Source organism: Arthrobacter sp. KUASC02 (genome assembly GCF_059739395.1).
In genome coordinates this window covers 1,187,650-1,244,249 of sequence record NZ_AP046053.1, presented here as the reverse complement: position 1 = coordinate 1,244,249, position 56,600 = coordinate 1,187,650, and the positions used below count along the sequence as shown (strand labels likewise).

The following is a 56,600-nucleotide window of genomic DNA, read 5'->3' as shown; positions in this document are numbered from 1 at the left end:
GTCGGCGAGCATGGCGGCCTGTTCCTTCAGCTGCGGGGTGGGAGTGGAAAAGACGTACCGGAAGAGGTCCTGCGGGTCGACCGGGACATCCTCGCCCAGGCCGTCGCGGAGCTGCGTGGCAACTGCCTCCGCCTTCTCCGCAATCCGGGCGGCGCCGTCGTCGTCCAGCATTCCGCGGTCTGTCAGGTAGGTCTGCATCCGCTTCAGCGGATCCTTTGCCACCCACTGGGCCACTTCGCTGTCCTGGCGGTAGCGTGTGGCGTCATCGGCATTGGTGTGCGCCTGCATGCGGTACGTATGGGCCTCCACCAGTAGCGGGCCGGAGCCTTCGCGGGCCAGCTTGACCGCACGACCCAGCACGGCGAGCAGGGCGACGACGTCGTTGCCGTCCACGCGCTCGCCGGCCATGCCGTATCCCACTGCTTTGTGCGCCAGCGAAGGCGCCACGGACTGGTGAGCCAGCGGCACCGAGATGGCGTACTGGTTGTTCTGGACAAAGAATACGACGGGCAAGTGGAAGACGGCCGCGAAGTTCAGGGCTTCGTGGAAGTCGCCTTCACTGGTGGCGCCGTCACCGCACATGGCCAGGACCACGGTGTCCTCGCCCCGGAGCTTGGCGGCGTGGGCGACGCCGACCGCGTGGAGCAGCTGGGTGGTGAGCGGCGTGCACTGGATTCCCACCTTGTGTTTGGTGGGGTCGTAGCCGCTGTGCCAGTCGCCGCGGAAGAGGGTCATGGTCTGGACGGGGTCCACGCCGCGTGCCATCACGGCAACGGAGTCGCGGTACGTGGGGAAGATCCAATCGCCGTCGGCAAGGCAGAGGGCGGCTGCCACCTGGCAGGCCTCCTGACCGTGGCTGGACGGGTAGACAGCCATGCGGCCCTGACGGACTAGGGCGGAGTTCTGGTCATTGACGCGGCGGCCGACAACCAGCTGTTCATAAGCTGCCATCAGCTCGGCGTCGCCCGGCAGCGCGTATTCGTGGCCGGGCTGGGCGCCCTGCTCGGTGTGGGGATTCAGGGTGCCGTCCTGGTCCACCATCTGGATCTGGTGGCGGGCCGGCAGCATGTAGTCCTCCACCGTGATGCCGAATTTGCGCACAGCCTTGGCTGCGGCGTCTTCGCCCACGTGATTCGCGGCAGGCTGTTCCGGTGCGTCCTGCCCGATGGCGGTTTGGTCCGCGGAGATCGTCATTGGTCCGTCCTTCTGTAGCCACTATTCGCTTCAAGTATCGCCCTGAAGGAACTTTCGTATCCAGTCCCGGCGCAAATCGTGGAGAAGTACGAGTTTCTGGCCTAGTCTGAAAGACGAATCGTAAGTGTGAGCTGCGTTACCGGCGGGAGTTGTGGACAAATGGCAGAGACCGAGGCGGACCAAGTGGCGGTGCCGCTGGATGAAGTGGATCGGAACATCATCGCGGAGCTGACCCGGGACGGGCGGATGTCCGTCACACAGGTGGCCGAGAACGTGCACATCTCCCGGGCGCACGCCTATACGCGGATCGCACGCCTGACCGGCGAGGGCGTGCTGACCAAGTTCACGGCGCTGGTTGACCCTATTAAGGCGGGGCTCAAATCGTCCGCCTACGTAACCCTAAAGGTTAGGCAGCATTCGTGGCGAGAACTGCGTGAGCTGCTGCGGGCCATCCCGGAGGTGCATCACATTGCCCTGGTAGGCGGCGACTTTGATGTCATCTTGCTGGTCCGGGCCGTGGACAACGTGGACCTACGCCGGGTGATCTTCGACCAACTGCAGTCCATGCCGGGAGTGCTGGATACGCAGACGTTCCTGGTGTTCGAGGACGTTGATACGCGGTAGGTGCTAGCCCGGCCACGAGCTTCTGGCGGCATTCAAACGTGTGCTGAGATTGCTCCCACCAACCGTTGCTCCAGCCGATTTCCGCGATGACAACTATGAGCGGCCGCGAATCAATCCATCCGTTCTCGGGCGGCTTGCCTGGCTAGACACAGTCGCCGAAAATTCTCTCGTGGGCGGGCAGAACGAACAGGAAAGGTCATAGGATGCCCCGTCATACCAATGACGAAATTGGCACGAATTCCGGCTAGAATGGCTCTCAGGCCCGTTCAGGGTCCGCCCAGAAGGGCAGGCGATGCCGAACATCATGTTGCCGGCGCCGCAGGCCAGGGCTGGTCTCGCTAAACCCAGAACTGCAACGGGGGAACTAAAACAATGGCACTGAGTGACTACGTGCGCATTTTACGTCGCGATTGGATGCCAATTATAGCGCTGGCATTGATGGGGTTAATTGCGAGCGGGGCAATTTCACTTCTGGTGAAGCCGACTTACACGTCAACGACGCAACTTTTCGTCGCAATACAAAGCTCCGGATCAGTCACGGAACTTCAGCAAGGAAATACGTTCAGCCAGGCGCGAGTGCAGTCGTATGTTAAGACAGTTACGACACCCCTTGTTCTGCAGCCTGTTATTGACAGCCTAGGACTGAAAGTGACGCCCCAACAGTTGGCCGCCAAGGTGAAGTCCAGCGGGGATGTCAATACCGTGTTCATCAACATTAGCGTTTCGGACACTTCGCCCGTTCAATCTGCTGCAATTGCGCAGGCCGTCGCTGAAAGCCTAGTAAGAACCGTTGATACGCTGGAAAAGCCAACTGTTGGCGGGACGTCACCTGTCAATCTGTCAGTCGTAACTCCGGCGACAGCGCCTGTCCAACCTTCAGCCCCGAACACCACATTGAATTTAATGCTCGGTCTCGTCATTGGACTAGTTCTTGGCTTGGTCGTGGCGGTACTTCGTACGACGCTTGACACGAGAGTAAAGGGCGAAGCAGACGTCCGTCGGGTGACTAGTGCACCGCTGCTTGGAGGCATAGCATTTGATCCCGGTGCAAGCAAGAATCCCCTACTTACTCAGGCTGGTCAGCAGAGCCCCCGCGCCGAAGCATTTAGACAGCTTCGAACCAACCTTCAGTTCGCACAAGTAAGCCACACTAGTAAATCCTTACTGGTCACCTCCTCGCTTCCAGGCGAGGGCAAGAGCACGACGGCTACCAACCTCGCAGTTTCTCTCGCTCAGTCTGGACTAGCGGTAGTTCTGGTCGACGCCGATCTGCGTCGGCCGATGGTGTCTGAGTATCTGGGCCTGGAACGAAACGTTGGTTTGACGACCGCCCTTCTCGGGCAGGCAGAACTAGATGACATCCTGCAACCGTGGGGCGAAGACCGCCTGTACGTGCTTACCTCCGGGCGCATACCGCCGAATCCGAGTGAACTCTTGGGCTCTGAACAAATGCGAAAGTTGATACTGGAACTTGAGGCAACCTTTGATGCAGTGATCATCGATGCCCCGCCGCTGTTGCCCGTCACGGACTCCGCAGTGCTGGCTCAGCATGTCGGCGGAGTCCTGCTTATAGTCGGCAGCCAGAAGGTTCGGCAGCCAGATTTGACCAAATCTTTCGCCGCGTTGGAGATGGTTGGCGCAGACGTCCTAGGTGTTGTTCTGAACAGGCTTCCGGCAAAGGGCCCTGACGCCTACTCATACACTTACTACGCGTCCACGGATGACGCCGAACTTCCGAAACCCATTTCAAAGCGCCGCCCCGAGCGAGACGATTCCTCGGAGCATCCCGTTAGCGGCGGAGATTGGCAGCCAATGAGTCCTTTTGACTCGGCCTTGAAAAATAGTGAGGAAAGGGAACCGATTTCCTTTCCCAGCGGCGCGAACAACACAACCCATCGATAATGACTAATTGAGTCAAGTTCGTTCTTTATAGATTAAAACCTCCCCGCAGTAACTACTTGGCTCCATCCAACGCGTGCCAAATTCTGCGCGGATCGCCGACCTCCAAGGAATCAGAATGCTTAAAACACGGCGTTTCAGAACCCCACTTAGCGACGTTTTTCACTGTGGTCCTGCAGTGCGGGAGACTGGCGGAATCTCCACCGTTATTGAAGAACTCACCTCCATTCACAGCGGATCATTGCGGCATGTTCCCGTGGCAACGTGGTCTAGTTCAGACCGGGATTACGGGCTTGCACGCACTCTGCGAGCGTTGATCTTGCTCGTCAAGATGCGATTAGCTATTGGACCTTTTTGGGTACACCTGCATGTCAGCGAGCGTGGCTCGTTCGTTAGAGAAGGCCTCGTCGGGCATTTCATGTCCCTTCTCGGATGCAGGCTGGCCGTAACCATCCATGGAGCAGACTTTGTCGACGGTTCTGGCGACTGGAGTTCTGTGGCTGCGAAGCGACTATTGAATCGCGCAGATGTAGTTTTTTGCCTCGGCCCCGTTTCAGCCGCGATCGTGAAGAGACTCGCCCCGGAAACAGGGTCCGTGATGTTGGCCAATCCGCTCAATCCACCTGCCGAATCGGAAGTTTCAGCCATGGACTTGAGGCCGACAACAGTTGTCTTCGGAGGAGAACTGAGCCAAAGAAAGGGTTTTGACTTGTTGAAAGCTGCTTGGCCACTTGTGATCAACGAGATTCCTGATGCTACCTGCAAGGTTTTCGGCCCCCTGGCCGATGTCGAAGTGCAGAACCTTCCTACTGGTATGACCTATCTTGGTAACACTTCACGGAATGAACTGCTGTCTGCTGTGTCGTTGGCAAAGATTGCCTGCTTGCCGTCACGCCGCGAAGTACTTCCTATGTTTATCCTCGAATCAATGGCCCGTGGCCTTGCTATTGTCACCACGTCCGTAGGCGAACTATCGCAGTTAGGCCTGGACCAGGGCGTTACGAGAGTCGAACATGCCGCGGGTGACATTGCGGAAGCCATTTGTGAGCTGGCCGCAAATCCTCATCAGACCGCCACCCTTGGTCAGCGATCCAGAGAATGGGTGCTACAAAATGCAACCACTCTTCGGGTCCTGGGGACAATGGAATCCGCCTACAAGACAGCAGAGGGGGCGCGCCGGTGATGCAGAGCAGCCGAAAGCAGTGTCATATATTATGCGACTGGGCGGTCAATAGGGGGCGACCTGAGATTCAGCTGCTATTGGCCCTCTTTAGAATCGCTCAGCTTGGTAAGCGTCTACCTCTCGCGGGCCGCATGGGACGTCTGGCGTCAGCACCGTTTGTGTTGCCGTACCTGATCTACTCCAGATTTGGCCTATCGTTCGACGTTCCTCCCAGCACGCAACTGGGTCCGCGATGCCGCGTCTACCACGCGCATGGAATAGTCATTAATGCTTCAACAATTATTGGGGCCGACGCAGTCTTGAGGCACGGAACCACTCTAGGTTCACGGATTTCAGGCTCAGACGCCCCAAAACTTGGAAATAATGTCGAGTTAGGGACGAACGTAATGGTCCTTGGCGACATTACTATCGGAGATGGATCATTGGTCGGGGCGGGCAGCTTAGTTCTTAATGACCTCCCCTCCTATTCTGTAACGGTAGCTGGCTCGAAAGCTCGTACTCTTGACAAGCGCCGGCCTATGCCAACTAACGGTGCGATCCCTCAGGGAGATTCAAATGATTGATCGTCCCGGCGCCGACCAAGTCCTTGCCACCTGGGAGGACTTTTCGGTTGGTGGCAACGTCCTTACGTCCACGGAGAGTCTTCTCCAATACCTCAGGAAAACGCAAAAGGGACGAATACAGACCGTTAACTTGCAGCACATCTACGTAGCGGCTCAATCCGAGGAGAGCCTTGACGACCTCCGTGCGGCATCAAAGGTAACAGCTGACGGATGGCCTCTCAGATGGTACACAGGCATTTGCTCAGGAACCGCCATCACGAGGGTCACAGGGCGAGAGGCGTTGGACCTGATCCTTGACGGTGCGACGCCTCACTTCCGAATCGCTACGATCGGAGGCTCCACAGAAGCTGCAGACAGCCTTCAAAGCGTACTTGAGGCGCAGGGTAAGTCGATTGTTTATCGAAACGAACGTCGGATTGATGTTACAGACTTCGGCTCGATCGTCAACGAAATATCCCGTGCTAAGCCAGACTTAGTGCTAACTGCTCTAGGATCGCCCAAGGGCGAGACCTTGGGCCGGCAGCTCAACGACTGTCAAGAACTACCGGCGATGATCATTGGCGTCGGAGGTGCAATAGAGATGTGGCACGGAAGCACGCCGGGGGCGCCACGGTGGGCCCAACGTCTCGGATGTGAATGGCTCTACAGACTTGCTAGGGAACCCCGCCGCCTATTCCGTCGGTACGTCTTCGAGTGTGCCCCACTGATGCTTGCGATGCTGAAACGAGTGGGACTTGGCCGCCGACAAGGTAAGTAGAGCCGTAGCCTTTACGATTGCCGGTTTTGTTACGATTGCCGCTGTAGTTCTGGTCGTGCAGTCTGATTTCATGGTTGCTATCGGCGCATTAGCATTATTGTTGATCGCGCCAATCATTATCAGATGGCCGCTACCCTCAGGTGCCACATTCGTCCTTTCCGGGCCACTGTTGTTTTCGACATTTTCAATTGGCGGTATGACCGTTGACAACGCGATCTCGGCATGCGGTACTGCGATTCTGGGTGCGGCGCTGGTGACAAGAATTTCAGCGGTTCGGCTTTCGGGACCTCTGTTACTACCACTCGGAATCGTTGCACTATTAACACTATCGATTGCAGCTCACGGCACTAGCGTCCTATTCAACATAGCCCGATTCATTGGCGTGGCCCTCCTATGCGTGGCCATCTACCTGGGCACCACGAAGGATCGAAGGACCATCAAGATCATTCTTAATGCCCTAATTCTGATCTCTTCAATAATTATTATTGCTCAGCCACTAACCTCATGGCCTGCCCCTTGGGGGAATGTCGAGGGTGAAGGACTACGCTACGGTGGTCTCTTCGGTCACCCTAATTTTGCCGCATACACCTTCGGTCTGTTCGGGCTATATCAGGTGATACGACTTGGACCACTTGCAAAGCGCCTACTGCTACTAGCACCAACCATTGCTGCGCTCATGCTAAGCGGCAGTCGGACCGCTATTATTGTCTTTGGTGTAGTAATGTTGCTGGCCTTACTTGCAAGGCCCAAAACTGTGTGGCCATTCGTAGCAGGCTCTACTTTGGTGGCTCTGGTTGTAGGTGCGACTTTCCTCTCTCGCTTCGAAGACTTCCTGCATACCGGCGGCTTTGCTGGAACTACAAATGCTGGCGGCTGGCGATTCATCCAATGGCAGTACGCTCTAGATCTAGCACCTAAACCAAATACTTGGGGTATCGGCTGGGGAATGTCGGAAAAGTTTCTTCCCTTGGGGCTTGGGGTTCACAATGGATTTCTTCAATTCTATGTAGAAACTGGGTTGGTCGGATCTTTTATATTCGCAGCTTCACTAATCTCAGCAGTGGTATACACGATAAAATCTCTTACTGCCACGCTTCTTTGGATCTTTGCCATAATTACAACGTTCTTTGACCCAGTTTTGATGTATCCATCGTCGATAGCGGTGCTAGTGACGCTAACGTCCGTCATTTATGCCCGCGACTTTGTTTCTAAACCACGACTTGGTCGCGATAGAACTATGTTCGCCAGAATTGAAGGACCAATAAATGAAGCTTAATTGGGATGTTCTAATCCCCGCATTCAACGCCGCCGAGCACATCCTGGCCTCCATCCGTTCAGTGACGGAACAGAAACCCAGCCCTTCCCAAGTGATCGTATGTGACGACGCCAGCCAAGATGCGACTGCCGCAATCGCAGCATCACAACTGGCCGTAAATTTGGTTCAGAACGATGCCAACTACGGGGTCGGGGCGACAAGACAAGTTCTCCTCTCACAGTCGAACGCAGAATGGATTCTGTATCTGGATGCCGACGATCAACTGCTACCGGATGCAGCCCGCATCTTCGAGGCTGCAGTTGCAAATCGGCCAGAAGCGGTTGTTCATGCCTTCACTGAAGTCACACGGTACCCCGGTAAAGGACCAATCCACCGAACTTCGGATGCGTCCGAGCCAGTCACCGTGTCCCACCGTGATTTACTGAGGCGAAATCCAATCTGCAGTTCGGCGACTCTTATACGAAGGGATGTCGCACTTAGGGTGGGCGGTTTTACAGACGCCCGACGATTGATCGACTACTGCATTTGGTTCAGAATTGCCAGGATGTTTCCCACTGGCGTCCTCCTTCATGAGGAACCAGTCGTGCGGAGATTGATTTCTTCCTCAACCATTACTGGAAATGTTAATGCGGCAGTTATTGAAGAGTCGAAAATACTCAATCGCGAATGGAATTATACGTTCGACCGCAGAAATCTGTTATCTGAACTGAAGAAGCAGCTAAGACTGACAGCATTGTGGCTGAGAGGTTTGTCCAGACACATCGACTACGGCAAGCCTGCATCAGAGTATGTCTCCCCCGAGCTCCTCAGTGGCTACTGGCACGTCTTCGTAATTCTTAATTGTTTGAGGGGCACCTTTGGCCTTCGCCTCTACGTCGCTCTTCGCAAGGCTAACGCCCACCTAAAGGGCGGGCAGGGGTTACGGACCGCGCTCCGTGGCAGCGAGAAGTCGAGTTGAGCCGCCTGGGCCGATTTGCTGTCATCAACACAGCCGGCAATGCATTCGTACCGCTAAGTGGTGCCATCACGGCCCCCTTATTGGCCAGCTCTCTAGGACCTATCGGTCGCGGAGAGGTAGCGGCCGCTACAACTCCCGTTCTCCTTGCCCTTACTGTTGCTGGGCTGGGTTTGCCCGAAGCGGCGACGTACTTCGTTTCCAAGAATCAACACACTCGGAAGAGCTTGCTGTCCCTTTGGATGGGTTTGGCTGGCGGCTCAATAGTCGGCGTCGTGGGTATATGGCTTACTCGCGACTTCCTGGCGGGCGGAGACCCTTCCCTGTCAGCAACTATCCTCTACTGCTCAATCATCCTTCCAGTGTGCCTAGCAGGCGGGCTCCTTCGGGGACTAGCCGCCGGACGCGAACTTTGGATGTTGGTCAATCTCGAACGATTCATCACAGCGCTTTTGCGCCTGTTTGCAATCTTGTACTTGATTTCTACAAATCAATTAAATGTACTCTCAGCGTCCTTGGCTATTGTCTCTACTCAAGCAGTCGGCGGAATAGTTTATGTCTACTTATGGACAGCGAGGCGACGGCAGTCCGTCAGCCCCACCACGAGCCCACGTACCGATGAGATAGTCCGATTTGCAGCTGGCGCCTGGTTCGGTTCTCTGGCAGGAGTGCTGCTCCTGAGGTTTGATCAACTTCTAATGCTCCCTTTGTCAAACAGCTATGAACTGGGAATTTATGCCGTAGCAGTCAACATCGCTGAACTCATGCTGATCGGATCGAATGCAATTCGTGACGTAATGTTCTCGGCTGAAAGTGCAAGTCCAAATCCTCACCGGATAGTCATAGCAAGCCGGGTCGCGTTCTTTGGCACCCTTATCATAAGCTTGGGGTCTCTTGGTTTGTGCTTCTTGTTCCTGCCGGCAATATTCGGCGTCGAGTTTGCATCTTCAACGATTCTTTTCGGCATAATGGCCATTGGTTTTACTATTGGAGCCCCAGGTTCTATCGCTGGCGCCGGGCTTGCGTCTCGCGGTGACCCGCACCTAAGAAGCGTTGCTCTTACAATAGCGGCGATGGTAAATGTTTTACTGATCTTGGCGCTTGTTCCCCAATTCGGTGCGGTCGGCGCCGCCGGTGCAACGGCCGTCTGCGCAGGACTCGGCGGAATGCTCAACCAAGTTTTCTATTCGAGAAGATACGGCATTTCTGGGCTGTCAGCTTTTCAATTAAGAAAAAGTGATTTCGGTTTGGTATGGAGAATGCTTAGGCGACGTGAAGGAATCCATGAACTCCAAGATTGAAGTGACAAATCCAAGAAATAAATTGAAAGTCCTAATTTGGCGAACTGAATGGCTGTCATATTCTGAGACTTTTATTGAGCTTCAAGCGCGTAATCTGAAGAATTCCCTACCGATTTTTGCGGGTATTTCGACTGATGAAATGGGACAAAGCTTTGGCGCACAGGCCGTCGCATCGCCCACTTTCGGACTGAGACGGATGCAACGTTTTGCACTTTCGCGGCTTGGCTTATCCTCCAAGTTAAGGAGACTGATAAGACAAGAAGAAATCGCAGTTATTCATGCGCACTTTGGACCGGATGCGATTGCGATACACAAGTTTTGTCGGCGAAATTCGATTCCTCTTGTAATGACATTACACGGCTATGATGTCTCGTCCATGGCTTCTGGGACTAGTTCTCAATCGCGGAGATATCGAAAGAAATTAGCCTCCGTAATGCGCTATGCAAGTCGCATTGTCTGTGTTTCTGAATATATTCGAACGTTGGCCATCTCCCTTGGGGCCCCACCGAAAACTGCCGTGGTCCACTATATTGGCGTCGAGATACCGGTTTCGGTCGTGCAGGACTCTCGGGGAAATGAACTCCTATTTGTCGGACGTTTGGTGGAAAAGAAGGGTTTAGATGATTTGTTAACGGCTCTCTCTTTGTTGCCGGCGCGGCTGCGGCAGACCGCCCTTACGGTAATCGGCCGTGGTCCTCTAGCCGACGAGTTGCAGAGCCGCGCCAAGAAGCTAGGATTAAACGTTGAATTTTGCGGCGCCCTCAGCCATTCAGATGTCTTGAGCCACATCTCGTCGGCCGCGGCTGTCGTGGTCCCTTCCAAGGCAGCGTCTGGCGGGGATGTTGAGGGTCTGCCAACCGTGGTCATGGAAGCGATGGCTAGGGGCATCCCAATTGTCGGCACTCATCACTCCGGCATTCCTGAGGCCGTCCGAGATGGCAAAGATGGCCTGCTGTCTCCGGAGCGAGATCCTCACGCTTTGGCTGCTAATCTCGAACAGCTCTTACGTCACCCCGAGAAACTCCAAGACATGGGCGCGTCCGCGAGGAAGCGAGCACAGGATCTTTTTGACGTTGCAGACCAGAGCCAGAGCCTGGACGGCATTTATTCTGCGGTGTGCCATGAGGAAGAGATTCGCGGCAGCCAAGCGGCGACTCTTTCGCCAAGCGGAAGTTAGGAACAGCGCATACGATGCGCAACATTGTGCGGGCCATATCGGTCGGCTGTATCCTGTCCACGGGCAGGGAACCTGCTCATAATAGAACGACATTGGGGAATGATGGCCGGGACGGTGCCGGAATGGCGTGTGCGGACATCCCGCAGGCTACGTGTTGTGGACGCATTTGTAATTGTTTGGGCTGTGGCCGGTGCCTATATCGTCCGTTTTGGGCTGGAGCCCAGTTTCGTAGTCGACGGCCAGGAGGTCACCTACGTTTGGCTTTCAGCAGGTTTGGTTGTTGCTTGGTGGTTCATGCTGGGGGCGTGGAATACTAGGCAAAGCCGGATTCTTGGAGCGGGGGCTGACGAATACAAGAGAGTGGCGGCGGCATCGCTTTGGCTTTTTGGGCTTGTGGCCATCTTCTCGTATGTATTACGTATTGACACGGCCCGAGGCTACGTAGGCATCGCTCTCCCCGCAGGACTGTTTGGGCTGATTCTTGCTCGTTGGCTGCTGCGACAGCACTTGAACGTGGATCGTCAGGGTGGCGACAGTATGTCGCGGCTCATCTTACTTGGAGGTCCCAGCGCGGTCGCGCATCTGGCCCGAACCCTTACCCAGTCAATGCATTCGGGCTATTTGCCGATCGCTGCTTACACGCCTGGAGGGTCCGAGGCCTCTGCGTCGGAGAAAATCTCTGGTCTCCCGGTTCTCGGTACCGATCCAGGGGTACACGCCATTCTCGAGGCAATCGATCGGTGCAAGGCTGATGCGGTCGCGGTCTCGGCCGGCGTGCAGTTGCACCCACAAACGTTGCGACACTTGGGCTGGGAACTTGCCGCCCGCAATGTCGGCCTCATTATGGCTCCGGCCCTCACCGATATTGCAGGGCCTAGAATACATACGCAGCAAGTGGCCGGTCTTCCCCTGATTCACGTTACGACACCCACATTGGAGGGTGGTCAGCGGGTAGCGAAGCGACTCTTTGATGTCGTCGTATCCGGTGTCCTGATTGTCTCGACTGCACCACTAATGGCGATTCTTGCGATCATGGTCAAGGTCGACAGTCGTGGCCCCGTCCTCTTCAGGCAGGAGAGGGTCGGCATCGAGGGCGCGCATTTTGGCATGCTGAAGTTCCGGTCCATGGTTGTAGACGCCGAGCAGCGACTCGCCGAACTCGCACACCGCAACGAAGGAAACGGCGTTCTTTTCAAGATTAAGAATGACCCCCGAGTCACTCGGGTCGGCGGCTTCCTGCGCAAGTATAGCCTTGACGAACTCCCGCAGCTTTTCAACATCTTCGCCGGATCCATGAGCCTCGTTGGCCCTCGACCGCCACTGCCACGCGAAGTCGAAGCTTATGAGCACGATGTCCGACGGCGACTGCTCGTCAAGCCAGGGCTGACTGGCCTATGGCAAGTTAGTGGGCGCTCGAATTTGTCGTGGCAGGACTCAGTCCGGCTCGACCTGTATTACGTAGAAAACTGGTCGCTGGCCGGAGACCTCGTGATTATTCTTCGGACAGTCCGTGCAGTTTTTCACAGCACTGGCGCCTACTAAAAACTTCTAGAGTCGAACAACTGCCCTCTTGGGGAAGGACCTAACAAAATGCGCATTTCAGTTATCGGCTGTGGCTATCTTGGTGCCGTACATGCTGCATGCATGGCGAAACTTGGACATGACGTGGTTGGCATCGACGTTGACGAGCATAAAATTAACTCGCTATCGGCTGCCAAGGCGCCTTTTTACGAGCCCGGACTTGAAGAGCTGCTCGAAGAGGTCCAAGCCACGGGACGCCTGACGTTCACTACTGATATGGCAGCTGCTGCTGGCAGTAGCGTGCACTTCATCTGCGTGGGAACTCCGCAGAAGAAGGGCGAAAACGGTGCCGATATGACGTATGTGGATGCGGCAGCAACTGCATTACTAGACCATTTGGCTCCAGGCGATCTGGTCGTCGGCAAGTCCACGGTACCGGTTGGTACCGCATCCCGGTTGTCAGCCCTTGTGCAGGGACGTGAATCGGAAGCTCACCTGGTTTGGAACCCCGAGTTCCTCCGCGAGGGACACGCAGTATCCGACACCCTTAGCCCGGACCGGTTCGTGTACGGTGTGGCGGATGGCTCTGAGGACCATCCAGCTGTCGCGGTCCTGGACGAGGTCTACGCTGTTCCGCTCTCTGCCGGTATGCCCCGCTTGGTGGCCGACCATCCCACTGCAGAACTGGTCAAGACTGCAGCTAACTCTTTCTTGGCCACAAAGATCTCATTTATCAACGCAATGGCAGAGCTCTGCGAAGCTGCCGGAGCGGATGTCACACGTCTGGCCGACGCCATCGGAATGGACGACCGCATCGGACGTAAGTTCCTTAATGCAGGTATCGGATTTGGTGGCGGGTGTTTGCCAAAGGATATTCGTGCGTTCATGGCCAGAGCCGGTGAGCTCGGAGCCGATCAAGCCCTGACGTTCTTGAGGGAAGTGGATGCGATCAATATGCGTCGCCGCTCCCGCGTAGTCGAGTTGACCCGGGAGCTCTGCGGCGGCACGCTAATGGGCAAGCGCGTCACTGTCCTTGGAGCGGCATTCAAGCCGGAAAGCGATGATGTCCGCGACTCGCCTGCTCTAAGCATCGCTGCCCAGCTTCAGCTTCAAGGTGCAGTAGTTACTGTCACTGACCCCAAGGCCCTGGCCAACGCTGCCAAACGGTTCCCTGAACTTCATTATGAGTCGAATCTCGAAGATGCAATAGCTTCAGCGGATGCCTTGCTACTCCTGACAGAGTGGCGGCAGTACCGAGAACTTGACCCTTACGAGTTGCTCGGGCGGGTCGCCTCACCTCGGGTGCTTGACGGGCGCAATGTGTTGGACTCCGGAAAGTGGCGTGCTGCGGGCTGGCAGTACCGTGGGCTGGGAAGACCGTAACGGTGACAAACGCAGAAAACGAATCACGCCTGCCCTCAAGCGATCGAAGCGGGTCGGCCGAACACAAATCCGTGCGACGACGTCGCTTAGTTGGTGCCGTGGCCACTTCGGCCTGTGCCATATTGCTAGTACTTGCTTCAGCCCTCTGGCTTGGCGCAAAAGCTAGCTCCGTACGGAACCATCTGGAATCCGCGGCTCAATTGGTTCCGCAGCTCAAAGACGAAGTCCTCAGGGACGACGTCGGGGCAGCTGACAAAACCGTCGTAGCCCTGAAGGAACATACGGGGATTGCTCGCAATGAGGCCAATGACCCGCTCTGGTCCATAGCTGGCACGCTTCCGTGGCTGGGAGGAAATTTTCGGGCGGTCTCAGAAGTGGCGACGTCTGCCGACGACGTGGCTCGGTTAGGGGCCGATCCCTTGGTTCAGGTCTTCAGTTCGCTGGATTGGAAGACACTTGTTCCCGGCAATAACGGCGTGGATCTGAAACCGTTAGCGGCAGCAGCGCCCAAGCTCAGTTCGGCAGCCCACGCAGTGAGGCAATCGTCCGACAGATTGAACAGCATCGACGAAACCTCATTGCTTCCCCAGGTAACTTCGCCCTTAGTGCAGGCAAGGGAGCAGCTTCAGTCGCTGCGGTCAGGTCTAGACACCGCCGCCAATGTTGCTGGCATCGCTCCGACCATGATGGGTGAAGATGGTCCCCGACGCTATTTGTTATTGATCCAAAACAACGCGGAAGCCCGCGCTACCGGCGGCATTCCAGGTGCTTTGGCGGTCCTTACCGTTGATTCTGGGAAACTTTCATTCGGTTCCCAGACAAGTGCGACCGCGATTGGCGCTGTGACGCCTCCCGTCCCGGTGGATCCGGAACAAGTCGGGATCTACTCCACGCGTCTCGGCAAGTTCATGCAGGACGCAAACCTCACGCCCGACTTTCCCACAGCAGCATCCACGGCCCACGCCATGTGGAAAGAAAAGACCGGCGAGAACGTTGACGGAGTACTCTCCATTGATCCCGTCTCGCTGGGATACATCTTGGATGCAATCGGTCCCGTAGAACTAACGGATCCACAGTTGCGTGCACTTGCTGGCTCGTCCCTTCCCACGAAATTGGATGGAACGAATGTCACGCGTACGCTCCTATCCGACGTGTATTCACAAATAGCGGATCCCGAACTCCAAGATGTGTACTTTGCCGGCGTGGCCCAGGAAATCTTCAGTACGTTATCCGCTGGTAAAGGCAATCCCAAAGAGCTGATCGAAGGCATCAACCGAGGGACTGCCGAAGGCCGCTTCTTGATTTGGTCCGCCAGAAAAACTGATCAAGACGTCCTCGCAAAGTACCCAGTCAGTGGCTCCATCGCAGGTCCGAGCGTTGCGCCGGCACAGTTCGGCGTGTACTTCAATGACGGCACGGGGGCAAAGATGGACTATTACGTTAAGCGAACCGTCCAATTGGTCCAAGAATGCACAGGCGATGAATATGGGCAGGTGAAGGTGCGCATCACCAGCACGAATACGGCGCCAGCGGATGCCGCCACATCTCTGCCGGAATACGTCACGGCTGGAGGTGCGTACGGCGTTCCCGCCGGCTCAGTACAGACGAATGTGATCGCCTACGGTCCCGTCCAGTCAAATGTGGATAGCGCAGTTGTGAACGGCAACAAGACCGATTTCGCTGCGCATATGCATAGCAACAGACCAGTGGGATCCGTGACGGTCACCCTGGCACCGGGCCAGAGCAGCACGGTCGAACTTACTTTCGGAAAGATTGTCCAGCACACGGAACCCAACTTGGTTGTCACGCCGACCGTCCAAGCTGTCAAGGACGTGATTCTGGGTAAGCAAACGGCGGAGTGCGTTCCGGGGAAGTAGACATCGCGTTAACAGTATGTAAAGCGACTTGATTCACTTTGGTAACACCCGCCACGGGATGCTAACTTGTATTTGGGCACAGCCAATGAGATTTCAACCTACGGTCACTCGGGGGATCGGAAATCTCCACCAATCACGTGACACATCGTATTTACGGTCTCAGGGGGACTCATGAAAAAATCACTTGCAGCAATCGCACTTGCAGGTTCCATCACACTTATCGGTGCCGTTCCGGCCGTCGCAGCCACTTACCCTGCACCGCCGGCCAACGCCGCTGTCTCTGACGGCACTGTCGGCCCGGGCGAGCAGTTCGTCTTCCGCGGTAATGGCTTCGCCGCTGGCGAAGGCCTGACCATCTCCGTTACTCCGGGCAACCCCCCGGCAGCCAACGGTTCCAGCGTCTCCAACGGTAGCCGCACGGTACCCACCAAGATCACGCTGCCGATGGCACCGCAGACCTTCTCGGCCTCGGCTGACGCCAACGGCGCTTTCGCTGTGCCGCTGTCGATCAACGAAGCTGGCACTTACACGATCACCGCTACCGGCCTGACCTCGGGCAAGACCGCTACGTCAGTTGTAACCGTTGCCGGTACCGGTCTCGCCAACACCGGCGGTGCCCCGCTGGCCAACACCGGTGGTGGCGCGGCCCTCGCCAACACGGGTGCAGACGCCAGCCTGATCCTCTGGTCGCTGGTGGGCGCAGGCGCACTGGCTGCCGGCGCAACGTCGGTAGTTGTAGTTCGTCGCCGTGCAAAGGCTGAGGCCGCAGCGTAAGGCTAAAACCAACAAGCACCAACGAGGGTGGGTGGTTCTCCGGGAAACCGGTGAACCACCCACCCTCTGTTTTAACGAAGATCCGCAGGCCAACTTTCGACCTTTGTGGTATTCATAAGAGTTATGGGGAGACATTGGCGCCGTCCACGCTGGCAGTTCGACTTTTCTGTACCCTTGCCTCCACTCCACGCACTCCCGTACATCCTCTTGGGGCTCCTAGCCGCCGCTTCTCTGGGAGTGGCAGCCCTGGCACTCCTCCGGACGTCCTGAGGCCTGTTTGAAGCGCCTCGAGCAGCCTCGGCTTTGGAGGGGGGTCCTCGTGGCCATGTTGGTGCCTCTCGCTCTAGTGGCCTTCTGGCCCAGCCCCGTAGACAAGCCCGTCCAGGGCGAGCTTGCGGGATTTCTCTTCCTCATCCATACCCTGGGAATTCCCCGCTGGGTGAATTACTCGTTCATCGAAGCCGCGGCCAACGTGGTGCTCTTCGTGCCGCTCGGCGCGGTGGCCTCACTGGCATTCCCGGTAAAGCGGCTTTGGCAGCTTGGCGCCTTCGGGCTGATGGTCTCCGGCTGCATGGAGCTGGGGCAGCAGCTCTTTCTTCACGATCGGTTCGCGAGCCCGCTGGATCTTGTCACAAATACGGCTGGCTGTGTCATAGGGGCGCTGGCCGCCCGGACCGGAGTCCTCGAGCTAAGCCGACAGGCCCAACGCCACATGACGTTGAGCCTGTCGAATGACAATTTATGAACCGACTTACTCGTTCACGAATTCCTTCATCCACGTCTTCAATTCTTCACCGAAATCCACGCGCTCCGAGGCAATGGAGATAACAGCCTTGATGTAGCTCAGCTTGTCTCCGGTGTCGTAGCGGCGTCCACGGAACACCACGCCATAAACACCGCCACCCTCACCCTCAGTGGTCGCAAGGGTCTGCAGGGCATCCGTCAGCTGGATCTCGCCGCCACGGCCGGGTTCCGTGTTCTCCAGCACGTCAAACACCGCCGGGTGCAGCACGTAGCGGCCAATGACGGCAAGGTTGGACGGAGCCTCATCAACCGACGGCTTCTCCACCAGCCGGTTCACCTGATAGTAGTCCTCGCCATCCACTGCGGTGATGTCCGCGCAGCCGTAGGCGCTAATCTGCGACGGGTCCACCTCGATCAGGGCGATTACAGAACCGCCGGTCTTCGCCTGGACGTCAATCATGACGCTCAGGAGGTCCTCCTGGGCATCTATGAGGTCATCACCCAGCAGGACCGCAAACGGCTCATCCCCGACGTGCTGGCGGGCGCATAGCACCGCGTGGCCCAAGCCCTTCGGATCGCCCTGCCGCAGGTAGTGCAGCGGCGCCAGGCTGGAAGCGTGCTGGACGGCCTCCAGGCGCTCCAGGTCGCCCTTCAGCTCCAGGGTGCGCTCTAGAGCCGGTGCGCGGTCAAAGTGGTCCTCCAGGGCGCGCTTCGAGCGTCCGGTGATCATCAGCAGATCATCCAAGCCTGCTTTGACGGCTTCTTCCACCACGTACTGGATTGCGGGCTGGTCAACAACCGGCAACATTTCCTTCGGCATCGCCTTGGTGGCGGGCAGGAAGCGAGTTCCCAATCCGGCAGCAGGAATGACGGCCTTTTTTACTGTTTTCCCCAAAGTCATAGCTGAACCATACAAATCGATTGAGGAAACTGGCAATTCATTGCTGAGATTACGACGATTTCGACGGGCTCAATCACCGGGACCGATGGGGAGGCCTGCCCATCGCAGGCCGAGGCATATTCGGACATACTTCGGGTGCAACTTTCACGAATATTGGGGGAAATCATGAATAACGACCAGCAGCCTGGCGTACCGCCGCAACCGGGGCACAACGGATGGCAGCACGGCCCGCCTCAGCCCAAGGGAGGGTTCCCCGTCTGGGGCTGGGTGGCAAGCGGCGTGGGTGTCGTGGCAGTCCTGGCGGTGGCCGGCGTGATCGTCCTCGGCGGCCTCGGTTCAGGCAAAGCACCTGAAGCCGCGCCGGCGCCCACAGAGACCGCCGGCAGTCCAGAATCGGCCGGGGCAACCGACGGCGCAACTGGCGAATCCTCGGCCGCAGCCACCGGTGACGAAGACCTGTACATCTTTCAGGACGCCGACTTCACTTCGGCACCTGTCTGGTCCACCAAAATGCCCGCAGGCTGGACGACGTCAGATATCAAAGAAGGCACCATCCAGTACCGCAGCAAAGAGAGCCCCTGCAACTTCACCACGCACCAGGCCATCCTGCCGCCCCGCGCTGAAACCACCGACGAAGAGGCCACCAAAACCTCGATGCAACTCGAAATAGACGGGATCAAATCAACGGTGGGCAAGCCGGTCACGGTTGTGACCGATGCTGACTCGCTTTACACCAAGCTGCGGAATGCCGATGGCCGCGTCATCGAAATGCAGGAAGCGGAGCTTCGATTCAAGAACAAGAGTGACGTGGACGTGGTGTACCGCATCGCCGTACGGTCCATGCCGGCCGGCGACGGACTGATGGAACTCATTCTTGCCTGCCCGGCAAACCTGCCCACAGAGCCTGACCTCTGGATGGAGCTGACGGATAGCGTCACCATGGTGGACGATCCGGCAGCTTAGTTTTACCGGTTCTTGAACTCCGGCGTCCGCTTCTCCTGGAACGCCTTGAAGCCCTCCGAGTAGTCCTCGGACTTGCACAACCGGGCCTGCTCCGCGTTTTCCTCTTCCATGGCTTCCCAGAGGCCAAGGCGCTGGTCGCGGATGTGCGCCACCAGGTCCTTGCTGGCGTTGAACGCACCCGTGGCTCCCGTGGCAACCTTCGCCACGATGCCGCGGGTGTTTGCCAGGAGCTCGTCCTTTGGCATGGCACGGCTGAACATGCCCTGCGCCACTGCCTCGGCGCCGCTCATCAGCTCGGCCGTGTAGACCAGGTCCAGCGTCCGGTGCATGCCCAGCCGCTCGGTGAAGTACCAGTGCCCGCCGGAATCCAGCGTGGCCCCCAGCTTGGCGAAGGGCGAGCCGAACTTGGCGTCCTCCGCCACGTACACCACGTCCGTGGCCAGCAGCAGGCCCAGCCCCACGCCCAGGCAGGCACCCTGCGCCGCCGCGAACGTCGGGGCCGGGAACGCGGTCATCTTCTGCAGCAGGGGCTGCAGCAGCCCGCCCAGGTACGCCTGGACGTCGTCCGTCTCCGGCGTCACGCCGGCAATGTCCCGGCCCGCACAGAAGGCGCGGCCCTCTCCCCTGAGCAGCAGAGCCCGTACCTCACCGCGCGAGGCGGCGGCAGCGGCGTCGTCGTACGCCTGGGTTAAATCCTTCAGCGCCTGCTCATCCAGTGAATTCAGCTTGTGCGGGGCGTTGAGGACTACCTCGGCGATGCCGTCGGCGATGGAGAGGGAGATCATGGGGCTCCTGTTCGTGGCCGTGACAGCCGGGTTGGGAAAGGCTTAGACGTCGAAGTCGACCGTGACGTCCGGGGTGGTGGGGTGAGACTGGCAGGTGAGCACGTAGCCCTTGTCCAGTTCATCCTGCTCCAGGGCGTAGTTCTCATCCATCGTGACGGAACCCGTGACCACCTTCGCGCGGCAGGTGCCGCACACTCCCCCCGCGCACGCGAACGGCACATCCGGGCGCACGCGCAGGGCGGCGTTGAGGATGGATTCGCGCGCATGGGTGGGGCTCTCCACCTTGCCCTCGAGGCCGTCCAGCTTGAACGTGATCTTGTACGTTTCCTTGGACTCGTCCGCGATCACCGGCCGGCCGATGTTGCCCTCGGGGCGGTCCGGCTTGCCGGAGGTGAACAGCTCGAAGCGCACGTGCTCGGGCTGCACGCCGCGGGCCGCCAGGGTGTCCCGGCACAGCTGCACCAGCTCGAACGGCCCGCACAGGAACCACTCGTCCACATCGTCCGCGTGGATGGCGGTGCCCAGCAGCGCTTGGAGCTTCTCGGCGTCGATCCTTCCGCTCAGCAGCGGTGCGATGCGCTGTTCGCGGGATAGCACGTGGTGCAGTGCCAGGCGGCTCGGGTACTTGTCCTTCAGGTCCGCCAGTTCCTCCAGGAACATCACGTCCATGGCGGCCTTGTTGGCGTAGATCAGGTCGAAGCGGGTCTCCGGGTTCGCCGCCAGCAGCGTGCGGGCAATGGCGATCACCGGGGTGATGCCGGAACCGGCAGCAATGGCCACGAAGCTGCCGGGCTCCCCCGCCAAATCCTCCGGGTGGTTCATGGAGTTCATGACGTTCTGCTCAACGGTTTTGCCGTCGCGGCCGTGCTTGGAGACGAACGCGCCCATGGGGCTCATCACGTCCAGCTGGTCGCCGGCCTTCAGCTCGGCGTTCGCCCACGTGGAGAACAGCCCGCCCAGGTCCTTCTTGATGGCCACCCGGATCTCGCTGGTGCCGTCCGCGAAGCTGCGCGGCTCGGCGCAGATGGAGTAGCTGCGGCGCACCTCGTGCGGCTGGCCGTTCTCATCCGGCATGGTGGTGCGCAGGGCCACGTACTGGCCCGGCAGGTAGTCGTACTGGCCGGCAAGCTCCGCCGGAACCCCGAACGTCACTTCGATGGCATCTTCCGTGAGCCGGCGGACTTCCGCCACCGTCAGCGTGTGGAACGACGCACGACGGCGGCCGGTGGCCGTGGCCTGTTCGGCGGCAGTCTGGCGGACAACAGTCATGGGAGCACCTGTTCCTTACAAAACTTTGAAGTAGTCGAACGGTTCCTTGCAGTCCTGGCAGACGTACAGCGCCTTGCAGGAGGTGGAACCGAAGCGGGTGAGTTCCTTGGTGTTCAACGATGAACACTGCGGGCATTTGACGGCCAGGCTCAGGCGGACGGGCCCGGCATGGCGTACTGCGTTGCTGTGGCCGCTGGGCGGCGCGATGCCGTACTCCCGCAGCTTGGCCTTGCCGGACTCCGTCATCCAGTCCGTGGTCCACGCGGGGCTGAGCACCAGCTCCACGTGCACGTTGGGGTAGCCCTCCTTGGCGAACACCGCGTTGAGGTCATCACGGATGGCGTCCATGGCCGGGCAGCCCGAGTACGTGGGCGTGATGGTCACCTGGACGGCGGGCACCATGCCGCCGTCGTCGAACAGCTTCACATCCCGGAGGATGCCCAGATCCGCAATCGTGAGCACCGGGATCTCGGGGTCGCACACCGTGGCGGCGAGGTCCCAGGCCTTCTGCTCCGGCGTTTTCGCTTCCCTGCGGTCGCTCTCAGCGGTGGGGTGGCTGACGTACATGGCTACCAGCTCGCTCCTGGGTGCTGGCGGGCCAGCACCTGCATTTCGGCCAGCATGTAGCCCAGGTGTTCGGAGTGCTTGCCGCGGCGTCCGCCGCCCAGGGCGGCCGGAACCTGCGGAACCTCGAGTTCGGCTTCGGCCAGGACCTCGCCGGTGAGCCGGTCAAAGTCGGCACGCAGGCTGGAAGGCTCGACGGCGGCACCCGCCGCCGCGAGGCGGGCGGTGAGGTCGTCGTCGGCAAACAGTTCGTCAACGTAGGGCCAGATGACCTTGAAGCCGTGGATCATCTTGCGGCGGGATTCGTCCGTGCCGAGGGCCAGGCGCAGCACCCACTGGGCGCTGTGGTCCCGGTGGTAATCCACTTCCTTCACTGCCTTGGCGGCGATGCCGGCCAGGGTGGCGTCCGTGGACTGGGTGAGCCGGCGGTAGAGCTCGAACTGGTAGTAGCTCACCACGAACTGCCGGGCGATGGTGACGGCGAAGTCCCCGTTGGGCTGCTCGAAGAGTTCCACCGAGCGGAACTCATCCTCGGACCGGAAGTAGGCGAGCTCATCCTCGCTCTTGCCGTTCAAGCCGCCGGCGTAGCTGAGGAAGGAGCGGGCGTGGCCCAGCTGGTCCAGGGCGATGTTGCCCAGGGCGATGTCCTCCTCCAGCTCGGGGGCGCGGGAGATCCAGTGGCCCAGGCGCTGGGCCAGGATCAGGGCGTCGTCGCCCAGGCGCAGCGCGAACTCGGCCACGTCCTCCGTGGGCTTTGCAGTGCCGCGGCTGACGGCCAGTGCGATGTCCTCCGGGCGGAGGGCGTTGCCCGGCGTGATGCGGGTGGCGCTGGCGGTGGCGTCTCCGCTGGTGCCTACGGTGGTCACGCCCACGGAGATGTCCCCGTGGCCGGTTGCTTCTGTCTCTGTTTCCTGGGTGGTGGTCTCGGGGGTGCTCACAGGTGCTTCACGCCCTCGCTCTTGGTGTAGTACGTGGCATGCCGGTAGTCCTTGCCCTGGGGCGATTCGAAGAACGCGCCCTTGGCGTCCGGATCGCTGGACGCGATGGCGTCCGCGGGGACAACCCAGATGGACACGCCCTCGTTGCGGCGGGTGTACAGGTCGCGGGCGTTGCGCAGCGCCATCGCTGCGTCCGGCGCGTGCAAGGACCCGGCGTGGACGTGGGACAGGCCGCGGCTGGAGCGGACAAAGACTTCCCAGATGGGCCAGACGTTTCCGGCGGGGGTTTCGGGGCTCATGCTGCTTCCTCTTCTGCTTGCTTCTTGGCCTGCTTTGCTGCGTAAGCCGCTGCGGCTTCGCGCACCCAGGTACCGTTCTCGTGTGCTTCGCGGCGACGCTCCAGGCGCTGGGCGTTGCAGGGGCCGCGGCCCTTCAGGACCTCATGGAACTCGTCCCAGTCCAGCGGGCCGTGCTCCCATTTCTTGGTTTCTTCGTTGAAACGGATGTCCTTGTCCGGAAGGGTGAGGTCCAGGACCTTGACCTGCTCCATCATCATGCCGACGAAGCGGTTGCGCAGCTCGTCGTTGCTGAAGCGCTTGATGTTCCAGGCCATGGACTGCTTGGAGTTGGGTGAATCGTCATCCGGCGGGCCGAACATCATCAGCGCCGGCGCGTACCAGCGGTTCACGGCTTCCTGGGCCATCTGCTTCTGCTCGGGGGTGCCGTGCGAGAGTTCCAGCAGGATTTCGAAGCCCTGGCGCTGGTGGAAGGACTCTTCCTTGCAGACGCGGACCATCGCCCGGCCGTACGGGCCGAAAGAGGCGCGGCACAGCGGAACCTGGTTGGCGATTGCGGCGCCGTCCACCATCCAGCCGATGGCTCCCATGTCCGCCCAGGTGCGTGCGGGGTAGTTGAAGATGGAGGAGTACTTGGCCTTGCCGTCCATCAGGTCCTGCATCATCTGGTCGCGCGGCTGGCCCAGGGTCTCGGCTGCCGAGTACAGGTACAGGCCGTGACCGGCCTCGTCCTGGACCTTGGCCATGAGGATGGCCTTCCGCTTCAGGCTGGGGGCGCGGGAAATCCAGTTGGCCTCCGGCTGCATGCCGATGATTTCCGAGTGCGCGTGCTGCGAGATCTGCCGGATGAGGGTCTTGCGGTAGGCCGCCGGCATCCAGTCGCGCGGCTCGATGCGCGAATCCTCCGCCATCACACGGTCAAAGTACGCCTGACCTTCTGCCTCGTGCCGGGCCGCCTCTTCAGCGCTGATTTCTTGCCGTCCCGGCGTACCTTCAGCGGGCACTGACTGCAGGGTCTGCGATGCCATGGTTGCTCCTATGCATATCCGATAAATAATTACCGACCGTTCGTTCAGGATATGCGGAAGCCGTGAGATGCGTCAAGCACACGGCGCGTCTTGTGGGGTAGTTTTGGGGCGTGAACGCAGGCATTGGCAGGAAGCTCCCCCTCTGGGCCCTACTTGCCCTCAATATGCTGGTTGCCCTGCTGGCCATCGCACTGGTCCAGGCTTTCCTGGTCAAGGTGTACCGGGTGCCGTCCGGGTCCATGGAACAGACGCTGCAGGGCTCGCAGGGCGGCGGCGACCGGATCCTGGTCAACCGCCTCGCCTACGCGGGCAGCTCACCACGGCGGGGGGACGTGGTGGTGTTCACCCGCCCGGCCTCCTGGCAGCGCGAAACAGCAGCGCCCGACGGCGGCGGGCTGGGTTCCGTGGCACGCGCCTTCGGCGACCTGACGGGGATCGGCGTCTCCAACGAACAGTTCCTGGTAAAGCGGGTGATCGCCGTTGGCGGCCAGACGGTCAACTGCTGCGGCAGCGACGGCCGGCTCAGCGTGGACGGCCGGCCGCTGGACGAGCCGTATATCTACCAGGACTTCCCGTTCCAGGCAGGGTCCCTGGACTGCAGCACGGTGCCCAGTTCCGCCCGCTGCTTCCCGCCATTCACTGTCCCCGAGGGCCAGCTGGTGATGCTGGGCGACCACCGCTCCGGTTCAGCGGATTCCGTGGTGGGCTGCCGGACGCAGGCCGGCCCGCCGTCGTCGGCCTTGTCTCCTGGCGATTCGCCGGGGTGCGTCCGGACGGTGAAGACCTCCGAGGTTATCGGTGAAGTGGCCCTGCGGATTTGGCCGCTGGACCACGCCGGCGGAGTGGGCTGAGGTCCTTTGCTACCCGCGGGAACGCGCGCAGGAAGCGGGCCCACCGGGCTGTGTGCAGCCGGAGTCGGCCGCGGAGTGACAGGTCCGAGTAGATGTCCGCTGTCAGAAAGAATTCTTTAGGCGGAAGGACCGCCCAGAACAGCATTTTTGGTTTGTCCCGCAACGGAGCCTTTGCAATCGCGAATAGCCGGACACCGCCCGGCGCCCAGGCCATCTGGCGGTTGCGCCATTCCGTGGATGCCTCCGGCCAGTCTCCTTGCTTCAGCTGGGAGCCCAGGTCCTCGAGGAAGGGACGCACGGCGGCCAGGGAGCTGGTGGCCGTGGCGATGTCCACGATGGCGGAGGTGTGATCTTCCTGTTCCGTGAGCTCCGCCAGGAAGTCGAGTTCCTGTCGGCATGCCGGCAGGTGGGGCGAGCGGAGGGCATGCAGGGCAAGGATGAGGATTCCCAGCGCCTTCGACGGGACCCGCACCTCCTGCCCTGCAAGTTCCAGGACCTCCGTGTGCGCCCACATCACGTCGAAAGAGTCGCCCGGGGCGGCTTCCATGCCGGGAAACCGGAAGTGCACGTCGATGCAGCAGGGCCAGGACGGATGGTCGATGGTGGTGGAGTGGCGGGGAAAGCTGCGCTCGTCCGGGTCCACCGGGCGTTCCCGCCAGCCCCGTTCCCGCAGGCCACCGAGCAACGCTTCCAGGTCCGCCGGCGCCACAAAGACGTCTACGTCCACGGACATCTTGGGCAGGCGCAGCCCCTGGACCACGCTGGCCGGGCCCTTGATGAAGAATGCCCGGATCCCCAGGCTGTCCGCCACCCGCTGCACCAGGGCATGCCCCAGGAGCACGGCTTCGGGAATGCTCAGCTGCGTCTTGTCAGCCGGGTTCTGCATGGCCTAGTTCCTGACGCGGCGTCCGGCTGACAGGGGCTCCAGGACCTCGTCAGCTGGGGTGTCCCAGTGGGCTGCGCGCTCCGTTTCGGGGTGCGCATATTCAGGCGCGTCCGCGGGTTCCGGTGCCGAAGTGTAGGTCCCGTAGTAGGAGTAGGCGTCCGTACCCTTGGTGGGCACGTAGTTGAGGACGGCACCCAGGATGCGGCCCTTCACTTTTTCCAGGTTGCCCAGGGACTGGCCCAGCTGCTCCTGCGTGGTTTTGCCTGTCCGGATCACCACGATGGCGCCGTCGGCCACGCGGGAGAGGACGGCGGCGTCCGTTACAGGGAGCAGCGGCGGGGCGTCGATCAGCACGGTGGCGTTCTCGGCCAGTGCGTTGAGCATGTTCTTCATGGCCCGGGAACCCAGCAGCTCGCTGGGGTTCGGCGGGATGCGGCCGGAGCCCAGCACGGACAGGTTGGGCAGGGCACCCCAGGGCTGCAGGACATCCTCCAGCTCAGCGGTGCCGGTGAGCACATCGGTGACCCCGACTCCCGGAACCAGGTTGAAAACATCCACCAGCGTGGGGCGGCGGAGATCGCCGTCGACCACTACAACGTTCTCGCCGGCGGCGGCCATGGTGACCGCGAGGTTGGCCGTGACGGTGGACTTGCCTTCGGCCTGCATGGAGCTGGTGACCACGATGATGCGCGGCGGCTGGTCCACGTCCAGGAAGCTGAGGTTGGTGCGCAGTTCGCGGAGGGCCTCGGCCATGGCTCCGCTGCCGCCTACTTCGTGGAGCTGCGCGAAGGTGCCGGCTTCGAGGATGGTGCTCTTGCCGTCCAGGCGGTGGTCCACGGGGAGGGTGCCGATGACGGGGACCTCGAAGAGCCGCTCGATTTCCGCGGCGTTGCGGATGCGCCGGTCCAGGTGGCGGCGGACCAGGGCGTAGGCCACACCAAGGGCCAGACCGATCAGGGCGCCCAGCGCGAGGGTGAGCTTGACGTTCGGAGACACCGGGCTGGTGGGGAGGACCGCTTTGCCCAGCGGGAGGATCCGGACGGCGGAGGCCGGAGCGGGAGTCGCGGCGGGAGCGTTACTGGACGTGCCGGCGTCGGGCGTGGTTGTTTCCGGGGTGGCTGTTTCGATCGCTTCCACCTGCGCGGCGAGGCCGTTGACCCAGGCATCGGCCACGCGCTGCGCGGTTGCCGGATCCGGCGACTGGGCCGTTACCCGGATCTCGGCGGTATCCAGCGGAACCTTCACGCTGATGGTGCCGAGCAGCGCATCCGCGGTGGTGTTCAGCTCCAGGGAGGCGATCACCCGGTCAGCCACGAGCCGGGACTTGGCCACGGACTCGTAGTTCTTGACCTTTGCCTTGGCCAGGCTGTCCCCGGCGAGGGAAAGGCTCACGTTGTCCGAGCCCGGCGTGACCACAATGCCGCTGGAATCGGACGAGTAGATTTTGGGCTGCAGGACCGTCCAGCCGAACGCCGTCAACGTGGCCAGCAGGGTGAAGGCGACGATTGCCTTCCAGTACACCCGCACCACCCGCAGGTAGTCGGCCAGGTCCAGGCCGGCAGGGGCATCTCCGCCGGCCGCAATGTTGACGCTCATGGGTGGTTCCTTCCAAGTGTGTATGTTTCTCTGCCGGTCTTCGTTGCCGGGTTACTGCGTCGGGTTTCCCAGGGAGTGGTTCAGCAACGCGGTGGTTTGCCGCGCGGTGGTTCTCCGCGTGGCTGGCGGCTACTCGCCGCCCTGTTCCAAGACTGATTTGGCGATGAGCTGCCCGGTGGCTGCGGCGACGGCGGCCCGGTAGTCCTCCGGCCGCCCGTGCACATCGCCTATTTGTTCCGTCAGCCGGTCCAGCGGGACGGCGCTGGCGGTCGCCTCCCAGATGGCTGGCCCGATCCCGCTCAACCGCACAATCTCCGCTTCCAGCATCACCAGCAGATCGCCGTCGACCGCCACGGCATCCTTGGGTTCCACCCGGCGGATCCAGCCGTCCGGGATGGCTCCCGATTCGGGTTCCTCTGGTGCTGTTGCTGCTATCGCTGGGCCGGCTGGGTGGGCGTGGGCCGGGCGGGTGCAGGCCTCCCAAACTGGCTTCGAGCGGCGCTGCTTGCGGAAGAGCGGCGCCAGGGCCGCGGGCAGGTCCCCGGCTTCGGAGTACGTCACTTGCCACACTCCCCCGACGCGGTCGATCAGCCTGCACAGCGACTGCAGCGGCTCGTCGATTTCGGCCTGCGAGGACGAATCCGGGATCAAAGCCAGCAGCCCGTCAGCCAACGGGAGCTGGTGGAGCGTTGGTTCCTGGTGTGTGCCCTTGTCCGGCGCGACCCGGTTGAGCAGCACGATGGACTGGATGAAGGGCTTGGCCGGTGCCGGCAGGAGCCCGAGTTCGTCGGGACCCACCTGGCGCTTGGGTGCGCCGGGCCCCTGCTTCACGGACAGCGGCTTGGGGTACGGAACCACCGCGCCGTCAGGGCCGATGGCCACGGTTTCGTCCGTGACATACCCGTACGTCCCGGCCAGCACCGAGGCGGCGGTGGTCTTGCCCGTGCCCGACTTGGCCACGAGCGCCACCACGGCGCCGGTCTCGGGAGAGGCCACCCCGCAGGCGTGGAGCATCATCAACTCACCGGCGTTCTCCAGGATCGCGGCCACCGTGAGCCGGGAGGTGAGGTTCTCAGCCAGCTCCTCAAAGGAGGCGGCCTGCAAAGGGAACGTCCCGCCGTCGTACGTTTGGGACAAGTACGAGACGGAAGCGGAGTAAGGCAGGGACTCCGTGGGCTCCTTGGCGAGCGGAGGGATCATGGGTGCCCCGGCCCCGGCACAGCGCGACCATGCCGAGCGCATGCTCTGCTGCTGCTCGAGGGTGACCGAGCGGCCCCAGCGGATGGCGAACTGGGTGCCGAGGACGTCGACGCTCAACAGTTCCCCGCCGCCGCGCAGGTCCTCGAAGAGCCGGGCGTCCCAGCCGCTGGAGAAGTCCCAGTCGAGCTGCGAATCCACGCCGTGCTTGTTGTCCTCGCCGCTCATGACTCCCCCTTTCCGTACAGCCGGTTGGTTTTTCGTTTCTACTTACCCTTGGACGCCAGCAGCTTCGATTAGCCGCTGGGCTTCCAGGCTGGCCAGGAAATCTTCCACCTGCTGTGCCAGCTGGCCGGCCGCATCCTCGAAGGTCGCTTCCAGTTCGGCAATGACGGACGCCTGGTCGCGACGGCCGTCGATCAGTTCCCAGATCGTTGCCGCCGTGCCTTCGAGGACTACGGGCTGGGTCGCGTCCAGGTGGAGAAGGGCAACCCGGTCAGTTGATTCGGTGCGGACTTCTGCGACCAGGGTGCTGCGGTGGTAGATCACTTGAACCTGATGGACAGGTTGGTCTGCGTTTGGACAGTGACACCCGAGACGGTAATCGCGACTGTGACCACGTAGTTGTACACGTCATTGGGCTTGGGCTTGGTCGTCGGTGAAGTATCCTCTGCGGCCGTGAAAGTGACGGGAAAAACTACCTGTTGTCCGGCTGCGTGTGTGAACAAAGTGGTCGACTCGTACCCGTTAAAGTTCGTTGCTTGGAATTCACCAGATGCGGGCGGCTGAATGCCGATCTTGGCATGAACTGTGCCCGAAGGCGTGATGGTCACAGTTCCGCTGATAGTTCCAAGCGCCTTATCAACTTGGAAGCCCGTGGGACCGTTACCGCCCTTGCCTCCTCCGATGAACGTAATTGCCGAACCGGCACCCAAGACCGTAACCGTTGCTCCACCCGACGCGGACGCTGCCGGAGCCGCAATAGCGGCAGCAATAACCGGCACGGACCAGGCCGCACCCTTGACGATCCTGCGACGGCTGAGACCGCCCTCTTCGCTGCTCGTGACCTCTGCGTTCAGAACCTCAGACAATTTCGCCCCCACATATTTTTCGGCTGGGGCCAGCCCCGATGGACCGGCCGCTTGCTTTCACCGCGTTTTCGCCGGCTGCGACCACTCTTCCCAACGACGCCAAAGGTTCACGCAACCGTTTTGCAAGATTCGGTCAAGGTTTCCCGTGTCTGCGGAATTGAGGATTTCGGGCTCCCACCTTAAATGTCAGACCCCGCTGGCAGAGTTATTCCATGGAAGCCGTTGGAGAACTCACCCCGAACCAGGCCTCGCGCCTTGGGTGGTTTTCCGACGGTCCATTTCCGCCGCTGGCGCCGGTGATGCCGACGAGGAACCTGCGCGCTGTCCCGCCAACTGAACTGGCCGGTGGCCTGCTGGGGATTGAAGGCCAACAGCCTCCCATAGCGTCCGACGTCGGCAGCATCGGCGATCTGGCCCGGAGCCTTGAGCTGTTCAAACGTGCCAGTTCGACGGCGGTCGAGGACACCGGGGTGATGGGCCTCCGGGAAGCGGCTGACTTCGCCGCCGGGCTCGAGGAGTTCTCCCGGAATATGGAATACATGCAGGTCGTTGCGGCCGGGGCCGTGGACCGGGCCCGGAGCGACGCCAGTGCTGCCGCGCGGGCTGGCTCGGGGTCCGGGGTTGGTTGGACCACCGGGTGGGGCGAAGCGACCGCCGTGCACGGTCCCATCGGCTGGGCCACCAGCGAAGCGGACACCAGCCAAACCGGCACCAGCCAGGGTGCCAAAACGGCAGCGAGTACCGAGGCTCTGGTCCCCGGCGAGCCGGACCCGGCGGATGACGGCTGCCGGAATACCACCGAGTTCCTCCGTTTGAGGCTGCGGATCGGTGCCGGCGAAGCCCGCCGCCGGCTCGCGCTGGCCGGGGCGGTGCTGCCGCGGACCGGGATCACCGGGCACACCCAACCACCGGAACGGCCCGAACTCGCCGCCGCCGTCGCAGCCGGGACCGTAGGCTCACGATCCGCGACCATCATCACCCTCGCCCTGGACCGGGCCGGCCACCACACGGATGCGGAAGTCACTGGCCGGATGGAACACGCCCTGACCCGGGCCGCGGTGGAGCACGACACCGACTTCGTCGCCCGCGTCGCCCGGCAATGGACGGAGGCGATCGACCAGGACGGATCCGAACCCACCGACACCGAACTCCGGCAACGTCAGGGTGTGTTCATCCGCCAGCCCCGCCGCGGACTCCAGCGGATGGAAATCTTCGCCACCACCGAGCAATCCGAGCACCTGCTGACCGCGATGAACACCGCCACCAACCCCCGCACCCGCACCGGTGCAGCTGACGGTAGCGACGGTGACGGGACAGGCAGCACCGGTGAGGAGAAGCCGGACCTCGACCAGAGGACCCGCCCGCAGCAACTCCTGGACGGTCTCGTCGGCGCGGTTAAAGCAGGACTGACCACCGGCACACTCCCGGCCGCGGGCGGGCTCCGGCCCCAGGTCATGGTCACCATCGACTACCGCGACCTCCTGGCCCGGCTGGACAACCTCGAACACCCCACCGTCCAAGGACCTGGCCACCGTTCAAGCACCGGCACCGGAACCGGCTTCCGCGGCACGGGCACGGGTGCCACGGCAGGCATCCCCGTCACAGGCATCCCCGGCACGGGCTCCTTCACGTTCACCGGCCCCGTCACCGCCGCCACCGTCCGCAAAATCGCCTGCGACGCCGACATCATCCCCGTCCTCCTCGGCAGCCAGGGCCGGATCCTCGACCTCGGCCGCACCACCCGGGTCTTCCCGCCCCACATCCGCAAAGCCCTCACCGCCCGCGACCAAGGCTGCGCGTTCCCGGGCTGCACCATCCCCGCACCCTGGTGCGAAGCCCACCACATCACCTACTGGTCACACGGCGGAACCACCAGCACAGACAACGGCACGCTCTTGTGCAGCCATCACCACCATCTGATCCACAAAAAACAGTGGCAGATCCACGTCAAAACCGGAATACCCTGGTTCATCCCGCCACCCCACATCGACCCGAGACAGGTCCCACGACGAAACAACTACTTCAGATGCTGAAAGGTGCATGCCCTGAATGGCAGGCTGGGCACTGCCGCCCTGCGAAACGGACGGCGCCCCACTTCACAGCGGTCAACCCTAGACGGCGGTCGACCGCTGTGCGGCGCCCTACTACACGGCGCCCTACTTCACGGCGTGACACTTAACTGCGCGCCACCCGCAGATGGATGGCGGAGCTAGAGGTGATTGACAGAGGCTATACGTGGATGATGCAGCTGACGGCGAGAACCGTCGGCGACTGCTTGCCGTACTCGCAGACGGTAACTTCAGCGGTCACCTCGAAGTCTCGGCGGTCGCTATTCCTGCCACTGCGGCCGTAACCGTCGATCGCGAAGTCCAGGTCTGGTGAACCGGCGGCCACCTCATACATGAAGTCCGCCGTGAACGATGCACCCTTGAGGCTTAGCGTCGGCAAGACGCATGCCGCACCCACGCTGATGAAGGAAAACGACAGGCTGCCAGGCACCGGCCCCTGCCCGCCAACCTGCAAGGCCGACGCAACGAGCACTACCGGATTTATGGTGATGCGGACGCTCACCGAACCGGAAACGGCGCCAAGACCCCTCAGGCTCAGCGCGACGGGCACCTTGACCGCGGGCCGCAGGTGGCCCGCCTCATTGGGTTGCGTGGTCGAAGGAATGGCCCGGACACCCGAGACGAGCATCGCTGAAGCTGACCCGCTCGAAGTTGCCCCGCTCGAAACTGCCGCCGTCCAAGCTGGCCCGGTCAAAGCCGGCGCAGCCGCGGCCGGAAAGACAGCCGCGGCCGGAAGGACAGCAGCTGCGGAGGGAGAGACATACGTCGCTGGCATGGATGGAACCGATCGCTCGCCACCCCACACCGCCCTGCGGCGCGTGGTTCCGGCATGGTCCTTGATGCGATAAGCAAGCTCTGACATCTACGTCCCCCGTAGCAATCGGTTGGACCTCCCGAACGGGTCGCCCAGCTGCTGTGACCGGGTTTCACCGGTTGACTCCACTGTGCACACTGTGCCTTTAGGTTCCCGCAATCGATGCACAATTTTGGATCAACATCTGCTGATTCATCTAGGCGATTCGCCCCCGGGCAGGGGCGGCCCCGCATGTTAAGTTGAAGATCAGGGATCGCACCGATCTGACAGCCACTCCGGAAAGAGCCCTCACCGTGGAATCGCCAACGCCCGTATGGATCCTCACAGTCTGCACGGGAAACATCTGCCGCTCCCCCGTGGCCGAACGCCTGCTGCAGGCCGGACTGGACCAGGTCCTGCCCGGCGGCTTCGAAGTGCGGAGCGCCGGTACCCGTGCCATGGTGGGCAGCCCCATCCAGCCGCTCTCGGCCGAGATCGTGAACATGTACGGCGGCACGGACAAGGGCTTCGCGGCCCGGCAGCTGACCCCCAAAATCCTGCGCGACACGGACATCGTGCTGACCATGACCTCCAAGCACCGCGGCGAGGTGCTGCAACTGGACGCATCTCTGCTGAAGCGCACCTTCACCATCCGGGAATTCGCGCGCATGCTGGAAGCCCTTGAGGAGCGCGACGCCGCCGCGGGTGAAGCGAGCAAAAAAGCGCCCGACGCCGGGACGCTCTGGCGCGGCCTGCCCGCCCGCCTCGCCTCCGTCAGGCATCTCGCCCTGGCCGCGGACAGCGCCGACAACGAAGTGATCGACCCCTACAAACGCGGCCCCGAGGTGTACCGGCAGATGGAAGACGAACTGGCCCCCGCCATCCTCACCATCCTCCGCTACGCCCGGCTCAACACGCCCACATAACAGGACTTTCGGCGTCGGCCTTTTCCGCATCAGCGGTGGTAGCGTCCGGTTATGGACAACCAGTCTGATCCGGAAGGAGCGGCTGAAAGCAAGCCGCCGCAGGGAAATTTCGCATGGCTTCCCGTCTGGCTGCGCCGGCAGCCCACCTGGCTCAAAGCCGTCCTGGCCATGGTCCTGGTGATGGCCCTGGGCAGCACCGCGTACGCGGTCTCGCAGGTGGGACGCGGCGGTCCGCCCGCCCCCACCGCCAGCGGGGTGGCGACGGCGGAAGGTGCCACCGCGACGCCGTCCCCCACCGAACCGGCCCCGGCGCCTCCCGCGCCGCCGCCCCCGGCGCCTGAACCGCCGCCCGTGGCCATGAACATCCTGATCATCGGCAGTGACAGCCGCGGCGACTCCCGGGCGGAGGAAGCCCAGGCCGCCGCCGGAACACCGGCCGATCAGCGCGGCGACGTCCTGATGCTGGTCCATGTTCCGGCCGACCGGCAGAAGATCTACGGCATCTCGATCATGCGCGACATGTGGGTGAACATTCCCGGCCGCGGCGAAGCCAAGATCAACGCCGGGTTGGAACTGGGCGGCATTCCGCTCATGGTCCAGACCGTGGAAGGGCTGTTCAACACCCACATCGACCACGCCGTGATGGTGGACTTCCCGGGCCTGTGGGCCGCCACCGATGCCTTGGGCGGCGTGGACGTGAACGTCACCGTACCCTTCACGTCCACGCACGACACCCGGCACAACTTCCCCGCCGGCATCAACCACCTCACCGGCGGCCAGGCCCTGGAGTTCGTCCGCGAGCGCTACGCGTTTGCCGACGGCGACTTCCAGCGCATCCGCAACCAGCAGACATTCCTCAAAGCCGTCATCAGCAAGTTCATGAGCGCCGGCACCCTCACCAACCCGCAAACCGTCCTGAACGTGGTCAACGCGGTCCGGCCGCACTGGACCGTCAGCCCGGGCCTTACTGTGGAAACCATGGCCAAGCTGGGCTTCAGCCTGCGCGACGTGGGCCCCGAAGATGCCATCTTCTTCCGGCTGCCCGACGGCGGCTTCGGCTTCAGCACCACCGGGCAGTCGATCGTCTTCCAGAACCCCGGCGCCATAGGCGCCATATCCGCGGCACTCGCCAGCGGAACCCTGGCGGACTACGTGGCGGCCAACGGATTCGAGGGCGGGAACTGAGAGGGCGGGAACTCCGGAACTGACGGCTCGGCTACCAAGGAAAGCCTCCACCACGCCAAAGTGGCCATCTGCAGGCGATTAAGGACCTACACAGGTGGCTGTTGAATCAGGGTGATGGTTTTGGTGAGATAAGTTCCGGCGACGGCGGCCGCTTAGGCGGCCAGACCGCCGTCGAACGTTCCGGTGAAGCGAGTTCCGGTGAGGTGCGGTCCGCCGCTTACGCGGCGAGGCTCATGGCCCGGCTCCTGAGTCGGGTTGCCCTCTCCGTACCCTTGTGCGCCGCAACCGGCGGCGCGGGAGCCAGGACGCTGATGTTGCATTCCGCCTGGAGCGGATCAATGGACGCCGGCAGGTGGTGCGATTCCGAACATGCCTGCAGCTGCTCCATTGCAGCCGGCTCAACACGTGCGTGGCTCACATCCACCACCAGGTGGAGTCCTTCCTTCAAGTGATTTGCCCTCTTCACAACCACATACAGGGCCTGGAGGCTTCTCGCCGTCACATGGCCTTGGGCGGCAACTTCAGCTTGTCCGCAATCGAGATCGAGTCGTACTAAAACCTTGAGTTTGTCGTTCAAGTGTTTCCCCTATTCACTGCATGGCCGCGACGCTGCGACCTCCATCAGCCTAGGGAGCCAATGTGACGTACGCAACATTGTGCGTCACATGCGGAAAGAGTGGCGTTATGAACCGCACGGGGTGTTGTGGCCGGCTGCGGCGTGGGGTAATGGGCGGCGTGGGGTAATGACTCGCCTACGATGGAGCCGGTGAGGACCGGGACGTTTGTCGCATGGATGGAACGCCGCCAGATCGGCCTGTATCTTGCCGCGATTGTTGCCGGCGGGGCCGCTGGTTTCCTGGCACCCGGTAGCGCCGCTGCCCTGGAGCTGGCCATCAATCCCGTGCTGGGGCTGCTGCTCTACGCCACGTTCCTGGGCATCCCGTTCGCGTCATTGGGGCAGGCCGTACGCGACCTGCGTTTCATGGCAGCCGTGCTGGTGCTCAATTTCGCCGTGGTGCCCGTTGTGGTTTTCGGGCTGAGCCGGTTCGTCGCCAACGACCAGGCACTCCTGGTGGGCATGCTGCTGGTGCTGCTGACGCCGTGCGTCGACTACGTGATCGTGTTCACCGGCCTGGCGGGCGGGGCCAGTAACCGGCTGCTCGCCGCGGCACCTGTGCTGATGCTCGCCCAGATGCTCCTGCTCCCCGTGTATCTGCTGGTGTTCGTGGGGCCGGGCCTGGTGTCCGCGATCGACCCGGCACCGTTCGTGCAGGCCTTGGTGGGGCTCATTGTTGTCCCGCTGGCTTTGGCGGCGCTGACGCAGTGGCTTGCCGGACGGCCCTTGCCGGGCCGGGAAGGTGACCTTCCCGCCGTCGGGCCTGCCGCCGTCGGGCGTGCCGTCGTCGGGCGTGCCGTCGTCGGGCGTGTCGTCGTCGGGCGGCGGGTCATGGCCGTTATGGCAGCCCTGATGGTCCCGCTCATGATGGTGACGCTGGGCGTGGTGGTGGGTTCGCAGATCACGGGCGTGCGCTCTGAGCTGGGTTCGCTGGTGGCCGTGGTGCCGCTGTATGCCGCGTTCCTGCTGGTGATGGTGCCGCTGGGCCTGCTCGCGGCCCGGGCTGCCCGGCTGGATGCCCCGGCCACCCTGGCTGTGGTGTTCAGCGGCGCGACCCGCAATTCCCTCGTGGTGCTGCCGCTCGCGCTGGCGCTTCCCGAACCGCTGGCCCTCGCTGCCTTGGTGGTGGTGACGCAGACCCTGGTGGAACTCGCCGGCTTGGTGGCCTTGGTGCGCTTCCTGCCGGGGCTGGTGTCTGGGTTGGTGCCTGCCGATTCGCGGCTCCGGCACTGATTTACTCCACGTGAGCTAAGGGCCGGCGGCGCCTGGGGAAGCCTCGGTCTCAGAAGGCTTGTCACCGCCGGCCCAGCTCAACGTGATCCGGAAACGTTGTCCGGGCCAAGTATCGGACTGGCGGGAGTTCCCAGGGGGACCAGGTCCTCCGCCGACCGACTCCTAAAGACTATTTACCGCCAACATCCTGTGCGTGAGTGGCCACTACTTGTCTTTAAGTTGCAGAAGTGACGCGGTGTGCAGGGCGCTACGCACGGCGAAAGCGGACCACTCTATCCCCCGGTAGCGAACGCGGGTGCCCGCAGCGGAATAGCTTTATATATTGAGTCAATGACCCAGACTCCAGTGCAGCACCCTGCCGACCACACCCCTGCGTCCGCCGCCCCCGTAGCCAGGAAGATCCCCACGGAACGGACCCACCACGGCGACACCTTCGTGGACAACTACGAATGGCTGCGGGCCAAGGACTCCGAGGACGTGGTGGAGCACCTGAAGGCAGAGAACGCCTACCAGGAAGCGGTCACCGCCCACCAGGAACCGCTCCGCGAGGCCATCTTCCAGGAAATCAAGGGCCGCACCCAGGAGACGGATCTGTCCGTCCCGAACCGCAAGGACGGCTGGTGGTACTACACCCGTTCCGTGGAGGGCAAGGAGTACGGCATCCAGTGCCGGGTGAAGGCCCTGAACACCGGGGACCCGGTGGCCGACTGGACGCCCCCGGCGGTGGAGGCCGGCGTCGAACTTCCCGGTGAAGAAGTCCTGCTGGACTGCAACGTGGAAGCCGAAGGCAAGCCGTTCTTCGCCGTGGGCGGCACCGCTGTGACCGTTGACGGCAACCTTTACGCCTACGCGGTGGACAACGCCGGCGACGAACGCTTCACGCTGCGCTTCAAGGACCTCCGCACCGGGGAGATGCTCCCGGACGTCATCGAGAACATCTTCTACGGCGTCTCCTTCTCCCCCGACGGCACGCGCCTGTTCTACACCGTGGTGGATGACGCCTGGCGCCCCTACCAGGTCAAGTCCCACGTGCTGGGCACGCCCGTCACCGACGATGAGGTGATTTACCAGGAGGACGACGTCGCCATGTGGCTGGGTTTCGACCTCGCCTCCGACCGCCGTCACCTCGTGCTGAGCATCGGCTGCTCCGAGTACAGCGAGACGCGGCTGCTCCGCTTCGACGATTACGACGCCGGACTCAGCACCGTGATTTCCCGCGACGAACGCGTCCTCTACGAGGCCGAACCGTTCCTCTTGGATGGCGCCGAGAAGATCCTGGTGACGCACAACCGCAATGCCATCAACTCCATGGTGTCGCTGGTGGACCCGGCCGAGCTCACCAAGCCGCTGGCCGAGCAGGAGTGGACCACCGTCGTCGAACATTCCGACCAGGTGCGCGTCAACGGCGCGGGCGTTACGTCCACGCACGTGATTGTGTCCGTCCGCAAGGACACCATCGAGCGCGTGCAGGTGCTGGCACTGGCCGGCCTGGGCACGGCCGAGCAGGGCGACCCGGTGGAGCCGGCGTTCGACGAGGAGCTGTACACCGCCGGTGTGGCGGGCTCCGACTATGAGGCGCCGGTGATCCGGATGGGCTACACGTCCTACTTCACGCCGTCCCGCGTGTACGACTTTGTGCTGCCGACTCCGGCTCAGCCGGCCGGTGAGCTGCTGCTCCGCAAGGAAAGCCCGGTGCTGGGCGGCTACTCCCCCTCCGACTACGTAGCCACCCGTGAATGGGCGACGGCGGCCGACGGCACCCAGGTTCCCCTGTCGGTGCTGCGGCACGCGTCGGTTTCCCGCGATTCCTCCGCGGCCGGACTGGTGTACGGCTATGGCTCCTACGAGCTGAGCATGGACCCCGGCTTCGGCATCCCGCGGCTGTCGCTGCTGGACCGAGGGATTGTGTTCGTGATTGCGCACATCCGCGGCGGCGGCGAGCTGGGCCGCCACTGGTATGAGGACGGCAAGAAGCTCCACAAGAAGAACACGTTCACCGACTTCATCGCGGCCACAGACTGGCTGGCTGGTTCCGGGTGGGTTTCGCCGTCCCGGATCGCGGCGATGGGCGGCTCCGCCGGCGGGCTGCTGATGGGCGCCGTGGCCAATCTGGCACCGGAAAAGTACGCCGCGATTGTGGCCGCCGTGCCGTTCGTGGACGCGCTGACCACCATCCTCGATCCGGAGCTGCCCCTGTCCGCCCTCGAGTGGGAGGAATGGGGCAACCCGATCACGGACCCCGACGTGTACGCATACATGAAGTCCTACACGCCGTACGAGAACGTTGGCGCCCTGCCTTATCCGAAGATCGCCGCCGTGACCTCCTTCAACGACACGCGTGTGCTTTACGTGGAGCCGGCCAAGTGGGTGCAGGCCCTGCGTGCTGTTTCCACCGGGTCCGAGCCGATCGTCATGAAGATCGAGATGGACGGCGGCCACGGCGGAGCCTCCGGCCGGTACGTCCAGTGGCGCGAACGTGCCTGGGACTACGCCTTCGTGGCCGACTCCGTGGGCGCAGTGGAACTGCTGCCGGGGGCCGGGCTGAAGTAACTCCATCGATTGCTCCGCGACGGCCCTTTTGGATCCCCTAAACGGCCGTTACGGAGCAGTCGATGGGGAACGTGGCGGGTTAACCGCCGTCGGGGTGTTCGGCAAGCAGGTCCGCGAGCGTCTCCAGATTGGCGCGGACCGTCCGGGTGTGGGCCTTCTGCACGAAGGGGTCGGCCAGTTTTCCGAACACCCCGCCGAGCCCTGAACCTGCATCGACGCGGTGGGTGAGGCGGGTCCCGTCGCCCTCGGGCTCAAGGGTGTCGGTGATCGTGAAGTCGAACTGGCCTTCAACGGAACGGATCACCGTCTTGTTGGGAGGATCGAAGTGGGTGTTTTCGCTGACCCAGTCGAAGTGCCTGCCCAATACCTTGCTGCTGCCTTTGGTCCGGGTGCCCACCCCGACAGGACCATCTCCCACCTGTTCGGCCTGGACAACTGAAGAATCCCACACGGGGATGTTCTCGCTCCTGATCAGGAACTCGAACACTTCCTGGGGCGGGCGGGCAATGAACACACTTTCTTCGATGACGGGCATGGCGGGCACTCCTCGGACACGCCTGCTGACGGCACGGCTCGGCCGCCAGGTAGGTTTAGCGCCAGTGTGGGCCGCCCCCCGGCTGGGGTGTCAACGCCGAGCATTGGCTGCCTCGGCCTCTATAGCTACCAAATAATGATCATCATGCTTACTATTGACTGGCATTAGGCACATCGGTTTAGAAACTGCTCACTGGGGGCAGCAGAACCCGTGCCGGAACTGGAGTTATTCGTGAGCACTGAACAGGGCCTGACGCCGCTTTCCGACGAAGAACTGATGGCACAGGGTGGCACCGCGCTTCCGGACAAGGAAGTAGCCTCCGTCCTGGACCTGAACGCCGACCTGGATCTGGGCATCAACGCCGCAGCACCTATCGACCTCGCCGTGGCGGCCAACGCCAACGTGGCAGCCCCGATCGACGCGGCAGCCTCCGCGAACATCCTCTCTTACGGTTCCGAGGCACAGGCCCTTGCTGACCAGGGCGTGATCATCGATCAGGGCATCACGGCTGATGCCACGGCAGACTCCACGCAGGACAGCACTATTGACCAGGCGCCTGAGACAACCGACGGGGAAACGGTTGACGGCGGGACGCCGGAAACTGCAGGGGACGAGGTCCTTGACGGCGGAACCCCGGCTTCCGGGGGCGACGGGGTGGTGGACGGCGGCCAGGTACTCGACGGCGCCTTGCCGGTTGACCCCTCCGCCGCCTTGGACGGGGACCTCCTGAACGTCAACGTGGATCTGGCCGCCGACGCGGACATCGCTGCTCCGATCAACGGCGCAGTTGCAGCCAACGCGAACGTTGCCGCCCCGATCGACGCGGCGGTGGCTGCCAACATCGGTTCCATCGACAGCGACGCGTTCGCCGTGGCCCAGCAGGATGCCATCATCAGCCAGCACATCGACGGCGAAGCCACCGCATCCGCTGACCAGCAGTCCGATCTCCGCCAGTAGAGCCCGGAGACAAACACCACAATGAGCACGCCTTAATGAGCACTGTGCACGGCGGGCCGTCCCGGCTGGACGGCCCGCCGGCTTCCTCCGCGCCCGCCGCAGGCCAGCTGACGGACGAATCCGGGACGCCCGCCGCCTCGCCCGACGTTCCCGTCCGCGCCGACGGCATTGAGCTGATCGGCGAAACGAAGGGCTCCGGCTACCGTGAGCCGCCGTCACTGGTACGCCGTGCCGACGGGCAGGCCATCCAGCTCACGCGACTGCTGTACCTCGTGCTGGAAGCGATCGACGGCCACCGCAGCGTCGATGAGGTTGCGGACCATGCCGGCTCCAGGTTCGGCAAGCTGGTCAGCCCGGACAACGTCCGCACACTGATCAGCTCGCAGCTGCTGCCGCTGGGGCTGCTCCGGCTGGCCGACGGTTCGCAGCCCGAAGTGAAGAAGGCCGATCCGCTGCTGGGCATGCGCTTCCGGTACACCGTGACCGATCCGGACCGCACACGGAAACTGACCGCCCCGTTTGCGGCGCTCTTCAATCCGCTCGTCATCGTGGCAGTGTGCGCAGCCTTCATCGCCGCGTGCTGGTGGGTGCTGATGGTCAAGGGACTCGGCTCGGCCACGCATGACGCCTTCGCCAACCCCGGCCTGGTGCTGCTGGTCCTGGCTGTGACCGTGCTGTCCGCCGGTTTCCACGAGTTTGGCCATGCTGCCGCCGCACGCCGCGGCGGCGCCACGCCGGGAGCCATGGGCGCAGGCCTGTACTTGATCTGGCCCGCATTCTTCACCGACGTCACGGACTCCTACCGGCTGGGCCGCGGCGGCCGGATCCGCACGGACCTGGGCGGGCTGTATTTCAACGCGATCGTTGCCGTGGCCACAATGGGTGCCTGGTGGGCCACCGGCTTTGATGCGCTGCTGCTGGTGGTGGTCACCCAGATCCTGCAGATGGTCCGCCAGCTGCTTCCCCTGGTCCGCTTCGACGGCTACCACATCCTGGCCGACGCCACCGGTGTGCCGGACCTCTTCCAGCGCATCAAGCCGACCCTGCTGGGGCTGCTGCCGTGGCGCCGGACCGACCCGGAGGCGCAGGTCCTCAAGCCCTGGGCGCGCGCCGTTGTGACCATCTGGGTGCTGGTCACCGTGCCGCTCCTGCTGTTCAGCCTGGCAATGATGGTGATCTCGCTGCCGAGGCTCCTGGGCACAGCATGGGCAAGCGTGCTGAAGCAGCAGTCCCAACTGACCGAAAGTCTCAGCGCCGGTGACATCGCGGGCGCCGCGGTGCGCGCCCTGGCGATCGCCGCCGTCGCGCTTCCCGTGGTGGGCATCTTCTACGTCCTGCTGCGACTGGTCCGCCAGCTGACAACAGGGCTGTGGCAGAAGACCCGCGGCAAGGCAGTCCAGCGCGGTGCCGCGATGGCCGTCGTCGCCGCTGTTGCCGCCGGCCTGGCCTGGGCCTGGTGGCCCGGAACAGACACGTACCGGCCGGTCCAGCCGTACGAACGCGGCACCCTGGCCGATGTCACGACGGCAGTGTTCCCCACGGCATCATCCACAAAGCTGAGTGAGGGCCGGGTCGGGAAGACGGTGGCGTTGTGGCCCACCGGTGCCGCGAAACCCACCCGGGAACAGCCCCAGCTGAGCATGGTCATGGTCCCCCGCGCCGACACTGCCGCCACCCGCCGCACGAACGCCGGCAGCGAGGCCGCCGCGCCGCCGTCGTGGGTCTTCCCCTTCGACCAGCCGGCCGCCCCTGAAGAGGGCGACAACCAAGCTCTGGCGGTCAACACGCAGGACGGCTCGGTGGTATACGACGTCGCCTTCGCCCTGGTCTGGGCCGAGGACGGCGATACTGTGGACACCACCAACGAGGCCTACGCCTTCGCCAGCTGCACCGATTGCGCGGCCGTCGCTGTGGGCTTCCAGGTGGTGCTGATCGTGGGCCAGGCGGACGTGATCGTTCCGGAGAACCTGTCCGCTGCCGCGAACTACAACTGCGTCCGGTGCCTCACGTATGCGCTGGCCAGCCAGCTGGTACTCACGTTGGATGGACCGCTCAGCGACGACGGCATGGCCCGGCTCAACGCGCTGTGGGCTGAGATCGCCGAGTTCGGGCGGAACCTGCAAAACGTTCCGCTCTCCGAAATCCAGGGACGCCTCGACGCGTTCAAGGAGCAAGTCATGGAGATAGTACGGAACGATCCCAGCGCCACCAAGGGCACTGCCACGTCCGCGACGCCAAGCTCCACGGCCACTCCGGTGCCCGGACCGTCCGAATCAACGCCCGGGTCAAGCCAGGCGCCCGTCCCCTCCGCCACCGGCGGGGCACCGGCGCCCTCGGGAACGACGACGACGGCACCGGTTCCGGCAGCGCCGGTCATCGGCGGCGCCGTGACGGAGAGTCCGGCCACCACCGCTGAGCCGACGCCAGCGCCAACGGAACCGGGCCTAGCCATGCCCACACCCACGTCGACCGGTGGTTGAGCCCGCGGCAGGGTCGACCGGCGGTTGAGCCCGCGGCTGCGGCGACCGGTGGTTGAGCCTGTCGGGACCCGGATCTCGACAGGCTCGGTCACCGGGGGTTGGCAGGATCTACGCGCCTTGTCTAGGCGGTCACTGGACCGGTCGGTGCTGCGGCGCTGGCGGCATGTCCGCGGCGGCCGCTGGGCCACATTTGCACAGCCATGACGAACGCCCAGGCGGCCATCAGCACCAGGGCCACCAACCGGGGCGGCGAGTCGAACAGGCCAACGTAGGAGACCATCAGGCCATGGACGATCCAGGCGACACCCGAGGCGGCAGCCAGCCATCCTGGCCACCGGGCAAATGCGTACCCGTACGCGATGGCAAGCCCGTAGAAAATCAGCGCGAGTCCGAGCAGGATGTTGGAGTAGCTCTGCAGCGCGTATTCAGTCCATCTCAACGCCATTGCAGCTGACAGCGCAGACGACTCCTGATCGGCGGGAGCAACTGCCCAGGCATCCACGGCCCATTTGAGCGCTACGCCGTCCACCGCCTGGAGCATGGTGATTGCCGCCGCGGTCAGCACCACCGCGACCAGGCCGAAGCGCGCCAGCGGTTTTGGCCCCTCCTTCTGGGCGGTCATGGCAAAGTACAGAGCCACGAGGCCGCCGGAGAACATCAGGGCAGCGACCCACTGCGCGAAGTGGATGGCAATCCAGCCGTCGTTCTGCGCGTACTCCATAAAGACCGCTGTGTGGTTCATGGGGTGTTCCCTGGACGGGTGGACCGCCGTTGCGGCCACCAGCAGGATGACGCCGATGGGAAGCGCAATCGCACCGATCCTCCCCCAGAATGCTCTTGGTTCCACTCCCGTTTCCATCGCTTCTCCTCTCCAAGCCGGCTGCTTCCCAACGGTGCCCGTGATCCCCTGCGGGAGGCATGGCCAGGCTTTCCATTGCTTCAATGTGGCTGGAGCGGGCGAGATAAGTTCGCCCGTAGCAACAGATTAGGAGCATGGGCGCGGAAGGGGTAGCACCAGTTATTTAGCCCTGACCAGGCCGTCACCGGGCGTCGGCCCACCCTGGCCGCTTGAGCACACTGGGGCCATAGACACTGCCACCGGACGCGGGCCCCGCGTACCGTGATGGTGGACGAAGTGAGTTACTCGAGAACCGCTGCTGAACCACTACGGGGAGGTAACACGCAATGAGACTGACGCTGATGGAGTTCCTGACCTTGGACGGTGTGTCGCAAGGTCCCGGCTCCCCGGATGAGGACACCAGCGACGGCTTCACCCAGGGAGGGTGGTTCGTTCCGCACCTGGATGAGGAGTTCGTGCAACAGGCTGTGGACAGGCTGGGCCGGGCGGACGCATTGCTGTTCGGCCGCCGCACCTACGACAACTTTTCGCGCGACTGGCCGCAAATGACGGACCCCGATGATCCGTTCTCCGAAAAGATGAACGGCCTGCCAAAGTACGTGGCCTCCCATAGCTTGGAGCAGGCGTCCTGGACACCGACGACCGTCCTCTCCGGCGACGTCGCAGCGCAGGTCGCCGACTTGAAGCGGCAGCCCGGAAGGGAGCTGCAGATCCACGGGAGTGCCAGGCTGGCGCAGTCCCTGTTGGCCGCCGGGCTGATTGACGAGGTGAGGCTGGTGATCGCCCCGGTGGTGGTGGGGAACGGGCGGCGGCTGTTCCCGGTGGGAGGCGCACCGGCGGGCCTGCGCCTGGTCAGCAGCAGGACGACGCCGGGCGGACTCGCCATTCTTGTCTATGAGTCGGCAGGGCTTCCGGAATACGGGACGTACGGGGCCGGCGCTTAATTCCGGGCAGCCGGCGCGTCAGCTGCCGGCTTCCGGGCGGCCCATTCGTCGCGGAGCATGGCGTAGACAACTTCCGTGGCCCAGACGCCCTTGTAACGCCACTTGTCCACGTGCTTGCCTTCGAGGCGCATGCCCAGCCGCTCGCAGATCGAGGCCGACGCCGTGTTCAGCGCGTCCAGTTTGGCGTCGATCCGGTGGAAGTCCAGGCCCTCGAACCCCAGCTTCAGCATCGCCTCCGCGGCTTCGGTGGCGTAGCCCTTGCCGCGCGCCCCCGGGGCAAGGCTCCAGCCCACTTCCGCCTGGCCGAAGCCCGGCAGCCATTTCAGCACCACTTCGCCGATCAACCCCGGGGAGTCCGCGGCCTCGATGGCCAGCGCCACCCAGTCGCCCTCCTTCTTGAAGACAAAGTTGGCGTAGTTGCCCACGCGTTCCATGCACTGCGTGTAGCTCTTGGCTTCGCCCGGCAGGAACCGTGCGGTTGCGGGCAGCGAGTGGTAGGCGTAGAAGGCGTCGAGGTCGGCGGCCTCGAAGCGGCGCAGGACCAGGCGGTCGGTGCGGATGGGCAGTCTGATGTCCGGCATGGTTTGAGCGTACCCTCCGCGGCTGCAGCACTGACGGCGTCAGCACACTGGGGGTGTCCAATAGACACTGCCACCGGATCTGCGGCCTGCGTAGCGTGGTGGATGTGGACAGAAAAAACGAAATCCGCGAGTTCCTGATCTCGCGTCGTGCGAAGATCAGCCCGGAGCAGGCCGGTATCCCCAGCTACGGGGAGCTGCGCCGGGTGCCGGGCCTTCGCCGCGAGGAAGTGGCACAGCTTGCCGGGGTGAGCACGGACTACTACACGCGGCTGGAACGCGGCAGCATCCGGGGCGTCTCCGACTCGGTGCTTGAGGCCGTGGCCTCCGCCCTCCAACTGGACGACGCCGAGCGGACCCACCTGATGGATCTGGCCCGGACGGCCAACGCCCCCTTACGCGGGGCACGGCGCCAGGCCTCCCGCCAGCCCGCGCAGCAGCGGGTCCGTCCCGGGGTGCTGCGTCTCCTGGACGGAATGACCGGAGTGGTGGCCATCGTGCAGAACGGGCGTTCTGACGTGCTGGCCGCCAACCTCCTGGGCCGCGCGCTGTACTCGGAGGTCTTCGACTCCGCCGTGGCCTCCGGCCCGGACACGCCCGGCCGGCTGCCGAACCAGGCTCGCTACCTTTTCCTCGACCCGCGCGCAGCAGACCTGTACCCCGACTGGCGGGCGATCGCGGCCACCACGGTGGCGATGCTGCGGCTGGAAACGGGGCCGAATCCCCATGACCGGGCGCTGAACGAGCTGGTCGGGGAACTGACCACCCGCAGCGGACTGTTCGCCGGATTGTGGGCGGGACACGACGTGCGGATCCACACCACCGGAACCAAACGGTTCCACCATCCAGTGGCCGGGGACCTGTCCCTGCAGTTCGAAACCCTGCACCTCCCCGGCGACGAAGGACAGACCCTGTTCACCTTCACCGCGGAGCCCGGCTCCACGTCCGAAAACGCGCTGGCATTCCTCGCCAGCTGGGCGGCATCACCCGCCGAATCGACCACCAAGTCCGGCATAACCACCAAGACCGAAACAACCAGCAGGAAAGACAGCACCTCACAATGACTGAACAGAACACCCTCGCCCAGGACACACTTGCCCAGACCAACACCACCGCCCAGAACACCACCGCCGGGGATGCCGTCACCGGGAAGAAGGTCTGGTTCATCACCGGAGCCAGCCGCGGTATGGGCACCGACATCGCGAAGGCCGCACTGGCCGCCGGCCATGCCGTGGTGGCCACCGGCCGCAACCCGGAAAAGGTCGCCCAGGCCCTGGGCGACAACGAGAACCTGCTGGCCGTAAGGCTCGACGTCACCGACCCCGCCGACGCCGCCGCCGCCATCCAGGCCGCCGTCGACCGGTTCGGCCGGATCGACGTCCTCGTGAACAACGCCGGCAACTTCTACGCCGGGTTCTTCGAGGAAATCAGCCCCGGGGACTTCCGGGCGCAGATCGAAACCACCATGTTCGGGCCCATCAACGTCACCCGTGCGGCCCTGCCGGTGATGCGGGCCCAGCGCTCAGGTCTGGTGGTCACCATCTCCTCAACGGCCGGGATCGCGGGCGGAGAGTTCCTGTCCGCGTACGCCGCGTCGAAGTTCGGCGTGGAGGGCTGGGCGGAGTCCCTGGCCCTTGAGGTGGCCCCGTTCGGCATCCGCAGCATGATCGTGGAGCCGGGGTTCTTCCGCACCGAGCTGCTCACCCCGGAATCGACCAGTTACGCCGAATCCACCATCGAGGACTACGCCGAGCGCACCGAACAGACCGTGGCCGCATGGAAGGGCATGAACGGGCAGCAGGGCGGCGACCCCGCCAAGCTCGCCGACGCCCTCATCAACCTGGCGGAGCTGGATGAACCACCGCTGCGCTTCGCTGCGGGAGCCGACGCCGTCGGCGTGTTCGAGGAGCGGGCCAAGGCCCTCCAGGACCAGGCCGGCGCGCACCGCGACCTCTCCAGCAACCTCGCCCACGCGTGACTAGTGAGGGAGCGTCCCGGCAAATGCGACCAGAAGTGAGCGAGCGTCGGGGTTAGGGGGCAACCGATGAATGCACGACGGCGGCGGTCGCCTCCGCGATGGCGCGCTCCTCGTCGGTGGGCACCACCAGGACGGGGATCAGCGACGCGGCGGTGGAAATCACCCGCGGTTCCTTGGACCGCTCACTGTTCAGCCCGGCGTCGAGCTCTATGCCCAGCGCCCCCAGCTTGTCTCCCACCAGGGTGCGGAACTGGTGCGAGTTTTCGCCGATGCCGGCGGTGAACACTAGCGCCTTCGCCCCGCCCACGGCCACGTGGTACCCGCCGATGTACTTGGCCAGCCGGTAGGACGCGACGGCGAGCGCCGTGGCAGCGCGGGCATCGCCGGCTTCGGCGGCCTCCACTACGGAGCGCATGTCGTTGTTGCCGGCCAGGCCCTTGAGCCCGGATTCGCGGTTGAGCAGCGAGTCAAGGTCCTCCGTGGACCAGCCGGCCCGGCCCAGGAACACAAGGATGGACGGGTCGAGGTCGCCGGAGCGGGTGCCCATCACCAGGCCCTCCAGCGGGGTGAACCCCATGGAGGTGTCCACGGACTTCCCGCCCCGGATGGCCGTGACGGAGGCGCCGTTCCCCAAGTGGGCGATCACGCCGTCGAACTCTTCCACCGGGAGGTCCAGCAGCGCCGCCGCCTGGTGCGAGACGTACTCGTGCGAGGTGCCGTGGAAGCCGTAGCGGCGGATTCCGTGGTTGGTGTAGAGCGAGTCCGGCACCGCGTAGCGCCACGCGTGCTCGGGCAGGGTGCGGTGGAAGGCGGTGTCAAACACGGCAACCTGCGGCATGTCCGGCCATTTCTTGGCGATGGCGCGGATGCCCAGCACGTTGGCCGGGTTGTGGAGCGGAGCCAGCGGGTTGAGCCGCTCGATGGCGCGGGTGATCTCGTTGTCGATCAGCACTGGTTCACCGAAGCGCTCGCCGCCGTGCACCACCCGGTGGCCCACGGCATCCAGTTTCCGGTCGCCCAGCACCTCGTGGATGGCGGCGTCCACCTGCTCCAGTGCCTCGGCGTGGTCGCGCGGGCCCTCGATCTCGCCGTCGCCTTCACCGCCGTTGCCCATGCCGATCTTCTCGATCAGCCCCTCGGTCAGGACGCTGTGGGATGCCACGTCGCGCACCTGGTACTTGAGCGAGGACGAACCGGAGTTGATGACGAGGACGAGCACTGGGCCTCCTAAGCCGTAGCTGCTGCGGTGGTCGGTGGAAGTTCGATCGTAGCGCCATTGCATCGGGCGCGGCGGGCGCTTAGAGTCGGCGGACCAACTGGACTATGCACGGAGGGCTTTTCCATGAGTGACAGCACCACCCAGCCGACCGGCGGGGAGCCGGACGCCACCGCACCGGAAAGCGCCGGACCTGCGGGCACCGCGCCGGAGTCCGGGTCCAAGGCGAAGGACCCCACCGGCGTCGAGGGCGCGAACCCGGCCCTGGACGACACAGGCAACCTCAAAGCCACCGAGGTGGGCGAGTCCCCCGAGCCGCCCGAAAACGTGGAGGACCTGGACCTCACGCCCGAAGACAGCTAGCGACGCGTGCGCTAGCTACGCGTGCGCGGCGGCGGCTGCCGGTTCGGCGGCCGGTTCCACGGACTGCGCCTGCACGGCCGTGATGGCCACCGTGTTCACGATGTCCTCCACGGTGCAGCCGCGGGAGAGGTCGTTCACCGGCTTGCGGAGCCCCTGCAGGACAGGCCCGACGGCGACCGCCCCCGAGGACTGCTGCACCGCCTTGTACGTGTTGTTGCCGGTGTTCAGGTCCGGGAAGATGAACACGGTGGCCTGCCCGGCGACGGACGAGCCCGGCATCTTGGACTGCGCGATCGCGGCATCCACGGCGGCGTCGTACTGGATGGGGCCCTCGACGGCGAGGTCCGGGCGGCGCGCCTTCACCGCTTCGGTGGCCTGCCGGACTTTGTCCACCGCCTCGCCGGTGCCGGATCCGCCGGTGGAGTAGGACAGCATGGCCACCCGCGGATCCACGCCGAACTGCGTGGCGGTCTCCGCCGAGGCCAGCGCAATGTCCGCCAGCTGCTCGGCGTTCGGGTCCGGGTTGACCGCGCAGTCGCCGTACACCAGCACCCGGTCCGGCATTAGCATCAGGAACACCGAGGAGACGATCTTCACGCCGTCGCGGGTCTTCACGAACTCCAGCGCCGGGCGGATGGTGTGGGCGGTGGTGTGCGCTGCGCCGGACACCATGCCGTCCACCACGCCCAGCTGGACCATCATGGTGCCGAAGTAGCTGCCGTCCAGCATGACCTCCAGCGCCCGGGCCAGGTCCACGCCCTTGTGCGCACGCAGCTCCGCGTACTTCTCGGCAAACTGCTGGCGCAGCTCGGACGTGGCGGGATCCACAATTTTCATGCCGGACAGGTCGATGCCCTGCGTGGACGCAAGCTCGCGGACGTCCGACTCGTTGCCCAGGATGGTGAGGTCGCAGACGTCCCGCCGGTGCAGGATTTCCGCCGCACGCAGGATCCGCACGTCGTTCCCCTCGGGCAGCACGATGTGCCGGCGCTGCAGCCGGGCCCGTTCGATCAGGTCGTGCAGGAAACGGAGCGGCGTCATCCGCTCCAGCCGCGGCAGGTGCAGGCGCTCCACCAGCTCGGCCTCGTCCACGCGCTTTGCCCACAGCCCGACGGCGGAGGCCACCTTGCGCCGGTGCCCGGACCAGATTTCGCTGCGGACCTCTGACACGCGCTTGGCCGTGGTGTAGGTATCGTCCGGGCTGGCGAATACGGGGAACGGCGCCTGCGCCAGTAGCGAGTAAATGTTGGGGTCCGGGGCCAGGCCGCCGGTGAGGATCAGCGCTGACGGCACCGGGAACTCCGGCGAGAACGACGACGCCAGGCACGCGACCATCACGTCCGCGCGGTCGCCCGGGACGATCACCAGCGCACCGTCGTCGAGCACGTGCAGGAAGTTGGCCACGCTCATGGCCGCCACCTTGATGGAGTGCACGTCGCGTTCCATGTCCTGCCGGCCGGCGACCTGGCGGATCCCCAGGGCGGTGGCCACCTCGCCGGTGGTGGGGCGGGCGATGTCCTCCAGCTCCGGGAAGACGTACACGGGCCGGCCGGACGCGCCGGGCTTCACGGCCGCGACGATCCCGTCGACGTCCTCCGGATCGGCACGGTTCACCATGATGGCCAGCAGGCTGCAGCGTTCCGCCGCCAGTTCCTTGCGGGCAACCTCGACGGCGTCGGCCGCCTCCGCCACGGTGCGCCCCTTCGCGCCCACCACCGCCACGATGGACGCGGCCAGGTTGTTGGCGAGCCGGGCGTTGAGGTCGAATTCGACGGCGGCATCCTGGCCGGTGAGGTCGGTGCCCTCCACAATCACCACGTCGCAGTGGCGAGACATGTCGGCGAAGATCTCCACGCAGCGGGCGTCGATCTCCGCCCGGTTTCCCTCCGCCAGCAGCGAGCGGACCTCGGCGAACGTCAGGCCGCCGCGGCAGCGGTCGTCGTCGAGGTCGAACCGGGATTTCATCAGGGCCACCATGGGGTCCGAGGCGGCGTCGGTGCCGTGGACCACGGGTTTGAAGAAGCCGATGCGGTCCGCGTGCCGGTGCAGCGTGTCCGCAAGCCCCAGCGCTATCAGCGACTTACCGGATCCCGGTGTGGTCGCGCTGACGTAAATCCCCTTGGCCATGATCCGCCCTTAGGTAGTGACGTGGTGATGCTCCGTCCCTCCATACTTCCACGGTCAGGACCGCTGGACATCCCTGCTGTGGGGTGCGGGCTGGGTCGGCAGTTGGACCGGTGTGCCGGGCTGGCCTTCGACGGGATACTCCTGAACGGGTCCGACGGCGAGTTCCCGGATGTGTTCGGTGGCGGCCCAGCTGGCCAGCAGCCGCAGCCGTTCATCCGACGGCGATCCCGGCACGGCCGGGTAGACGGTCAGCCTGAAGCCGGGGTCCTCGGCCAGGTCCATCGCTTCGTACGTGAGCTCGAGTTCCCCCACCACCGGATGGTGGAACACCTTGGTTCCGGCGTAGTGGCGGCGGACGTTGTGCGCTGCCCACCGGATGCGGAACTCCTCGCTGCGCGTGGACAGTTCCCCGACGAGGTCCGCCAGGCGCTTGTCGAAGGGGTTCTGGCCGCTGTAGGTGCGCAGCAGTGCCACGTTGGTGTTGGCGGCCAGTTCCCAGTTGGGGTAGAAGTCGCGGGCCCGGGGATCAAGGAAGATGAACCGGGAGTGGTTGGCCGGCCGGGCGGGACCGCGGTACATCTCCGAGTACAGGGCGTAGCCGAGCTGGTTGGCCGCCACAATGTCCATGTGCTGGTTGCCGATGAAGGCAGGCGCCGCCGTGATGGCGTCCAGCATGAACTGGAGGGGCGGGCGCACGGTCCCGCTCTGGAGGGGACGCTGCTTGGTCCGGCCGGACGCACTGGAGGCCCTGGCAAGGTTGTAGAGGTGGTCCCGTTCCGCTTCGTCCAGCTTCAAGGCCCTGGCGATGGCGTCGAGGACACTTTCGGAGGTGCCGGCAAGGTTCCCGCGCTCAAGTTTCGTGTAATAGTCCACGCTGACCCCGGCGAGCATGGCGACCTCTTCGCGGCGCAAGCCGGGGACCCGGCGTCGTCCGCCAAAAAGCGTGAGTCCGGCCATTTCCGGAGAGATCTTAGCGCGCCTTGAGGCGAGGAACTCCCTCACCGCCATCCTGTTATCCACCCGTTCACGCTACACCGGGGCAGGGGGTCCCAGGGAGGTACTGCCAGAACCCGGATAGGGAGAGCCGTGGCTAGGAATGGCGCGGCCGGGTTGAATGGGAAATCAACCCCCATCACCACTGGAACGGAGCCAGCATGACCGCCACCGGCGCCCCTGCACACGCCACTGCACCCGGACCTGCTCCCGCGCCAAAACAGGCCGTCGGCCGGCCGCTGGCGGTGGTGCTCGGGCTGCTGACAATCTTCGGTCCGATTTCCATGGACCTCTACCTGCCGGTCCTTCCCGCCCTCACCGCCGAGCTCCGCAGCACAACGTCCGTGGCGCAGCTGACCATCACCGCCTGCCTGCTCGGCCTGGCCATCGGGCAGGTGGTCGCCGGGCCCCTGTCGGACCGCTTCGGCCGCCGGAAGCCGCTGATCATCGGCGTGATCGCCTACACGGTCACCTCGGTGCTGTGCGCGCTCAGCCCCACGGTCGAAACCCTCATCCTCGCCCGGTTCGTGCAGGGCCTCGCCGGGGCTGTGGGCATTGTCATCGCGCAGGCCGCCGGCCGGGACGTCTACTCGGGCGGGAAGCTGATCCGCTACTACGGCCGCCTCACCGTCCTGGGCGGACTGGCTGCCATCATCGGCCCCGTGATCGGCGGCCAGCTCGCGGCCGTCACGGACTGGCGCGGAGTGTTCCTGTTCCTCGCCGCAGTGGGTGTGGCCATCCTCGTCGCGTCCCTGGTGGTTTTCCGGGAGACCCTCCCGCAGGACCGGCGCATCACGGGAGGCCTCTCCCACACCCTCAACGACTTCCGCCGGGTCCTGGCGGACCGGATGTTCGTGGGCGCCGTCCTGATCACGGGCTTCACCTACGCCGCGATTTTCGCCTACCTGAGCGGGGCAACGTACATCCTCCAGGGCATGTACGGGCTCTCCCCGCAGGGCTACTCGTTCGCCTTCGGACTGAACTCCCTGGGCTTCGTGATCTTCGGGTTCATCTCAGGCCGGCTGGCTGAGCACTGGTCCGAACGGGGAACCCTCGCCCTGGGCCTGGCCATGGCCCTCGCCGGCGCCCTGGGGCTGCTGGCCACGGCGCTCCTGCACCTGCCCCTGATCGCCATCATCCTGTCCCTGTTCACCATGGTCAGCGGCGTGGCCGTGACCAGCCCGCCGGCCACCTCGCTGGCGCTCAAGGAATATCCCGACATCGCCGGCACGGCCTCCTCGCTCCTGGGCCTGGCCCGGTTCTCCTTCGGCGGCCTGGCGGCACCCCTGGTGGGCATCGGCGGCGCCAACGACCCCGTGCCCTTCGGCATCGTCGCGGCTGCCGCCGCAGCAGCGGCCGCACTCTGCCTGGGACTGGTCCGCCGGCGTCGAGACCTCGGATAGCGGCGCGGTTCGGTGATCGTTCAGCGGCGCTGGCGGGTGATCGTTCAGCGGCGCTGGCGGGTCTGGCTGAGCTGCTGGATGAAGTGCCCCAGCGCGGTAGCCTCCGCGGGGCTGTCAGCAAGTGCCACGAGGCCGGAGGCCACGCCGGCGAGTTTGATGTTGCTGGTGTTGCTGTAGGTGGTCAGCAGTTTGAAGGCCTCATCCGATCCGATGCCGAGCCGGCCCATGAGGATGCCCTCGGCTTTCGCGATGGTGCTCCGGGTGGCCATGGCGCCGCGGACGGCTTCGCGTGCGGCCAGTTCCGTCTCCCGTTGGATTGTTGACGTCAGGTCCAGCATGACTCCCGAGATGGTCGACAGCTTGCCGGTCCCGTCCAGCACCGCCTCCCCCGCCGTCAGCACTTTTCGCTCGCGGGACGTGGCATCGATGAGGCGGTGGTACATGGCCACATGACCGCCATGTGCGAACAGTTCGTTGCTGACCTCCTGGATCCGCGGCAGGTCATCCGGATGCTTGTGCGCCATCGTCAGCTCCATCGTTGGAACGACGTCACCCCGGCGGTAGCCGTGGATGCTGTAAAGCTCATCAGACCACGTCATAACCCGGGATCTGGCATCAAAAACAAACGTCCCGGCCAACAAGTTTGACGCCCCCAAAGCACTTGAGTACGTCCGCGCCTGCCCCAAAATTCCGCTCATGGCGTCCCCTGTCATGGGTCGGCTTCCCCCGCCTCCGATCGTACGCCGATCACGGCTGATTCCTAAGGCTCAGGCCGCGCCGGCGGATAACTGATAATCCCATTCCAGTTCGGGACCAGCGGGGCTATGCTCAGCAGACGCACGATCAGGAGGCTCCGTGAACCCGCTCAAATTCCTGGCAGCCCTGCCGCAGCCAGTGAAGACCTTTTACATCCTGTTCTTCATCGTCTTTGTTGTCACCTTCGTGTCCGTTCCCCTGGGGGCCAGGGAAGTCACCCGCTGGGCGTCCGGCGCCCTCGGCCTCGTGGCCATCCTCCTTGGGCTGAGCATGCTGACGAACCTGAACGGATCCGCTACCGCCATGTCGAAGTACATGAAGGAGTCCAAGCCGATGGGCGTGGACTACTCCGGATCATTCTTGGCCAGTCCCGCCTATGCCCGGTTCTTCGGCGGATTCTTCGCCTTTGTGGGCGGGATGTTTGTGTTCACGTCCTTGAACAGTTCCGAGATGTGGGGCAGTTAGCGGGACCGGGAAGCACCCACAAGCACCCTCTCCCTGCGGCCGGAAACAGCAGCGGCTCTTGACAGCATGCCCCAAAATGGGATTACCTAATGAACATTCGGTAAATAAAGCTGGAGGCAATGACGCATGGCTGAAGCAACACTCTCCGGGGCCACCCACCCCATCCTTGAAAACGACTATGCCTCTGAATGGATGGGCATCGAAGTCCTCAAACTGGACGACGGTCACGCCACCATCCGCATGACCCTCCGGCAGGAAATGCTCAACGGCTTCGGCATGGCCCACGGCGGAATGATCTTCGCCTTCGGCGATACCGCCTTTGCCTTGGCCTGCAACCCGGCAAGCACGCCGGCCGGCACAGCGGGAGCCGACGGCGACACGATCACCGTGGCGTCCGGCGTCGACATCAACTTCCTCAAGCCGGCCTTCACCGGCCAGGTGATCACCGCCGTCGCCAACCGACGCGCGCATGCCGGCCGCAGCGGACTTTACGACGTGCAGATCTACGCCGCGGACCCCCACACGGCCATAGGCACCAACACAGGCATCAACACAGGCACCAACACAGGTACCGCCGCCGGCACCGCAGCCGACAGCGCCAACCATGAAACACCGGGCGAGCTCATCGCCGAGTTCCGCGGCCGCAGCCGCACCATCTCCAAGAAATAGAAACAGGGACCCCCAGATGACCCTCCACGCCACAGAACCAGCAGCTGCCGCCGACGCCGTGCTGGACCGCGAAGAAACGATATCCCGCGACGAGCTGGAGGCATTGCAGCTGAGCCGCCTCCAGCACACGGTCGCCTACGCCTACGACCGCGTTCCGCTGTACAAGCGCAAGTTCGACGAGGCCGGCGTCCACCCCACGGACCTCCGCGAGCTGGCCGACCTTGGCAAGTTCCCCTTCACCACCAAGGAAGACCTCCGGCTGGAGTACCCCTTCGGCATGTTCGCCGTGCCGCAGCACGAGGTGGCCCGCATCCATGCCAGCTCCGGCACCACCGGCCGCGCCACCGTGGTGGGCTACACCAAGAAGGACCTCGCCGACTGGGCCAAGCTGGTGGCACGTTCCCTCCGCGCCTCCGGCGTCCGCCCCGGCATGAAGGTCCACAACGCCTACGGCTACGGCCTGTTCACCGGCGGCATGGGCGCCCACGCCGGCGCCGAGGCACTGGGCTGCACGGTCATCCCCATCTCGGGCGGCCAGACCGAACGCCAGATCACCCTCATCCAGGACTTCAAGCCGGACGCAATCCTGGCCACGCCCACCTACCTGCTGACCATCGCCGACGCGATGATGAAGCAGGGCATCGACCCGGCCTCCACATCCCTCAAGTACGCAGTGCTGGGTGCCGAGCCGTGGACCGAGGAAATGCGCCACGAGCTCGAAACCACCATGAACATCAAGGCCTGCGACATCTACGGCCTGTCCGAGGTCATGGGCCCCGGGGTGGCCGGCGAAGCCGTGGAGACCCAGGACGGCAGCCACATCTGGGAGGACCACTTCCGCCCCGAGATCATCGACGCGTTCGACCCCACGAAGGTCCTGGGCGACGGCGAACACGGCGAACTGGTGTTCACCTCGCTCACCAAGGAAGCGCTGCCCATCATCCGGTACCGCACCAAGGACCTCACGCGGCTGCTGCCCGGCACGGCACGCCCCGCGCACCGCCGCATGGGCCGCATCACCGGCCGCAGCGACGACATGATCATCCTGCGCGGCGTGAACCTGTTCCCCTCGCAGATCGAGGAAATCGCGTTGCGCATCCCCGAGCTCAGCCCGCACTTCCAGCTGGAACTCACCCGGCCCGAGGGTCAGCGGATGGACCAGCTCACGGTGAAGATCGAACGCCGGGAATCCGTCTCGGCAGAGGTCGTGGCCTCGGCCGCCAAGGTCCTGCAGCAGCAGATCAAGATCCACGTCGGCTCATCCTGCACCGTCAACGTCGTCGAGCCCGGCTCACTGGAGCGCTCAAACGGC

General features: G+C 63.6%; 53 protein-coding genes (2 of these 53 only partly in view). 31 read left to right on the top strand and 22 right to left on the bottom strand.

Annotated features, from left to right (window positions below; genetic code table 11):
• Positions 1-1,194: the 5' portion of a pyruvate dehydrogenase (acetyl-transferring) E1 component subunit alpha gene (pdhA, locus tag AC6JAC_RS05740; RefSeq protein ID WP_497963829.1), read on the bottom strand. 30 nt of this gene lie to the left of the window's left edge; only the first 1,194 of its 1,224 coding nucleotides appear in the window; its start codon is at positions 1,192-1,194; its stop codon lies beyond the left edge, outside the window.
• Positions 1,195-1,353: 159 nt separating this feature from the next.
• On the opposite strand from pdhA, the gene AC6JAC_RS05735 reads away from it, so the two are divergent.
• From AC6JAC_RS05735 to AC6JAC_RS05670, 14 genes are all read left to right on the top strand, one after another.
• The gene (locus AC6JAC_RS05735) at positions 1,354-1,818 is read left to right on the top strand and encodes an Lrp/AsnC family transcriptional regulator (protein WP_497963827.1); all 465 of its coding nucleotides are present in this window, start codon (positions 1,354-1,356) and stop codon (positions 1,816-1,818) included.
• Between the two features lie 372 nt (positions 1,819-2,190).
• On the top strand, positions 2,191-3,720 hold the full coding sequence (locus AC6JAC_RS05730; RefSeq protein WP_497963825.1) for a tyrosine-protein kinase domain-containing protein: 1,530 nt from the start codon (positions 2,191-2,193) through the stop codon (positions 3,718-3,720).
• Positions 3,721-3,835: 115 nt separating this feature from the next.
• The gene (locus tag AC6JAC_RS05725; RefSeq protein ID WP_497963823.1) at positions 3,836-4,900 is read left to right on the top strand and encodes a glycosyltransferase family 4 protein; all 1,065 of its coding nucleotides are present in this window, start codon (positions 3,836-3,838) and stop codon (positions 4,898-4,900) included.
• Positions 4,816-5,463, top strand: coding sequence for a serine O-acetyltransferase (locus AC6JAC_RS05720; RefSeq protein WP_497963821.1), 648 nt, complete (start codon positions 4,816-4,818; stop codon positions 5,461-5,463). The genes AC6JAC_RS05725 and AC6JAC_RS05720 overlap by 85 nt, the downstream gene beginning before the upstream one ends.
• Positions 5,456-6,220 carry a WecB/TagA/CpsF family glycosyltransferase gene (locus AC6JAC_RS05715; RefSeq protein ID WP_497963819.1) on the top strand — a complete coding sequence of 255 codons (765 nt, stop codon included), beginning with the start codon at positions 5,456-5,458 and terminating at the stop codon, positions 6,218-6,220. The genes AC6JAC_RS05720 and AC6JAC_RS05715 overlap by 8 nt, the downstream gene beginning before the upstream one ends.
• Positions 6,198-7,496 (top strand): O-antigen ligase family protein, encoded by a 1,299-nt coding sequence (locus AC6JAC_RS05710; protein WP_497963817.1) that lies wholly within the window; start codon positions 6,198-6,200, stop codon positions 7,494-7,496. Before AC6JAC_RS05715 ends, AC6JAC_RS05710 begins: the two co-directional genes overlap by 23 nt.
• A complete protein-coding gene (locus AC6JAC_RS05705) occupies positions 7,486-8,454 on the top strand; it encodes a glycosyltransferase family 2 protein (protein ID WP_497963815.1) in 969 nt (322 codons plus the stop codon). Before AC6JAC_RS05710 ends, AC6JAC_RS05705 begins: the two co-directional genes overlap by 11 nt.
• Positions 8,451-9,752, top strand: coding sequence for an oligosaccharide flippase family protein (locus tag AC6JAC_RS05700; RefSeq protein WP_497963813.1), 1,302 nt, complete (start codon positions 8,451-8,453; stop codon positions 9,750-9,752). Before AC6JAC_RS05705 ends, AC6JAC_RS05700 begins: the two co-directional genes overlap by 4 nt.
• Positions 9,736-10,929 (top strand): glycosyltransferase, encoded by a 1,194-nt coding sequence (locus tag AC6JAC_RS05695; protein WP_497963811.1) that lies wholly within the window; start codon positions 9,736-9,738, stop codon positions 10,927-10,929. Before AC6JAC_RS05700 ends, AC6JAC_RS05695 begins: the two co-directional genes overlap by 17 nt.
• A gap of 102 nt (positions 10,930-11,031) precedes the next feature.
• The gene (locus AC6JAC_RS05690; RefSeq protein WP_497966767.1) at positions 11,032-12,471 is read left to right on the top strand and encodes a sugar transferase; all 1,440 of its coding nucleotides are present in this window, start codon (positions 11,032-11,034) and stop codon (positions 12,469-12,471) included.
• 48 nt (positions 12,472-12,519) lie between these two features.
• On the top strand, positions 12,520-13,833 hold the full coding sequence (locus tag AC6JAC_RS05685) for a UDP-glucose dehydrogenase family protein (RefSeq protein ID WP_497963809.1): 1,314 nt from the start codon (positions 12,520-12,522) through the stop codon (positions 13,831-13,833).
• 200 nt (positions 13,834-14,033) lie between these two features.
• A complete protein-coding gene (locus AC6JAC_RS05680) occupies positions 14,034-15,710 on the top strand; it encodes a DUF4012 domain-containing protein (RefSeq protein WP_497963807.1) in 1,677 nt (558 codons plus the stop codon).
• Between the two features lie 171 nt (positions 15,711-15,881).
• On the top strand, positions 15,882-16,484 hold the full coding sequence (locus AC6JAC_RS05675; protein WP_497963805.1) for an LPXTG cell wall anchor domain-containing protein: 603 nt from the start codon (positions 15,882-15,884) through the stop codon (positions 16,482-16,484).
• A gap of 325 nt (positions 16,485-16,809) precedes the next feature.
• The gene (locus tag AC6JAC_RS05670) at positions 16,810-17,229 is read left to right on the top strand and encodes a VanZ family protein (RefSeq protein ID WP_497966765.1); all 420 of its coding nucleotides are present in this window, start codon (positions 16,810-16,812) and stop codon (positions 17,227-17,229) included.
• 6 nt (positions 17,230-17,235) lie between these two features.
• On the opposite strand, the gene galU is transcribed toward AC6JAC_RS05670, so the two are convergent.
• A complete protein-coding gene (galU, locus tag AC6JAC_RS05665; RefSeq protein ID WP_497963803.1) occupies positions 17,236-18,129 on the bottom strand; it encodes a UTP--glucose-1-phosphate uridylyltransferase GalU in 894 nt (297 codons plus the stop codon).
• Between the two features lie 165 nt (positions 18,130-18,294).
• Between galU and AC6JAC_RS05660 the strand changes: the two genes are divergently transcribed.
• Entirely contained in the window at positions 18,295-19,092 is a 798-nt protein-coding gene (locus tag AC6JAC_RS05660; protein ID WP_497963801.1) for a hypothetical protein, read from the top strand.
• A 2-nt stretch (positions 19,093-19,094) separates the two neighbouring features.
• On the opposite strand, the gene AC6JAC_RS05655 is transcribed toward AC6JAC_RS05660, so the two are convergent.
• The 6 genes from AC6JAC_RS05655 to paaA are packed head-to-tail and all read right to left on the bottom strand — an operon-like array spanning position 19,095 to position 23,972.
• The gene (locus AC6JAC_RS05655; RefSeq protein ID WP_497963799.1) at positions 19,095-19,877 is read right to left on the bottom strand and encodes an enoyl-CoA hydratase/isomerase family protein; all 783 of its coding nucleotides are present in this window, start codon (positions 19,875-19,877) and stop codon (positions 19,095-19,097) included.
• Between the two features lie 42 nt (positions 19,878-19,919).
• Entirely contained in the window at positions 19,920-21,146 is a 1,227-nt protein-coding gene (gene paaE, locus AC6JAC_RS05650) for a 1,2-phenylacetyl-CoA epoxidase subunit PaaE (RefSeq protein WP_347898770.1), read from the bottom strand.
• A gap of 15 nt (positions 21,147-21,161) precedes the next feature.
• Positions 21,162-21,713, bottom strand: coding sequence for a 1,2-phenylacetyl-CoA epoxidase subunit PaaD (gene paaD, locus AC6JAC_RS05645; RefSeq protein ID WP_497963797.1), 552 nt, complete (start codon positions 21,711-21,713; stop codon positions 21,162-21,164).
• 2 nt (positions 21,714-21,715) lie between these two features.
• Entirely contained in the window at positions 21,716-22,648 is a 933-nt protein-coding gene (gene paaC, locus AC6JAC_RS05640; protein ID WP_497963795.1) for a 1,2-phenylacetyl-CoA epoxidase subunit PaaC, read from the bottom strand.
• Entirely contained in the window at positions 22,645-22,947 is a 303-nt protein-coding gene (gene paaB / locus AC6JAC_RS05635) for a 1,2-phenylacetyl-CoA epoxidase subunit PaaB (RefSeq protein WP_028271515.1), read from the bottom strand. The genes paaC and paaB overlap by 4 nt, the downstream gene beginning before the upstream one ends.
• Complete coding sequence (gene paaA / locus AC6JAC_RS05630) at positions 22,944-23,972, bottom strand: 1,2-phenylacetyl-CoA epoxidase subunit PaaA (protein WP_028271514.1); 1,029 nt, start codon at positions 23,970-23,972, stop codon at positions 22,944-22,946. Before paaA ends, paaB begins: the two co-directional genes overlap by 4 nt.
• Positions 23,973-24,082: 110 nt before the next feature.
• Here paaA and lepB point away from each other — a divergent pair, with 110 nt between their 5' ends.
• On the top strand, positions 24,083-24,823 hold the full coding sequence (gene lepB / locus AC6JAC_RS05625) for a signal peptidase I (RefSeq protein ID WP_497963793.1): 741 nt from the start codon (positions 24,083-24,085) through the stop codon (positions 24,821-24,823).
• On the opposite strand, the gene AC6JAC_RS05620 is transcribed toward lepB, so the two are convergent.
• From AC6JAC_RS05620 to AC6JAC_RS05600, 5 genes are all read right to left on the bottom strand, one after another.
• Complete coding sequence (locus AC6JAC_RS05620) at positions 24,765-25,709, bottom strand: nucleotidyltransferase family protein (RefSeq protein ID WP_497963791.1); 945 nt, start codon at positions 25,707-25,709, stop codon at positions 24,765-24,767. The two genes, lepB and AC6JAC_RS05620, sit on opposite strands and share 59 nt — an antisense overlap.
• A gap of 3 nt (positions 25,710-25,712) precedes the next feature.
• Entirely contained in the window at positions 25,713-27,305 is a 1,593-nt protein-coding gene (locus AC6JAC_RS05615) for a tyrosine-protein kinase domain-containing protein (RefSeq protein ID WP_497963789.1), read from the bottom strand.
• A gap of 129 nt (positions 27,306-27,434) precedes the next feature.
• Complete coding sequence (locus tag AC6JAC_RS05610; RefSeq protein WP_497963787.1) at positions 27,435-28,730, bottom strand: hypothetical protein; 1,296 nt, start codon at positions 28,728-28,730, stop codon at positions 27,435-27,437.
• A 42-nt stretch (positions 28,731-28,772) separates the two neighbouring features.
• Positions 28,773-29,051, bottom strand: coding sequence for a PqqD family protein (locus AC6JAC_RS05605; protein WP_497963785.1), 279 nt, complete (start codon positions 29,049-29,051; stop codon positions 28,773-28,775).
• The gene (locus AC6JAC_RS05600) at positions 29,048-29,593 is read right to left on the bottom strand and encodes a hypothetical protein (protein WP_497963783.1); all 546 of its coding nucleotides are present in this window, start codon (positions 29,591-29,593) and stop codon (positions 29,048-29,050) included. The genes AC6JAC_RS05605 and AC6JAC_RS05600 overlap by 4 nt, the downstream gene beginning before the upstream one ends.
• Before the next feature lie 212 nt (positions 29,594-29,805).
• Between AC6JAC_RS05600 and AC6JAC_RS05595 the strand changes: the two genes are divergently transcribed.
• Positions 29,806-31,626 carry an HNH endonuclease signature motif containing protein gene (locus AC6JAC_RS05595; protein WP_497963781.1) on the top strand — a complete coding sequence of 607 codons (1,821 nt, stop codon included), beginning with the start codon at positions 29,806-29,808 and terminating at the stop codon, positions 31,624-31,626.
• A 196-nt stretch (positions 31,627-31,822) separates the two neighbouring features.
• Here AC6JAC_RS05595 and AC6JAC_RS05590 read toward each other — a convergent pair whose 3' ends face one another.
• Entirely contained in the window at positions 31,823-32,290 is a 468-nt protein-coding gene (locus AC6JAC_RS05590; protein WP_497963779.1) for a hypothetical protein, read from the bottom strand.
• A 479-nt stretch (positions 32,291-32,769) separates the two neighbouring features.
• On the opposite strand from AC6JAC_RS05590, the gene AC6JAC_RS05585 reads away from it, so the two are divergent.
• Both AC6JAC_RS05585 and AC6JAC_RS05580 read left to right on the top strand, forming a co-directional pair.
• On the top strand, positions 32,770-33,381 hold the full coding sequence (locus AC6JAC_RS05585) for an arsenate reductase/protein-tyrosine-phosphatase family protein (RefSeq protein ID WP_497963777.1): 612 nt from the start codon (positions 32,770-32,772) through the stop codon (positions 33,379-33,381).
• Between the two features lie 51 nt (positions 33,382-33,432).
• On the top strand, positions 33,433-34,566 hold the full coding sequence (locus tag AC6JAC_RS05580) for an LCP family protein (protein WP_497963775.1): 1,134 nt from the start codon (positions 33,433-33,435) through the stop codon (positions 34,564-34,566).
• Between the two features lie 217 nt (positions 34,567-34,783).
• On the opposite strand, the gene AC6JAC_RS05575 is transcribed toward AC6JAC_RS05580, so the two are convergent.
• The gene (locus AC6JAC_RS05575; RefSeq protein ID WP_497963773.1) at positions 34,784-35,014 is read right to left on the bottom strand and encodes a hypothetical protein; all 231 of its coding nucleotides are present in this window, start codon (positions 35,012-35,014) and stop codon (positions 34,784-34,786) included.
• A gap of 309 nt (positions 35,015-35,323) precedes the next feature.
• On the opposite strand from AC6JAC_RS05575, the gene AC6JAC_RS05570 reads away from it, so the two are divergent.
• Positions 35,324-36,415, top strand: a complete 1,092-nt coding sequence (locus AC6JAC_RS05570) for an arsenic resistance protein (protein ID WP_497963771.1) — start codon at positions 35,324-35,326, stop codon at positions 36,413-36,415.
• A gap of 330 nt (positions 36,416-36,745) precedes the next feature.
• Positions 36,746-38,965: a S9 family peptidase gene (locus tag AC6JAC_RS05565; RefSeq protein WP_497963769.1), complete on the top strand. Its 2,220-nt coding sequence runs from the start codon at positions 36,746-36,748 to the stop codon at positions 38,963-38,965.
• Between the two features lie 79 nt (positions 38,966-39,044).
• Here AC6JAC_RS05565 and AC6JAC_RS05560 read toward each other — a convergent pair whose 3' ends face one another.
• Positions 39,045-39,500, bottom strand: a complete 456-nt coding sequence (locus AC6JAC_RS05560; protein WP_497963767.1) for an SRPBCC family protein — start codon at positions 39,498-39,500, stop codon at positions 39,045-39,047.
• A gap of 231 nt (positions 39,501-39,731) precedes the next feature.
• Between AC6JAC_RS05560 and AC6JAC_RS05555 the strand changes: the two genes are divergently transcribed.
• A complete protein-coding gene (locus AC6JAC_RS05555) occupies positions 39,732-40,457 on the top strand; it encodes a peptidoglycan-binding protein (RefSeq protein WP_497963765.1) in 726 nt (241 codons plus the stop codon).
• A 35-nt stretch (positions 40,458-40,492) separates the two neighbouring features.
• A complete protein-coding gene (locus tag AC6JAC_RS05550; protein ID WP_497963763.1) occupies positions 40,493-42,937 on the top strand; it encodes a hypothetical protein in 2,445 nt (814 codons plus the stop codon).
• Between the two features lie 121 nt (positions 42,938-43,058).
• Here AC6JAC_RS05550 and AC6JAC_RS05545 read toward each other — a convergent pair whose 3' ends face one another.
• Positions 43,059-43,796, bottom strand: coding sequence for a hypothetical protein (locus tag AC6JAC_RS05545; protein ID WP_497963761.1), 738 nt, complete (start codon positions 43,794-43,796; stop codon positions 43,059-43,061).
• A 326-nt stretch (positions 43,797-44,122) separates the two neighbouring features.
• Between AC6JAC_RS05545 and AC6JAC_RS05540 the strand changes: the two genes are divergently transcribed.
• The gene (locus tag AC6JAC_RS05540) at positions 44,123-44,740 is read left to right on the top strand and encodes a dihydrofolate reductase family protein (RefSeq protein ID WP_497963759.1); all 618 of its coding nucleotides are present in this window, start codon (positions 44,123-44,125) and stop codon (positions 44,738-44,740) included.
• On the opposite strand, the gene AC6JAC_RS05535 is transcribed toward AC6JAC_RS05540, so the two are convergent.
• Positions 44,737-45,321: a GNAT family N-acetyltransferase gene (locus AC6JAC_RS05535; protein ID WP_497963757.1), complete on the bottom strand. Its 585-nt coding sequence runs from the start codon at positions 45,319-45,321 to the stop codon at positions 44,737-44,739. The two genes, AC6JAC_RS05540 and AC6JAC_RS05535, sit on opposite strands and share 4 nt — an antisense overlap.
• A gap of 104 nt (positions 45,322-45,425) precedes the next feature.
• Between AC6JAC_RS05535 and AC6JAC_RS05530 the strand changes: the two genes are divergently transcribed.
• Together AC6JAC_RS05530 and AC6JAC_RS05525 are read left to right on the top strand one after the other, a co-directional pair.
• On the top strand, positions 45,426-46,382 hold the full coding sequence (locus tag AC6JAC_RS05530; protein WP_497963755.1) for a helix-turn-helix transcriptional regulator: 957 nt from the start codon (positions 45,426-45,428) through the stop codon (positions 46,380-46,382).
• Positions 46,379-47,296: an SDR family oxidoreductase gene (locus tag AC6JAC_RS05525; protein ID WP_497963753.1), complete on the top strand. Its 918-nt coding sequence runs from the start codon at positions 46,379-46,381 to the stop codon at positions 47,294-47,296. The genes AC6JAC_RS05530 and AC6JAC_RS05525 overlap by 4 nt, the downstream gene beginning before the upstream one ends.
• Positions 47,297-47,348: 52 nt before the next feature.
• On the opposite strand, the gene AC6JAC_RS05520 is transcribed toward AC6JAC_RS05525, so the two are convergent.
• On the bottom strand, positions 47,349-48,515 hold the full coding sequence (locus tag AC6JAC_RS05520) for an acetate kinase (protein ID WP_454699244.1): 1,167 nt from the start codon (positions 48,513-48,515) through the stop codon (positions 47,349-47,351).
• Between the two features lie 123 nt (positions 48,516-48,638).
• Here AC6JAC_RS05520 and AC6JAC_RS05515 point away from each other — a divergent pair, with 123 nt between their 5' ends.
• Positions 48,639-48,875: a hypothetical protein gene (locus AC6JAC_RS05515; protein ID WP_497963751.1), complete on the top strand. Its 237-nt coding sequence runs from the start codon at positions 48,639-48,641 to the stop codon at positions 48,873-48,875.
• A gap of 15 nt (positions 48,876-48,890) precedes the next feature.
• Here AC6JAC_RS05515 and pta read toward each other — a convergent pair whose 3' ends face one another.
• Both pta and AC6JAC_RS05505 read right to left on the bottom strand, forming a co-directional pair.
• Positions 48,891-51,002 carry a phosphate acetyltransferase gene (pta, locus tag AC6JAC_RS05510; RefSeq protein ID WP_497963749.1) on the bottom strand — a complete coding sequence of 704 codons (2,112 nt, stop codon included), beginning with the start codon at positions 51,000-51,002 and terminating at the stop codon, positions 48,891-48,893.
• Between the two features lie 54 nt (positions 51,003-51,056).
• Positions 51,057-52,022, bottom strand: a complete 966-nt coding sequence (locus AC6JAC_RS05505; RefSeq protein WP_497963747.1) for a helix-turn-helix transcriptional regulator — start codon at positions 52,020-52,022, stop codon at positions 51,057-51,059.
• A 134-nt stretch (positions 52,023-52,156) separates the two neighbouring features.
• Between AC6JAC_RS05505 and AC6JAC_RS05500 the strand changes: the two genes are divergently transcribed.
• Positions 52,157-53,398, top strand: a complete 1,242-nt coding sequence (locus AC6JAC_RS05500) for a multidrug effflux MFS transporter (protein WP_497963745.1) — start codon at positions 52,157-52,159, stop codon at positions 53,396-53,398.
• 44 nt (positions 53,399-53,442) lie between these two features.
• Here the strand turns inward: AC6JAC_RS05500 and AC6JAC_RS05495 are convergent, their stop codons facing one another.
• Positions 53,443-54,096 carry a PAS and ANTAR domain-containing protein gene (locus AC6JAC_RS05495; protein WP_043437855.1) on the bottom strand — a complete coding sequence of 218 codons (654 nt, stop codon included), beginning with the start codon at positions 54,094-54,096 and terminating at the stop codon, positions 53,443-53,445.
• Between the two features lie 157 nt (positions 54,097-54,253).
• Between AC6JAC_RS05495 and AC6JAC_RS05490 the strand changes: the two genes are divergently transcribed.
• The 3 genes from AC6JAC_RS05490 to paaK form a co-directional block, all read left to right on the top strand.
• Positions 54,254-54,619: a hypothetical protein gene (locus AC6JAC_RS05490; protein ID WP_028270037.1), complete on the top strand. Its 366-nt coding sequence runs from the start codon at positions 54,254-54,256 to the stop codon at positions 54,617-54,619.
• Positions 54,620-54,745: 126 nt separating this feature from the next.
• Complete coding sequence (locus AC6JAC_RS05485) at positions 54,746-55,288, top strand: hotdog fold thioesterase (RefSeq protein WP_497963742.1); 543 nt, start codon at positions 54,746-54,748, stop codon at positions 55,286-55,288.
• 16 nt (positions 55,289-55,304) lie between these two features.
• Positions 55,305-56,600 carry the 5' portion of a phenylacetate--CoA ligase PaaK gene (gene paaK / locus AC6JAC_RS05480; protein WP_347898715.1) on the top strand. It continues 39 nt past the right edge of the window, so the window shows 1,296 of its 1,335 coding nt (coding positions 1-1,296); the start codon lies at positions 55,305-55,307; its stop codon lies beyond the right edge, outside the window.

What these genes read in the sequence shown, in the direction of transcription:
- AC6JAC_RS05495 (WP_043437855.1), bottom strand. Translation starts at nt 54,096, where the DNA reads ATGAGCGGAATTTTGGGGCAGGCGCGGACGTACTCAAGTGCTTTGGGG.
- AC6JAC_RS05690 (WP_497966767.1), top strand. Translation starts at nt 11,032, where the DNA reads ATGGCCGGGACGGTGCCGGAATGGCGTGTGCGGACATCCCGCAGGCTA.
- AC6JAC_RS05570 (WP_497963771.1), top strand. Translation starts at nt 35,324, where the DNA reads ATGGAGCCGGTGAGGACCGGGACGTTTGTCGCATGGATGGAACGCCGC.
- AC6JAC_RS05595 (WP_497963781.1), top strand. Translation starts at nt 29,806, where the DNA reads ATGGAAGCCGTTGGAGAACTCACCCCGAACCAGGCCTCGCGCCTTGGG.
- AC6JAC_RS05655 (WP_497963799.1), bottom strand. Translation starts at nt 19,877, where the DNA reads ATGATCTCCCTCTCCATCGCCGACGGCATCGCCGAGGTAGTCCTCAAC.
- AC6JAC_RS05725 (WP_497963823.1), top strand. Translation starts at nt 3,836, where the DNA reads ATGCTTAAAACACGGCGTTTCAGAACCCCACTTAGCGACGTTTTTCAC.
- AC6JAC_RS05720 (WP_497963821.1), top strand. Translation starts at nt 4,816, where the DNA reads ATGGGTGCTACAAAATGCAACCACTCTTCGGGTCCTGGGGACAATGGA.
- AC6JAC_RS05550 (WP_497963763.1), top strand. Translation starts at nt 40,493, where the DNA reads ATGAGCACTGTGCACGGCGGGCCGTCCCGGCTGGACGGCCCGCCGGCT.
- paaB (WP_028271515.1), bottom strand. Translation starts at nt 22,947, where the DNA reads ATGAGCCCCGAAACCCCCGCCGGAAACGTCTGGCCCATCTGGGAAGTC.
- paaD (WP_497963797.1), bottom strand. Translation starts at nt 21,713, where the DNA reads ATGTACGTCAGCCACCCCACCGCTGAGAGCGACCGCAGGGAAGCGAAA.
- AC6JAC_RS05675 (WP_497963805.1), top strand. Translation starts at nt 15,882, where the DNA reads ATGAAAAAATCACTTGCAGCAATCGCACTTGCAGGTTCCATCACACTT.
- AC6JAC_RS05560 (WP_497963767.1), bottom strand. Translation starts at nt 39,500, where the DNA reads ATGCCCGTCATCGAAGAAAGTGTGTTCATTGCCCGCCCGCCCCAGGAA.
- AC6JAC_RS05715 (WP_497963819.1), top strand. Translation starts at nt 5,456, where the DNA reads ATGATTGATCGTCCCGGCGCCGACCAAGTCCTTGCCACCTGGGAGGAC.
- AC6JAC_RS05545 (WP_497963761.1), bottom strand. Translation starts at nt 43,796, where the DNA reads ATGGAAACGGGAGTGGAACCAAGAGCATTCTGGGGGAGGATCGGTGCG.
- AC6JAC_RS05670 (WP_497966765.1), top strand. Translation starts at nt 16,810, where the DNA reads ATGTTGGTGCCTCTCGCTCTAGTGGCCTTCTGGCCCAGCCCCGTAGAC.
- AC6JAC_RS05590 (WP_497963779.1), bottom strand. Translation starts at nt 32,290, where the DNA reads ATGCTCGTCTCGGGTGTCCGGGCCATTCCTTCGACCACGCAACCCAAT.
- AC6JAC_RS05535 (WP_497963757.1), bottom strand. Translation starts at nt 45,321, where the DNA reads ATGCCGGACATCAGACTGCCCATCCGCACCGACCGCCTGGTCCTGCGC.
- paaA (WP_028271514.1), bottom strand. Translation starts at nt 23,972, where the DNA reads ATGGCATCGCAGACCCTGCAGTCAGTGCCCGCTGAAGGTACGCCGGGA.
- AC6JAC_RS05565 (WP_497963769.1), top strand. Translation starts at nt 36,746, where the DNA reads ATGACCCAGACTCCAGTGCAGCACCCTGCCGACCACACCCCTGCGTCC.
- AC6JAC_RS05500 (WP_497963745.1), top strand. Translation starts at nt 52,157, where the DNA reads ATGACCGCCACCGGCGCCCCTGCACACGCCACTGCACCCGGACCTGCT.
- AC6JAC_RS05660 (WP_497963801.1), top strand. Translation starts at nt 18,295, where the DNA reads ATGAATAACGACCAGCAGCCTGGCGTACCGCCGCAACCGGGGCACAAC.
- AC6JAC_RS05615 (WP_497963789.1), bottom strand. Translation starts at nt 27,305, where the DNA reads ATGAGCGTCAACATTGCGGCCGGCGGAGATGCCCCTGCCGGCCTGGAC.
- AC6JAC_RS05730 (WP_497963825.1), top strand. Translation starts at nt 2,191, where the DNA reads ATGGCACTGAGTGACTACGTGCGCATTTTACGTCGCGATTGGATGCCA.
- AC6JAC_RS05695 (WP_497963811.1), top strand. Translation starts at nt 9,736, where the DNA reads ATGAACTCCAAGATTGAAGTGACAAATCCAAGAAATAAATTGAAAGTC.
- pta (WP_497963749.1), bottom strand. Translation starts at nt 51,002, where the DNA reads ATGGCCAAGGGGATTTACGTCAGCGCGACCACACCGGGATCCGGTAAG.
- AC6JAC_RS05525 (WP_497963753.1), top strand. Translation starts at nt 46,379, where the DNA reads ATGACTGAACAGAACACCCTCGCCCAGGACACACTTGCCCAGACCAAC.
- AC6JAC_RS05705 (WP_497963815.1), top strand. Translation starts at nt 7,486, where the DNA reads ATGAAGCTTAATTGGGATGTTCTAATCCCCGCATTCAACGCCGCCGAG.
- AC6JAC_RS05580 (WP_497963775.1), top strand. Translation starts at nt 33,433, where the DNA reads ATGGACAACCAGTCTGATCCGGAAGGAGCGGCTGAAAGCAAGCCGCCG.
- AC6JAC_RS05685 (WP_497963809.1), top strand. Translation starts at nt 12,520, where the DNA reads ATGCGCATTTCAGTTATCGGCTGTGGCTATCTTGGTGCCGTACATGCT.
- AC6JAC_RS05735 (WP_497963827.1), top strand. Translation starts at nt 1,354, where the DNA reads ATGGCAGAGACCGAGGCGGACCAAGTGGCGGTGCCGCTGGATGAAGTG.
- galU (WP_497963803.1), bottom strand. Translation starts at nt 18,129, where the DNA reads ATGACTTTGGGGAAAACAGTAAAAAAGGCCGTCATTCCTGCTGCCGGA.
- AC6JAC_RS05620 (WP_497963791.1), bottom strand. Translation starts at nt 25,709, where the DNA reads ATGCAGAACCCGGCTGACAAGACGCAGCTGAGCATTCCCGAAGCCGTG.
- AC6JAC_RS05515 (WP_497963751.1), top strand. Translation starts at nt 48,639, where the DNA reads ATGAGTGACAGCACCACCCAGCCGACCGGCGGGGAGCCGGACGCCACC.
- AC6JAC_RS05540 (WP_497963759.1), top strand. Translation starts at nt 44,123, where the DNA reads ATGAGACTGACGCTGATGGAGTTCCTGACCTTGGACGGTGTGTCGCAA.
- paaE (WP_347898770.1), bottom strand. Translation starts at nt 21,146, where the DNA reads ATGACTGTTGTCCGCCAGACTGCCGCCGAACAGGCCACGGCCACCGGC.
- AC6JAC_RS05485 (WP_497963742.1), top strand. Translation starts at nt 54,746, where the DNA reads ATGGCTGAAGCAACACTCTCCGGGGCCACCCACCCCATCCTTGAAAAC.
- AC6JAC_RS05610 (WP_497963787.1), bottom strand. Translation starts at nt 28,730, where the DNA reads ATGAGCGGCGAGGACAACAAGCACGGCGTGGATTCGCAGCTCGACTGG.